The organism is Streptomyces sp. NPDC033216, assembly GCF_055577115.1.
Genome location: NZ_JBVIQK010000009.1, coordinates 1 through 56,710, shown reverse-complemented (window position 1 = coordinate 56,710; position 56,710 = coordinate 1). Strand labels below are relative to the sequence as shown.

The following is a 56,710-nucleotide window of genomic DNA, read 5'->3' as shown; positions in this document are numbered from 1 at the left end:
GAAACTCATTCACCGGCACGTGCTCGCCGCCCGCCGGGCCGCCCGTGCCCTGCGCCACGTCATCGTCGTCGGTGCGGCCCCGACGGTCGACGCCGTCGTCGAGCAACTCGCCCAGCGCACCGACCACGAGTACGTCATCGTCGGCGCCTGTCCGGTGGGTGACGGCGAGGTCCGTTCCGGAGTGCCGGTGTGCGCGCGGCTGCCCTGCGAGGCACCCGAGACGCCGGAGGAGGACGCCGCGGCGGTGCTAAGGGCGGCCGACGAACTCGCCGCCGACATGGTCTTCGTGGCGCCCGGTCCCCATGTCTCCGGTGACCGGGTGCGCAGACTGTCGTGGATGTTGCACGACCAGGGCCGCTCCCTCGTGGTCCTTCCCGGGATCGTCGACGTGGCACGGCGGCGCGTGCGGCCGACGTCGGCGGCCGGTCTCACCCTGCTGCACATCGCGCCGCCGTTGCAGCGCGGCATGCACACCTTGCTGAAGGCCCTCGTTGACCGAGCGAGTGCCCTGGCGCTGATCGCCCTGCTCTCACCGCTGCTGTTCCTGGTGGCCCTTGCCGTCCAACTCGGCTCGCCCGGGCCGATCCTGTACCGCCAGACACGGGTGGGCCGCGACATGGCTACGTTTCCCATGTGGAAGTTCCGCACCATGGTGGTCGACGCCGACCGGATGAAGAGCGGGCTGGAGGCGCAGAACGAGAACGACGGGCACATGTTCAAGATGCGTCGGGACCCCAGGGTCACTCCTGTGGGGCGCGTCCTGCGCCGCTACTCCCTGGACGAACTGCCCCAGTTGTTCAACATCCTCTTCGGTCACATGTCCTTGGTCGGTCCGCGCCCCCCGCTCCCCGAGGAGGTGGCCAAATACAACAGCATCGAGATGCGCCGGCTCAGCATCAAGCCGGGCCTGACGGGACTGTGGCAGGTGAGTGGGCGGTCGGACCTGTCCTGGCGCGAGACGGTCGCACTGGATCTGCGCTACGTCGACAACTGGTCGCTGGCCGGTGACATGAACCTCATGGCCCGCACGGTGCGGGTGGTCCTGGACGGCCAAGGCGCCTACTGAGGGCGGGTGCGGGTCCGCAGCCGGGCCGCATCCTCCATCCGGGCTGGTCTGCCACCAACACGCGGTGATCGCGGATGATCCGTCCCCGGGGACGTGAAGGATCGCGGACGGAGACGTCTTCGGCCCTTGGAAGGGACATCCGCCATGGCACAGACCTCAGCCGCGCGTACCCCGGCCGTACGGAGCGCATCTGCCGCGTACCCGGGGGACACCCACGGCACCACGACGCACCGACCCGTCGGCGTGCGCTCCCTGCGGGGCTTCACCGGCGCCGGATACGACAAGGGCCGCCCCCTGCCGGTCCAGGCCGCCTGGTTCGCCGTTCTGCACCTCCTTTTCGCCGCGTGGTGGTTCCCCGCCCGTTGGCGGCCGGCACTGCTGCGCGCCTTCGGGGCACGGGTCGGACAGCGCGTGCTCATCAGGCGCGGAGTGCGGGTCCACTGGCCCTGGAAGCTGGACATCGGTGACGACGTGTGGATCGGTGAGGACGCCTGGATCCTCAACCTCGAACCCGTCACGATCGGCAACGACTGCTGCGTCTCCCAGGGCGCGCTGTTGTGCACGGGCAGCCACCGTCGTCGTTCCGCCACCTTCGAATTCGACAACGGTCCCATCCGGCTGGAGCCGGGCAGCTGGATCGCGGCGCGTGCCGTCGTACTGCGTGGCGTCACCGTCGGAGGCGGCGCGGTGGTGGGCGCCGGCGCCGTCGCCCACCGGGACCTCGCGCCGGGCGAGGTCCTGACCGCGGGAGGCGTGCCCGGACCGGACGCGCCCGCGCGAGCTGACGTGTCAACGAAGGGAGCCACGGCATGAGACTGGTCCATGTGGTCACTCTCGTCAGCGACGACGGCGCCTTCGGCGGGCCGACGAGCGTGGCTCTGGCCCAACTCGGGGAGTTCGCCGCCCGCGGTCACGAGGTGACGCTGGTGTCGCTGTGGCGGGGCGGACGCCCCGCCGCGCGGCGCATCGGCGCCGTCCGTCTCCTCTCCCGTCCGGCTCGGCGTCTCGTCCCGGGCCGGGGCTGCCTGGGACTCATGCACCCACTGCTGCTGCGGGACCTGTGGCGGGCCATGGGAAGCGCCGACCGCGTACACCTGCACGTGGGACGCGACCTCGTCTCGTTGTCCGCGCTCGCTGTCGCCTGCCTGCGGCGCACCGCCTTCGTGACCCAGACGCACGGCATGGTCGAGCCCCGCACCGGCCCCGTCGCGCGTGTCTTCGACCGTCTCTATGTGCCCCTGCTGCGCCGGTCACGCTGCTGTCTGGTGCTCACCGAGCGGGAGCGCCGTGCCCTGACCGACGTACTGGGTCCTGGCGCGCCACCGCTGGTGACCCTGCCCAACGGTCTCCGTCCGGCAGGCGGCGAGGCGAGCACCCTGCCGCGCGGCGACCAAGAGGTGATCTTCCTGGCTCGGCTCCATCCGCGCAAACGCCCCGAGGCGTTCGTCGAGATGGCCGCCCTGGTCCACAAGGAGATGCCCGAGGCACGCTTCACCCTGTTCGGTGCGGACGAGGGGTCCCTCCCGGTCGTGCACCGGCTGATCGCGGACCGCGGACTGACCGACGTGGTCTCCTACGGCGGTGCGCTGGAGCACGGCGCGGCGCTGGAGGCCTACCGAAGGGCCGCCGTGTACGTCCTTCCGAGTGTGGACGAGCCGTTTCCGATGACCGTGCTGGAAGCACTGGCCGAAGGCACGCCGGTGGTGTGCACGGACAGCAGCGGCGTCGCGGCCGAACTGACGCGCAGGGGAGCGGCACTGGTCACCGACGGCAGCCCGGAGACCCTGGCCGACGCGGTGTGCCTCCTCCTGGCCGACGAGACGCTACGCCGCTCCCTGGCCGAGGCCGGTCACCGTGCGATCGAGGAGGCCTTCTCCATCAGGGCGGTCGTGGACCGCCTCGAGGACGTCTACCGGGGGCGGCCGGGACGCGGATGATCCGGATGCTCCGGCCGTCTCGGGCCCGCCGCGGGCGCGGTGGATCCGAGACGGCCGGAGTCCGGACGTCGGTCAGCGTGCCGAAGTGCGGCTCACCGTACGGAGAATGGCCTCGAAACGGGAGGCACAGTCCTCCAGGGCGAACTCCCGCTCGGCGAGGGCCCGGCTCTCCTTGCCCAGCGTCTCGGCGCGTGCCGGGTCGGACAGAACCTCCTGAGCCCAGGCAGAAGCCTCGTCGAGTGCGGACTCCGCCGGGGGGAAGACCGCGGACCCCGCCTGTCGGAGCAGGTGCGCGGCCAGGTTGTCGGCGGGCATCAGGCCGAGCACCGGACGCCCGGCGCACAGATACGACAGCGTCTTGGACGGGACCGAGAACTCACCGGCGTCCGCCGCCAGGACGACGACGAGAAGGTCGCCCGAACCCAGTACTTCGGGCAGTCGCTCATAGGGCTGGAAGGGCAGCAGGGTCAGGTCGATTCCGCGGGAGGCCGCGGACCTTCTGAGGACGGGCACGGCAGGGCCCTCGTTCACGACGACGAGACGGACCGGCGTGCCCCGGTCCCGCAGCCGCGCCGCCAAGTCCACCAGCAGCTCCGGGTTGTGCTTCAGGCCCAGCGTGCCGGAGTACAGCACCGTCCGCACCCCGTTCAGCTCCTGTTCGGCCGACCAGGCGTTGTCCCGGGCCCGCGGGACGATCTCGTCGAGCGGTGCCCAGTTGGGAATGACGGTGGCCTTGCCGGCGGTGCCCCACCGCTGGTGGACGCCCAGGAAGGAGGGAGCGATCACCACGATGGCCGCGGCCCTGCGTGCCGACCACTTCTCGCCGGCTCCGAAGACCCTGGCGGCGACACCCATCGACTTCGCGACGCCCGCGAAACTCCTCAGTGCGACGGCGGTGACGTCCTGGTGCCACAGGACCCAGGGAATGCGCAGCCGTTTCAGCACGGCCACCGCCGCGACCAGCATCGGGACGGGAAGGTTGGACAGCATCGCCACGTCGGGCTTCTCCCGGCGCACCTGCCGGGCCAGTTCGAGGCCGAGCAGGGTTTCCTGGCGGAGCCGTCGGAAGTAGTCCTCCTTCCTGAGCACGGTGCTGTCCCCGATGGTGACGAAACGCAGGCCCGGAGCGTCCCCGGCGAGGTTGCCCTTGCCGGACACGTAGGCGGTGCAGGTCGAATGGACCACGTCGTGGCCGCGGCGTGCCAGTTCCCGGCTCAGTTGCGCCTGGAACGGGTGACCGCTGTAGTCGTGCACGAGGATCCTCATGGGCTCTCCGCGTCCGGTTTCTCTGCTCCGACTCACTGGTGGGCGCGCTTGACCTGGTCGTAGACCCAGGCGTAGGTCTTCTCCAGGCCGTCGAGCAGGGGGATCGACGGTTCCCAGCCGTAGATCTCACGGATCAGGGTGTTGTCGGAGTTGCGGCCGCGTACGCCCTGGGGGGCGTCGAGCCGGTAGCTGCGCTCGCAGCGGATGCCGGCGATCCGCTCGACGATGTCGACGAGCTGGTTGATGGTCACCAGTTCCGACGAGCCGAGGTTGACGGGTACGCCACTCTCCGCGCGCATGATCATCTGAGTGCCGTGCAGGCAGTCGTCGATGTACATGAAGGAGCGGCTCTGTAGCCCGTCGCCCCAGATCTCGATCCGGTGGTCACCGGAGACGACGGCCTCGGCCACCTTCCGGCACACCGCGGCGGGGGCCTTCTCCCGGCCGCCGGTCCAGGTGCCGTGCGGGCCGTAGACGTTGTGGTAGCGGGCGACGCGGGTGACGAACCCGTAGTCCTCGGCGTAGTGCCGGCACATGCGCTCGGAGAACAGCTTCTCCCATCCGTAGCCGTCCTCCGGCTGTGCCGGGTAGGCGTCCTCCTCCTTGAGGGCGGTGACGTCCGGGTCGGTCTGCTTGTCCGCGGCGTACACGCAGGCGGAGGAGGAGTAGAAGTAGCGCTCCACGCCGGCCTCGTGTGCCGCCCGCAGCATGTGGGTGCTGGTCAGGACCGACATCATGCAGGCGGCCTTGTTGTTCTCGATGAATCCCATGCCGCCCATGTCGGCGGCGAGCATGTACACCTGCCGGGCGCCGCGGACGCCCGCTCGCGCACTGTCCAGGAGCGACAGGTCGGCGACCACGTTCTCGGCGTGCTGGTGGACCTGGTACCACTCGTGCGGAGGCTTGATGTCGATGCAGCGGACGGTCATCCCCTGGGCGAGAAGTTCGCCGACGAGGTGACCGCCGATGAATCCCCCGCCTCCGGCGACGACGACATCGGTCTGCTTGCTCATGCGCAACCCCTTAATGGGTGGGAGGTCTGATGCGTGGTCAGGTCCACCGCCCTCTGTCACGGCCGATCCAGCACCGGGCCCGCGGAGACCTGCGCGATAAGCTATGCAGATTTGTCAGTATTTGAGATAGAAGGCACGCTCACGACCATCAGGATCACTCGATGACCATGTTTGCGGACTAATACATCGATTTGGATGCCTTGTGCGTGGTTAGAGTAATTTTGTGATTCGGGGCGCTATATATGCTTCGGTGACGTTCCAGGCTGAAAAATCACACGACGGAGAGGCCGGGATGCGAGGCGCTCGCGCCCGTAGCGTGGCCGCGGTCTCCCTGTGGGTCGTGGCCCTGACTCTCCTGCTGCCAGGACTGATCCTCCAGTCGGGCGGCATGCGGATGTCGCCCGCGGTCGTTCTACAGGCTGTCGTGGTGGCCCACACCGGTGGTGCGCTCAGCCGAGTGCTCACCGCGCCCACGGTGCGGCTGGTCGGCTTCGGATTCTGGGTCTTCGCCTACATCTGGCTCGGCCTGGCACCCCTGGCGATGCTCGTCTCCGACACATACCCATGGCCCTACCGGACCGGCGAGCTGACCGCCTTCAAGGCGGTCGCCGTCGTCGAGCTGGGCCTCGTCGCCTACAGCGCCGGAACGGCTCTGGCCGCCCGCCGACAGCAGGCCCGCCCGGCCAGCGCCCCGCCAGGATTCCTGGAACGGCTGCTCTCCCGCCGTCTCGCGCCCTGGCGGCTGCTGGCGCTGAGCGGTCTGGCCCTCGCCTTCGCAGCGCTGCTGATCTCACGTCAGCCCGGACGACTCACCGCCTACTTCACCAGCCGTCAGGCGATCACGGAGGCCGGCGCCATCGGCGACGGGGAGGGCGCCTTCCTCCAGGTCCTGCTCAGCTGGTCGCTGTCCGTCCCCGCGTTCTGGGCGCTGCTGGGACTGCTGCACGTTCCGCGTCTGACACGGGGCGACCGCTGGCTCCGCGTCCTGCGCCGACTGCTGCTCCCCGTTCTCCTCGTGCTGAACGCGGTCGTCAACAACCCTGTCAGCAAGCCGCGGTTCTGGGTCGGCACGGTCGTACTGACCGTGCTGTTCACCCTGCCGAGGCTGAGCCGGCCCCGCCCCTTCCGGATGACGGCGGCCGCACTCGTCGCGGCGCTCCTGGTCGTCTTCCCCTACAGCGACTACTTCCGCTACAGCGACCGGGAGGAGGTGGCCGTCACCTCTCTCGCCGACCAGTTCACGACCAACGGCGACTACGACGCCTTCCAACAGGTGCAGACAGGCATCGACTTCGCACAGGACAACGGGTTCTCCCCGCAAGACGCCCTCGGCCCACCGCTGTTCATGGTGCCGCGCTCGATGTGGCCGGAGAAGCCCGAGGACACGGGCATCAGACTGGCCCGGTACGCGGGTTACGAGTTCCTCAACCTCTCCGCACCACTGTGGATCGAAAGCTACCTCTGGGCCGGCCCCTTCGGGGTGGTCGGCGTCTTCTGTCTGCTCGGCTCGGCGAGCCGGCGTGTGGACGACGTACGGCACCAGTTGCGCGGCCGGGCGGGGAGCCTCGCCGCGCTGCTGGTGCCGGCCTTCGCTTTCTACCAGATGGTCTTCCTGCGCGGCAGCCTGCTCGGCATCGCGGGCCCGCTGACCCTGCTGGTGACCGTCCCGCTACTGATCAGCACCCGCACCGGCCGGCTCCCCTCATCGGCGGTGCCGATCGCACCCATCCGTCACGCATCCATCTCCGGAACAGGAGGGCACCGGTGACCGGCCCCATCCCATTCGACGACCGGTACGACGAACCGGACCAGCTCCGTGACCAACTGCGCCGAGTCCTGCGCCACCCTGTCCTCATCGTGCTGGGGATCCTCCTGGGTGCTCTCGGAGGACTGGCGTTCTCCCACCAACGCGCCCACACCTACACCGCCACCAGCGAAGTCCTGGTGCGCTCCACCACCGACCCCTTCGGCGCGGTCGGCGTCTCGGCCGACAACCAGGTCAGCATGAGCACGGAGCAGCGGATCGCCGCCAGCGCCACCGTCGCCGTGCGCGCGGCGCGCCTCCTCGGCCGGCCCGACAGCCAGGCCGGCAGGCTCGGAACCCGGTTGCGGGTCACCAACCCCCTGAAGTCGCAGATCCTGCGCTTCGAGTTCACCGCCGGCGCCCCCCAGCGCGCGGCGCGGGGCGCCAACGCCTTCGCCGACGCCTATCTCGCCGACCGCGAAAGCCGCAACGAGGCCACAGCGGCGCGGACGACCCGCGCCCTGCAACAGCAGATCGCCGTGCTGAACCAGCGGCTGTCCCAGGGCGTCGAGACAGCCAAGTCGGCCGCGCAGAACCAGCTCTACAACCTCCAGAAGCGCGTCCTGGACATCAAGGCGCGCGACACCGACGGCGGTGACGTGGTCCGCAGGGCCACGGCGCCCGCCCTGCCGGTGGGCCCCGGGCCGCGGACCCTGCTCGCCCTCGGGCTGGGATGCGGACTTCTCCTGGGCATCGTGCTGGCCTGGGTGCGCTCCGCCCTGGACACCCGGGTCGGCTCGGTCGGCGAGGTGCAGAGCGCGCTGCGCGCTCCGGTGGTCGGCGTCCTGCCCGCCGACGACGGCGGAGACGGCGCCCTGCTGACGGTCGGCCGTACCCCCAGCCCCCGCACGGAGGCCTACCGGGCCCTGGCATTCCGGTTGCGGCAGGTCGGCACATCCGGCGGCCTCGGCCAGGTGGTCGTGGTGGCCCCCCGGCGCGTCGGCGACGCCGAGGAGGTCGCCGCCAACCTGGGGGCCGCCCTCGCCGACAACGGCAGCGACGTGCTCCTGGTCGACGCCACCGCGCACACCACCAGGCTCGGGACTCGGCTGCCCTTGATCCCGATCGAAGTTCCCAACCCGGGAACGGCGTTCCCTCCGACCGGAAGCGCCTTCGTCGAGGCCGACGTCGCCGGCCGCTTCGCCTTCTCCTCGAACGGCGGCACCGGCCTGTCCGACCGGACGGAGTCCGCCGATGCCGACGCCTCGACCGTCGTCGTCGCCGGTCCCTTCCTCGCACAGGCCGACACGCTGTCCGTCGCGCAGCGTGCCGACGGCGTCCTCGTGGTCGTCCGGCCCGGCCGTACCCGGAGGGAGGAGCTCCGGCAGATGCAGGAGCTGATCGTCTGCTCCGGCGGACGCATCCTCGGGGCCGTGCTCGACGCCGGGCGCCCGCGCCGGTACCTGCGTGTCCTGCGCCGCCCGAAGAACAACCCCGTGTCCGGCACCGACCTCTCCGCCACGGACCTCCCCGTGCGGGACGACACACTGAGCATTTCCCGCCGATGACCGCTCCCGAGGCGCCCGCCCGCCCCCGCGCCGACGCCACCGCCAGCGGCGTTGCCGCCACCGCGCGGGGCGGCTGGTGGGGGATGGCGGGCTCCGTCGCGAACGCCGGCTTCTCGTTTCTCCTCGTCGGTCTGATCACACGGGCCGTCGGGGCGCAGGGGGCGGGCGTCCTCTTCACGGGCGTCGCCCTGTTCACCATTGTCAGCAACGCCTGCAAGCTCGGGGCCGACACCGGGCTCGTGCGCTTCGTACCACGCGACCTCGCCGTCGACGACGGCCGTTCCGTGGACGCGTTGCTGCGCACGGCCCTCCTGCCGGCGGCCATGGCCGGCACCGCGGCCGCCGTGCCTCTGGTGCTGTTCCCCTCGGTGGCCACGACGCTCCTGCCCCAGCTGCCACCAGCGGACGCCGCCGCACTGGTCCGGTTGTTCGCGTTCTTCCTGCCCGCCGCCACCGTGGGCATGGTCCTGCTCGGCGCGGCGCGGGGATACGGCACGGTGGTGCCGTTCGTCGGTGTGGAACAGATCGGCAAACCGGTGCTGCGCGTACTGATCGCCGTGCCCGTCGCCTGGTGTGCGCCCAGTGTGCCGGCGCTGGCGTCCGCCTGGCTGTTGCCGTCGCTGGCCGGGTCGGTGGCCGCCTGGCTCGCCCTGCGCCGCTGCCGCGCCCGGCGTCCCACGGCCCGCCGGGCAGGAAGCCCGGCGGTGCCCTGGCGGGCCTTCTGGGGGTTCGCCGCCCCGCGCGCGGTGTCCTCCGTCTTCGACATCGGGGCGGTGTGGGTCGGTGTCATCCTGCTGTCCGCTCTTGCCACCAGCGGTGAGGCGGGGGTGTACACGGCCATCGGCCGCATCGTCACGGCGGGCACCCTCGTCCAGCTCGCCGTACGGCTTGCCGTCGCACCGGAGCTCAGCCGCCTCCTCGCCGTCGGTGACCTCTCCGGGGCGCAGGCTCTGCACCGCGTCTCGACCTGCTGGACCGTGCTCCTCTCGTGGCCGCTGTTCGGCACCGTGGCCTGTTTCCCCGGGACCGTCCTTTCCGTCTTCGGGCCCGAGTTCACCGACGGCGCCCTCGCGCTCGTCGTGCTGTGCGCCGCCTCCACGGTCAACGTCGCCGTCGGCAACGCTCAGACCGTGCTGCTCATGGCCGGCCGCAGCCGCTGGCACCTGACCGTCACCGCGGTGGCGTTCACGGTACAGCTGACCGTGGGTGTCCTCGCCGTGCCGGCCTGGGGCGTGCTCGGCGCCGCGGCGTCCTGGGGCGCGGCGATCGTGGTGGAGAACCTCACGGCGGCCGTGCTCGTCCGGCTGCGCCTCGGCTTCACCACCGTGGACCGGGGCTACACCGGAGCCCTCGCCGTGGGGCTGGCCGTTTTGTCGGTGCTGGTGGCGTCCCGTCTGTCCCAAGGTGACACCTTGCCGGGACTCGCCGTGGGAATGGTCTTGGGATTGTGTGCTTTTGGTATTACTTTGTGGCGATATTGGACGCTGCTGAGGTTGGGCGAGCTGGTCGGAGCGCTGCGGCATCGCGCCGCATGAACGCAGACGCGTTCGCACCGTCAGGGTCACCCCACCGGCGTCGTCGCCCTCCCACCACTGCCATCCGGGGACTCCCGTGTACCTGAGAAAACGCCGCACGAAGCCGGCCGCCAGGGTCGCAGTCACAGCGCTCATGTGCTGCGCCGTCGCCCAGCTCGACGTCTCCCTCGCCGCGGCCGCCGACGGCGCACCCGCGTTCACCGCCGATCCGCTGGCCACCTGGCAGACGGACGGCATCGTCTGGTCGCTGACCGCCGCGAAGGGTGTCGTCTACGTCGGAGGATCCTTCGACACCGTCCGCCCGCCAGGAGCCGCACCCGGCCAAGGGGAGGTGAAACGCCGCAACTTCGCCGCCTTCGACGCCGCGACCGGCAAACTGCTGCCCTGCGCCCCGTCCTTCACCGGCAACCACCACACCGTACGGGCCATGAAGGCCTCCCCGGACGGTCGCGTGCTGTACGTGGGTGGTTCGTTCAGTCAGGTCGGATCCGTCCGTGTGGCCAACCTGGCCGCCTTCGACACCGCGGGCTGCTCACTGCGCAAGACGTTCAAGCCGGCGGTGTCCGCCACCGTCCGGGCCATCGAGACCACGGACCGGGCGATCTACTTCGGCGGCGACTTCGGCCGTGTCGCGGGCCAGCCCAGGAACCGGGTCGCCGCCGTGGCCCCCGCGGGTTCCCTGCTGCCGTTCCGAGCGGACGTCGACCTGCCCGTGCGGGCGCTGTCGGCCGCTACCGCTCACGGAAGGCTCTTCGTCGGAGGAGACTTCGAGTCGGTCAACGGCCAGGGGGCGCGCTCACTCGTCGCCCTCAATCCCACCAGCGGGAAGACCGTGCTCACCTATCCGGGCTGGTTCCCTCCCCAGTCATCGGTCAAGACGATCGCACGCGACAGCACCCGCTTCTACGTGGGTGCGGAGGGCCACGGCCCCGGCATCTTCGACGGCCGGATCGCGGGCCGCCTCGCCAACAGCACCATGGTGTGGAAGGACACCTGCTTCGGCGCCACCCAGGCCGTCCTGCCGTACAAGGGTGTCCTCTACAGCGCCTCGCACGCGCACAACTGCAACGAGACGCCAGGAGGGTTCCCCGAGCGGGGCGACCGGCAGCACCTGCTGGCCCAGTCGGTCGACAATCGCACCATCCTGCACTGGTTCCCCGACACCAACGACGGACTGGGGGAACAGGTCGGCCCCCGTACCCTCGCGGTGTCGGCCGGTGTCCTGTGGGCGGGCGGTGAGTTCACCCGCGTGAACGACGCACCGCAGCAGGGCCTGACGCGTTTCGGGAACCGCGACACCGGAGCACCGAAGGTCCCGGTGCTGGCGGTGTCCGACACCGGTCCGGGCAAGGTGACGGTCACCTGGCGCGCCTCCTGGGACCGCGACGACGCATCCCTGACGTACCGGATCTACCGCGACGGCAGACTCGTGGCGCAGAAGGAGAAGGCGTCCACCTCCTGGGACCGTCCCCAGATGAGTTACACGGACACCGTGCCCGCCGGCACCAGCCACCGGTACGCCATCGAGGTGACCGACGGGACGAACACCTCGTCCAAGTCGAACTCGGTCAGTGTGGCCGTGCCGAGGGCGGCGGTCCAGGCGCAGTTGGAGGGTGACCCGCAGTGACCCGCATCGGATTCGCGCCCGGCGTCTACGACCTGTTCCACATCGGGCACCTCAACATCCTGCGGGAGGCGCGTCAGCACTGCGACCGGCTCGTGGCCGGCGTGACCTCCGACGATCTGGCCGCGAAACTGAAGGGCCATGCTCCCGTCATTCCGCTCGCCGAACGTCTGGAGATCGTCCGGAGCCTGCGCTACGTCGACGAGGCCGTCGTGGAAGCGGACGTGGACAAGCTGAAGACATGGAAGCGAGTCGGTTTCCACGTCATTTTCAAGGGGGACGACTGGCGCGGAACCCCCAAGTGGCTGGAGTTCGAGAGGCGCTTCGCGCAGGTCGGCGTCGAGGTCGTCTACTTCCCGTACACCCGGCACACCTCCAGCACCCTGCTGCGGGGCGCACTGGAACTGCTGTCGGCCGACGACTCGCCGCGGACCGTCTCAGCGCAACTCGCGGAACCACTTCACCAGGAAGGCGCCCATGAACAGGACGTGCGCCACGAGCAGCGCGCAGTAGACCGCGAGGAAGAAGTCCTGGTTTCCCAGGAATAGGAAGCTGAGGCAGGTCAGGCCGTAGTCGACCGGCAGAAGCAGGACGGAGCGCAGCGCCGGGGATGAGGGCGCCGGGGTCTGCCCCGGCGTCCGCCACTTGAGCTTCTCCGTCAGGATTCCGGCGAAGAAGATCACCACGGCCGCGAGTTCGAAGACCATGGGTGCCAGCAGGAAGGCGGCGCTGGGCAGGGTGAAGAACCGGTAGAACGACACCAGCACGACCAGGTGCAGGGTGACGATCTTGATGCAGTCCACGACATGGTCGAGCCACTCGCCCGACGGGCTGCCCGAGCGCTGGCTCCGTGCCAGCTGACCGTCCGCCGCGTCCAGCGCGAATCCCACGACCAAGGCCGCGCCGACGCCGAGGGCCATTGCGGGCCCCGGCGGGACCAGGGCCACCAGGGCGAGGGCGGGAAGGGTGAACAGAGCGCTGAGGACGGTCAGTTGATTGGGTGTCGCCCCCGCGCGATGGGCCAGAGCGGCCAGGAACCGGCCGGCCGGCCGATTCACGAACAGGGTGTACAGCGAGGCCCCTTTCGCGGGTTTCTGCGCCGTCGACAGCTCCTTGAGCACCGCAGCAAACTCCGTCATTTGTTTCCTTTAGGGATGAAATGTTGGAAAGAAGGCAATTATGGCAGAACGGGCAGGATGGATGTCTTGCGTCAGCCGTCGGCAACTTCTGCGTGGCGGAGCGTCGGGGATCGCGGCGATGGCCCTGACCGCCCACGGCGCGTCCGCCGCCGTCGGACCGGACCGTCCCACCACACCGCCGGTCCCCGCCGGGCCCCGACGAGGTCGCCCCTCGGCCACCCGAATGCCACTCGTCCTGAACGTGGCCGACCTCGGGGCCGTGGGCGACGGACGGACCGACGACACCGCGGCGTTCGAGATCGCCTACTCGCTCGCGGCCGCCCGGGTCTCCCAGGGGGTCGGGCGCACGGTGATCGAGATTCCCGCGGGCGAGTTCCTCATCACCCGTCCGCACGCGCTGCTGAACGGCGTCGCGCCGCCGTCGGCAGCCAACGGCCTGCGCTTCAGTGGGGCGGGCAAGCGCATGACCACCCTCGTCTTCCGCCCGGAGGACGGCCCCGGCTCCTATCTCTGCCGCAACGAGAACATCTGGTCCAACCTCTCCTTCGAGCGCATCCAGTTCCGCTCGGCCACGCCCGGCGCCTCCTTCTTCAGCTCCTACTCCACCGGCAACGCCCAGGACTACCGGTTCTCGGAGTGCGAATGGATGGGTGAGTGGGAGTACGGCCTCGCCCTGGACGGCACGAACACCAACTCGGAGATGCGCTGGGAAGCGTGCCGGGTCGGCGGCAGCTACCGCAGAGCGTTCCTCTACTCGGGTCTCTCACAACGCAGTCAGGGCGATCCCAACGACCAGGACCAGTTCCTCAACTACTGGTTCACCGACATGAAGGTCGAGTACGAGTGGGGCAACTTCCTGGAGTTCCCCTACGGCGGCTCCATCACCTGCCGGGGCGGCTCGTACATCATCACGGGCACACGTCCGCAGAGCACCGACGAGTACGGATCCACCAGCACCTTCTTCCGCTTCCCTGTCGCCCTGCACCACGACTCGGTGCAACGGTTCCACGCCCAGGACATCCGGTTCGAGGTGCGCGATCCGCAGGTGCGGGTCATCGACAGCGTCTGGACGAGCGGCACGATCCACTTCAGCGACTGCGACGACACCGGGCTCTCGTTCAAGGACTTCGCCGCCGAGGCGCGGGCGCACCGCTACACGGTGGGGCCGCGCGGGCCGCTGATCCGTTACGACTCCTGCCAGCTCGTGGGCCGCCACGAGTACCGGACGGACGGTCCACAGGAAGCCCTGCCGGCCCTCGCCCGCTACGACATGTGCCTGCTGCGCAGTCACTCGACCGGTGAGTTGGCCGTGACGGAGGACAATCAACGGCCTGACTTCGTCCGCTTCGTCGACTGCCTCGACAGCTCCGCCGCCGGCACGTAGCCGGTCCGGGCGGCGTCGGGGGGTTCCCGCGGTGGGGACTCCGGCCGGCGACGGTCCGCTACGCGTCCGTTCACCCCAGGGCGCGCAGTTCGGCCACCCGCGCGGCGAGGTAGTCGCGACAGAAGGCCATATGGTCCGCGTCGTCGTAGCCGCGGGGCCCGAACTCCACGACGAGCAGCAGGCCGAGGTAGAGCCCGTAGAGCGCCAGACGGTGACGGAACGCGGACCCCGAGCCGAACCGACCGCCGCCATCCGTGTAGCCCGCGACGAGCGCGCTGTCCGGGCCGGTGTCGCCCCCGAACGCCAGTGAGACCAGCTCGGCGGCCGGATCTCCCCAGAACGCCCGTTCGTGGTCGATGATCCCCGTGATGCGGGCGGCCGATCCGTCGTCGGTCGCGCGGACGAAGATGTTGCCGGGCCACAGGTCGAAGTGGACCAGGCGGGGTTCGGTGACCTCGTCGAGCGCGTACCCGCCCTCCGCCACCAGGATGCGCACGTCGTCGGGAGTGACGCCCAGCGGGGAGTCCCAGCGGGCGGCGTCCTCCAGCATGGCCTCGACCATGCTGGTGAATGCCGTGCGCCAGTCGGCGGCGGAGAGCGCCGATTCGGTGGCCGGGTAGCCGAAACGGCCGTCCTCGGCGACCAGTCGGTGCAGGGCCGCCACGATCCGGCCCAACTCGCGACGCAGCAACGACGCGCTCGCGGGCGCCAGTCGATCCGCGGACTTGTCCCAGGGGGTGCCCTCCAGCACGGAGAGGACGAGGAAGCCGTCCCCGGCGAAGAGGAGTTCGGGCATGGGAACGCCGAGGCCGGGAGCGGCCGCGGCGAGCCGGTAGACCATGGCCTCGGTCGCCATGACGCCTCGCTCGTAGCGCAGCACCGGCACGTCGTCGTGAGGCGCGAGCTTCACGACGGCGGGGCGCCCGTCGTCGAGCAGAACCCGGTACGCGGTGTTGAACCAGCCGTCCGTCAACTCTGCTTCGAGCCGACACCCGATGCCCGCCGACCCCCGGAGCAGCGCGTCGAGATCGGCCGGGGCCAGCCGGCGTTTGGTGTTGCTCAGCAATGGCGCCTCTTCTCTTCATGGGAGCGCTCTCATGATGTCCCGCCCCGGCAGCGCCGACAACTGTCCGAGCACGTCGGCTGACCGGACTTCGCGGCGCCAGGTACGGCGTCGGGGTGGCCGCGCGGGGCGGCCGGTTCAGAACGGCCCCTTCAGGGGGAGCCCTCGAGGTGCCGTCCGGTGGTTACGCTGGGCCCATGTCGGAGGCCGGGGGGCGGGTCGGGCGGGCACGGGAAGCGACCGTACGCGCGGCGAGGGCCGCGGGGACCGTCGAGGAGTTCTTCGACGGGGTGATGACCGCCCTGGCTCCGGTGCTCCCGTCCGACATCTGGGCCGGTGTCACCGTCGATCCGGCGACGTTGATGAACACCGGAGGCAACTACCGCAACGGGGTGCCCGATGCGCTGATGCCGCGCATGCTGGACATCGAGTACCGCGAAGGCGACGTCAACCTGCTGCCGGATCTGGCGCGGCGCCCGTCGCCCGTCGGGCTGCTCAGCCGTGAGGCCGGTGACCTGCTGGCGCGCAGCCCCCGGTACCGGGACATCATCCGTCCTCTGGGCTGCCGCGACGAGTTACGTGTGGTTCTGCGTGACCGGCACGGCGTGTGGGGCGCGCTGGTCCTGGGGCGTGGCCGCGACGCCCCGGCCTTCGACGACACCGATCTCGCGACGGCGGCGACGCTCGCGCGGCCTCTGGGGGACGCGCTGCGTCGGCTCCATGTGACCCGGCAGGCGTGGCAGCAGAACCCCCCCGCCACCGCTCCGGGGCTGATTCTCCTCGACGAGCGGTATCAGGTACTGCACCAGAGCCCCACGGCCGGTCCCTGGCTCGCCGAGCTGCTGGGCGGTGACCGCGTACCCCTCGGCGACGGGCACACCGGTCTGCCGCCCGCCCTGTGCGCCGCGGCCGCCGCGGTCCGCACCGCGGCGGTGGCCGGCGGATCGCTCACGTCCTGGGCCCACACCCGCACCCTCGGCCCGGCGCGGCTGCACGCGTGGTCGCTGCCCGGAGGCCAGGGCCAGTCCCGCGCCGCGGGCCAGGGCGGGGCCGTCATCGCCGTGGTGATCGAGCCGGCCCGCCCGGAGGAACGCACCTCGTTCCTGGTCACCGCCTACGGGTTGACGCCCCGGGAACGCACTGTCACCGAACTCGTCCTGCGTGGGCACTCGACCGCCGAGATCAGCCGCCTCACCGGGATGTCGCCGCACACCGTCCAGGACCACCTCAAGGCCGTGTTCGACAAGACGGGCGTGCGCAGCCGTCGGGACCTGGTGGCGAACCTGTTCGCACGGCACTACGAGCCTGCCCTGGCACGGGGCGCGGACGTCCCGACGGCCGGCCTCGAAACCTGACCTCGGCTCATCGGCGCGGGGGGTAGCCACAGGCGGTGCGGTTCGAGGCGTTCCTCCGGGGGCGCACCGCAGAAGACGGCCAGGCGCTCCACCCGCCCCGCAGCGACGCGTCCCACCGGATGCGCCGGCCCCGCGCCCCCCACTTTTCTGGGATGGCGGCGTCTCCCGCCGCTCCTTAGGTTGGCAGCCGGCTCCGGACACGGCACGGGGGACTCCGGAGCCCCGCGCGAGTGGCACCCTCTCGGCCGTTGCCCGGCCGGGATCCGTCGCGCCCCCTTTGAGACGCGAGGAAGCAATTCATGCACGTTCGCTCAGTGCTCCGGGGCGCGTTGCCCCTGATCGCTCTGGTCGTCGCCTTCCTGTTCCCGACCGCGGCGGGCGCCGCGCCGGCCCTGACCGCGGCGGGCGCTCAGGCCCCGACTGCGGCGGCCGGCGGGACGTCACCGGCCTCCGCTCAGGGAGCCGGTCTGATCGCCCTGAAGCTCGGCGGTCTGGTGGCCGCGGACCTGGAGGAGGACTCCATGACCGGGGACGGCGACGAAGTGCGCGTCCTGGTCAACGGCCACCGGGTGTGGCCGTGGAACGACGGCGCCTTCGACATCTCCCACGCCGGGACCTGCGTCAAGTTCGTCGAAGCCTGGGTAGCCGACACCGGCACGTGCGGGCAGTCGTACGGGGCGAACGGCGGGGGATACGAGCAGTTGTACTTCAAGGTCGGGGAGCCGGTCACCGTCCGGATCGAGGAGGACGACCTGGTCGGAGACGACGACCTCGGCACCGCGACGGTCACTGCCGACGGCACCCGCCAGGTGTTCACCGCCTCCCGCAACGACGGGCAGTGGCCGAACACCGTCGCGTACAGCACCACCGCGGTCCTCGAACCAGTGAGTGGGGTCGGGGTGTGGAACGTCAACAGTGGCAAGTGCCTGGAGATCAGGGAATCCTCCGACCTGAACGGCGCAGTCGCCCAGCAATGGGGCTGCGTCGGCCAGGACGGCGCCCGATGGGTCTTCGAGCGCACCGGCTCCGGCATGCTCATCCGGCGGGAGAGCAACGGAAAGTGCCTGGAGATCGACAATTCCGGGGACGACAACGGAGCCAGGGCCCAGCAGTGGGACTGCAAGGGTCAGGACGGCACGTTCTGGAAGATCGTGTCGGTGAAGCATGACGCGCTGTACATCGTCAACGAGAGCGGGAAGTGCTTGGAGGTTCAGAACTCCTCGAAGGACGACGGCGCCCGAATCCAGCAGTGGGACTGCGTGGGGCAGCCCGGCGCCCTGTGGCAGCGGCTCTGACGGTCAGTTCTGTCCGCTGGATCTCGTGACCCACTGGCCGTCCGGTCGCTGGACGGGGCGTGCGGTGGGGTGAGCTGACGAACGCGTGGGCCGGTGCGGCTGGAGCCGCGCCGGCCCACACCCGTCGGCGGGTCGCCTGTCCCGATCGGGGCGGAAAGGAGCCTCGACAGGTGCCCCTGCACCACCTGCCACCCGCAGCGTCACCGCCGTGTCCCCGTCCTTCTCCTCAGCGGTCAGGCGTGGGAGAGGGCGAAGGAGACGAGGAAGCCGCTGACGGTGATGAGTCCGATGGCCAGGTGGGCGTCGTCGAACGCTTCGGGAATCATCGTGTCGGCGACCATGGCGAGGATCGCCCCGGCCGCCACCGCGGTCACCGCGGCGACCACGGAGGGGGAGAAGGATCCGACCACCGTGTAACCGAGGACGGCCGACACCGTGCTGGCCGCGGCGATCGCCGCCCAGACGCCGAAGACGTATCCCTTGGTGCGGCCGGCCTTCTTCATCCCCGCCGAACTGGACAGCCCCTCGGGAACGTTGCTGATGAACACCGCGGCCACCGTCACCAGACTGACCGCGCCGCCGTGGAGCAGGCTGACGCCGATGACCGCGGACTCCGGTACCCCGTCGAGCAGGGCACCGAGTGCGAGGGCCGTTCCGGACCCGCCCTGCTCGGCCTCCGAGGGCTGCGCCTGCCCGTGTCCGGAGCGCTTGCGGTGGCGGGCACCCCGGCGGGCCAGCCACACGTTGCCCCCGGTGTAGGCCAGGGCGCCGATGAGGGCGCCGATGGCGGCGGGGACAAGTCCCGCTTCTTCGTACGCCTCCCCGACCAGTTCGAAGGAGACCGCGGAGATCAGCACCCCGGCCCCGAAGGCCATCACGGTCGCGATCGCTTTCTGCGGTACCCGTAGCCCGTACCCCACCGCGGCACCGACCAGCAGCGCCGAGCCCGCCACCAACCCCCACAGTCCAGCTTCCACCACTTCAACCATGCCGACCCGTCTACCCGCTCCGGATCTGGATCAACGGGCCGGCGTGGCCGGGTGGACAGGAGCGAGCGAAGCGGCCGCTCCGGAGGGGGACTCGAGGCGGGGAGCAGGCACGCGGGGAGGGCGACGCCCGGACGCGCGCGTGAGCACGTCGGTCTTGTGCGCGAAGCTCGGGACGGACTCCTCGCCGAGTGGCGGACGAGCCCCCAGATGATGGCGTGCACCCGGATGACGAGGATGCGCGGGCTTCGGGCGGGGCGCGGTGTCAGGTACGTGCGGGCAGGCACGCTGGACGGGAGTTCGGGCACGGCTGAACGGACATCGGGGTCGGGGCACCACTACGCCCACGACGGGACCCGCGCCCGCCTGAAGCACTCCAAGCGCCGGGCCGGGCGACGTCAGGCCGACGCCGCCGCCTGAGAAGCACCGGCGGCATCGAGGACCTCGGGGAGGGGCAGGGCCAGAGCGGCGGCGAGTTCGGCCAGCTCCGCCGGTGTGGGATGCACGGGACCACTCGCGCCGTCCTGAGCGAAGACCCGGATGCGGGGGGTCCGGATACCGGTCCGCTCGGCCAGTGCCTGCGCGTTCAGGTGGCGACGGCGCATGCCCTGCTGTAGCAACTGCGAAAGATCAGCCATCTGCTTCTTGTGCCCGGTCCTGACCCTTTCATTCGACTCGGGCCGCGACGGCGCACCGTCGGGCCGCTCCCCGCCCCGGGCGCCGACACGAGACGCATGTCACGCGATGCCCGTCGAGCGGACGCCGGCAGCCGCTCAGGTGGTCGGTATCCCCCGCGCTCACGCGGTGGCGGCGGCGTCAGTCATGCGCGATCACGATCACCTCGTCGCGATCGGTCCAGCGCCGCCGCTCGCTCTTGTCCGGGTTGATCCGCACGCCGTGGTCGGGAACGGCCGTGGCCCGGTCGTGGCGGCGGTAGCCGATGGCGCATTCGCCCCGCCGCCGCGCCGCCGCGACGATCGTCGCGAAGGACGCCTCGCAACCGGGCAGGAGGTACGAGGCCACCGGTCGCAGGTGGACCTGACTGCCGGTGGGGGAGAACAGTTCCTCGAACACGGCGGCCAGGTGCCTGTTCTGGGAGATCTGGGCCATGAGCAAGCCGATGAGTTTTCCGCTGATGATCACATCGGATCCGGGGCTCACGGGCGCGAGCGTCCGGTTGCGGTCGTCGGTCATCTCGGTGACCACCGGCAGCTCCCGGCCGGTCTCCTGTTCCAGCAGGTGCAGAACGAGAAGCGTGACGAGGGTCCGGTTGTCCGCCTCGTGGGGATGCTGCCCCGCAACGGGGTCCGGGCCGAGAACGACGACGCTGTCGTACGAGTCGATCTCCAGGCACCGGAGTGTCTCGGGCCGGGTGACGTCTCCCGGCCGGAACGTGACGGTCAGCCGGGGCGCATGCTCTTCACCTGCCTCCCGTACCTGCTCGGCCGTCACCTCCTGCCCGTCCGCCACCACGCCGATGACCGAGCCGTGCACGGCGTACCGGCCCAGCTGGTCGACGATGAGCGAGGCCCGGCGGTTCCAACCGAGGACCAGAACCCGTTGCGGCCGGGCGCCCGCCGGATGCCAGGGAGCCATCGCCGGCTCGTCTACCAGCCCGGAGCAGTCGCCGAGCCGCGCGGTGTCGTCGTCCCGTGTGATGACGATCAACCGGTCGCCCGGGCCGATCAAGGTCTGCGGCGGCGGGTTCAGCAAGGGCCTGCCGTCACGCAGCAGGCCGACCACGCTGGCGGTGGCGTAGGCCAGCAGCGTGTCGCCGAAGGAGCGGCCGGTCAGAGCCGGGTCGAAGGTGAGGTAGAACTCGTCCCCGGCGAAGTCCAGGAGGTCGCGATACACCAGGGAGAGTCCGGGACGGCGGGCGGACTGGACGATCAACCGGGCGGTGATCGCGTCGCTCTCGAGGACGATGCCACGCCTTCCCGCGGCGAGGGAGGCCGCCAGCCGATACCGCTCGTCTCTGACCGCGGCGACGACGGGGGGACCTTCCTCCCCGCCGAGCGTGGATCGCAGCGCGAGCAGGGTCTTGACCACTTCCGGGTCCGCCGCCGGATCGTCGTGGGGCAACACCAGCACAGCGCTGGCCGCGCCGGGGTGGGTCAGTGCGAGCAGTGTGGGATCGGTGGGGGGACCACTGCGGCAGATCAGCCGGGTACGGCCGGTGGTCCCCACCTTGCTGCCGAGAGCCTCCTCCATGGAGGTCTTGTTCCGGTCCGCCAGTACGGCCACCGCGCCGTACCGCTGGTTGGCGTTGGCGGCCACGAGTTCGCTCACGACCGTGAACACCTGCTCGGACCAGCCCAGCACCACCGAGTGCCCCTGCTCGATCACGGTGGAGCGGCCTCGCCGCAGCGCGGTGAGCCGCTCGGTGAGGCCGGTGGTGATCAGACCGACGAGGGTGGACACGTACACCAGGGCGACCAGGGCGAGCAGTACCGACAACAGCACGCGCAGAAGCGGACCTGTGGCCCCGCCGAGCCGTAGCGTCTCACCGGTGAGACGCCAGACCGCCGCCAGCCTGCCTGAGCGGGACGTGGGCGCGTGCGGGTCCGTCCACACCAGCAGGGCGCTCGCCGGGAGGACGACGACGAGACAGCCCAGGGCCAGCCAGCCCACGAGCGCGGAGGTGCCCCGAGCCAGGGTGGTGTCGAACCAGTAACGTGCCCTGCCCTTGAGAGAAGCCCTTTGTCCCACGCCTGCCCCCTGTTCCGTCGGCGTTCCGGCGGCGGCCACGCCGCTCCGGTTCGCCCCGCCCGCGCCACCGGTCGCGCACGGCGATGGCCACCCCGACCGACCGCGCACGGCCAGATGGCCATGTGGCAGTGTGCCGACGAGACGCCCGTGACACGCGGATCACCGTGTGTCTTTCATCCCTTCGGGGACGCCGTCGCGGCCGCTGGGACACCGCATCGTCTGCGCCGCTCCCGGGGCTTCGTCCCCGCCCCCGCTCTCACCCGTGTCAAGGGCCCGCCGGCGGCCGCCGGTTCGCCCTCACGGCAGGCGTCGGACACACCGTGCACGCCGCGGCTCGCCCCGGCCGTCAAGACCGACGCGAGCCCGGTGACGGGGTCCGGGGCCGCTGAGCCGGCCGGGGCGCGCGACTAGGGTGAACGGCTCGGACCGGCCGGCAAGCGGCCTGACGCGGCGCAGTGGCAGGGGGCAGCGAACTTTGCGGTTACGGTCGTGGCCGGTGACTGCGACGCAGCCGCCCGAGTCGCGCTGCCGCTCAGGTGGTGGGGGTAGCCCGGTGCCTTGCGGGTACCCGCGTTCGGGAGCCGGCCATCAGAGGACGTGAGCCGGAAGCGTCCTACGAGCAGGGGAGAGAGCGTTGGGGTTCCGCGAGTCGGGTCTCACACTGGCGTCCCGGTACTCCGCCCGGATACTGGCCGGCCGATACCGCCTGGACGCGCTCATCGGTTCGGGCGGTGCCGCGGACGTCCATCGAGGATTCGATCTGCGGCTGCGTCGGCCGGTGGCCCTCAAACTGTTCCGGCCGGGCACCGGTTTCGACACGGAGGACGCCTTTCTGAGCGAGGCGACGATCCTGGCCCGTCTCCAGCATCCCGGCCTGGTGACCGCCTACGACGCCGGACGGCACGACGGCGACGCCTTTCTGGTCATGCAACTGGTCGAGGGCCACACCCTCAAGACGCGCATCGCCGAGGGTCCGCTGCCGCCCGGAACCACGGCCGTGATCGGTGCCGCCCTCGCCGAGGCCCTGGCACACGCGCACGAGGCGGGAATCGTCCACCGTGACGTCAAGCCGTCCAATGTCGTCCTGGACGCATCCGGCCGTCCCCACCTCACCGACTTCGGTATATCCCGGTTGCTGGACGCCACCACGTGCACCGCCACCGGCACCCTCATCGGCACGGCGGCCTACCTGTCGCCCGAGCAGGTGCTGGGCCGGCCCGTCGGGCGGCCCGCCGACGTCTACGCACTGGGTCTGGTGCTCCTCGAATGCCTCACCGGCAGGCTCGAATACGAGGGCGGCCCGCTGGAGGCCGCGATAGCGCGCCTTCACCGCCAGCCCGACCTCCCGGACTTCCTCCCCAACGAACTCGCCGCCCTTCTGCGGGACATGACCGCACTGGACGAGCAGGCACGTCCCACGGCACGCGACTGCGCCCGGGCACTGGCCGAGCTGTCCGCCGACACCACCGACCTGACGTCGGACCGGCCCGCGACCCTCGCCACGAGCATCGGTGCAAGCCCGCGGCCTACAGGTGGCAGCACCCGCACGCACAGGAACCCGCTGCCAGGCGGGGAGTGGCCCGTCGCGGAAGCGGCTCCCCGAGCCGCTTCCGCACTCACTCGTCCCCGGAGCCGCGCCCTGCTTGCCGGGGCAACCGCCGCGGTCGCGGCCGCCATGGCCGCCACCCTCGCCCTCACCGACGGCTCCTCGCATCAGGGGGGCGACAGCGAGGCGGCCCGTCCCGCCAGCAGTCCGGCCGCGACGTCTCCTTCCCCCAGCACCTCGCAGGACGGCAGTGACACCCCCGCCACACCGGTGCCCCAGCCCTCCGCCGACCACATCACCTCCTCCCGGCCGCCCCGCGATCCCGCCCCCGCACAGAACGTCAGCCGGACGACCGGAGAACTGAGTCGGCAACCGGTCACCGACGCGGCCCCGACACCGCGCACCGCCGCACCTCGGCAGAACACGACCGATGCCTCAGGGCACGGCCAGAAGAAGAAGACCGCTAGCGAATTGCCCGGCCAAGCACAGCAGAAGGCCTCCCAAGGTCAGGGCAAGGCACAGAGCGGCGGAACAGCGAAGGCGAACAAGAAGAAGTAGCCGCACCGACGTCCAGCAGGGCCGAGCCGGCTGTGTTCGGGGCGAACGGGGCCGGCGGGGCGGCCGGGGTGGACCGGCAGCGGAAGCCGGCCGCGATCATCGCTCCCGGCACGCCGGAGACATGTCGCCCCGGATGCCGCCTGGAGCGAACCGGCCCGCCCGGAGCGCGTGGATCGCCGCTCGGCGAGGGCAGCGGAGGCCTGTCGGCCCGCGGAAGGCGAGACCCGCCGGCTCGGGAGTGCTGGTGAGGCCGCCGTGCGCCGTCGACCTCTCTCACCGGGACCGGTGATCCGCTCAGGCCCGCCGCGTGCTGCGCTTCGGCAGGCTGTCCGCGCTAGGACCGCTCCGCCCGGCCGTGCTCGCCACCCCCGACGCGTTCGCGGGCCTGCTCGGCGCAGCCGAGGTGGTCCTCGGCCGGCCACGGGTGCCTCCCTCGGCCGCCCTCCTCGTCCGAACCCGACCAATCGACCACGCGCCCAGCCCCGGACGACTACCGACGAGATGGCCCGGTACACGCGGTGAGAAGCTTCCGGGGCCGGGGGCGCCCTGCAACCGTGTCCGGGCAAGGCGCCCCACCTTGCCGTCGCACCACGCAGCTGGTGAGCGCTGGTGTCCGCTCGGTTGTTGCGTCCCCCCGCTCGGCGTTGGACACTTATCCGAAAGACAGTGGTGTGACCCTAAATGCGCAGAAGATTCGCGCCGAGGAGTGATCGCCATGGCCGAGCCGCAAGCTCCTCCGCTCACCGTCGTACGACCGGGGGAGGGGACCGAGGCCGACCTCGGAAGCATCGGGGTGGTCTTCAAACTCTGGGGCGCCGACACCGACGGTGCGCTCTCGGTCGTGGAACACCCGTTTCCGGTCGGCGCGCTCGTACCGCCGCATCTGCACACGCGGGAGGACGAGTACTCGATCGTCACGGAGGGCGAGATCGGCTTCCGTTCCGGCGACCGTGAGACCGTCCTCGGCCCCGGCGGGTACATCACGAAGCCGCGCGGTGAGTTGCACACCATGTGGAACGCCGGACCGGTCCCGGCCCGCATGATCGAGGTCATCACTCCCGCCGGTTTCGAGCACTTCTTCCGTGAACTGGCCGAACTGGTGTCCGCAGGTCCGCCCGAGCCCGACGCGATCGCCGGGCTCGCCAAGAACTACGGCTTGGAGTTCGGCCGGCCGGCATGGCTGCCGGGCATTGTCGAGCGCTTCGGGCTCAATCCGCCGCCGGGAATGGGGCCAGGGCAAGGCTGAGCCGCACCGGGGTCTTCCGGCAGACGGGGCTTCCGGTCCGGCTTCCGCCGCGACGCATGGGTCGACCAGGCATCACAGGGCGGCAGCAAGAACGGATCAGCTGTCCGTCCCGACGGGTGCCGCGGGTGCGGGCCCTGAGCCGGTGCCGATCGGGCTCGCGCGCCGATGGTGGAGACGGGCGACGCGACATCCGGGAGTCGGCGCCCGAAGGCCTCGACGCGGCCGGCCGCAAGGGCAGGCATACGCGGCCGGCCGGCCGGCCCTCCGTCACGACGAGGCGAGGACGCAGAACTCGTGGCCCTCCGGGTCGGCCAGGCACGTCCACGGAACATCGCCCTGGCCCAGGTCGAGGTCGGTGGCGCCGAGGGCCCGCAGGCGGGCCACCTCCGCCGCCTTGTCGTCACCGGCATACGGCAGCAGGTCGAGATGGACGCGGTCCGGCACCGTCTTCACACCGGGTGTGCGGAGGAACTCGAGATAGGGGCCGACACCCTTGGCCGAGCGCAGCACCGCATGACCGTCGGTCACCTCGTGCAGGGTCCAGTCCGTCGCCTCACCCCAGAACCGGGCCATGGCCCGCGGATCCGCGCAGTCGACCACCACCGCGGCGATCGGCCCGGTGTCCCGGTAGTTCTCCCGGGGCTCCAGCACGCAGAACTCGTTGCCCTCCGGATCGGCGAGAACCGTCCACGGCACATCGCCCTGGCCCACGTGCGCGGGCGTCGCACCGTGAGCCTGGAGGCGCGCCACCAACTCGGCCTGATGGGCCGCGGAGGTGGTGGCGAGATCGAGGTGCACGCGGTTCTTTGTCGCTGTCTTGGGTTCCGGGACGGGAACGACGTCGACGCAGACGGCGACCGGGTCCGGCCAGACGAAGCCGCCGACGGGTCCCACCTCGTTCACGACGGGGCCAACCTTCGTCACGCCGGGGCCGACGTAGGTCGTCACCGCCCCCTGGTACACACCCCAACCGAGGGCCTCCGCCCAGAACCGGCCGACCGCCGGGCCATCAAGAGCCTTCATGTTCACCTGAACAGGTCGCAGTGGCATGCCGACGACCCTATGCGCTCCGTATCGACAACCACAGGTACCGTCGCGTGCGGAGATCGACTCGTTCACCGGCCGCAAGGTTCAGCTCGCCAACCGGTGCTTGGACCACCTGGGTTCGCCGGGTCGGCGGTCGTGAATGTCGTATGTGTGGTGGCGTCCGTTCCGATCGACGGGGCGCGGTGGCCCTGCCTCTCAGCGTGCGCGGACCGACTGATCAGGAAGGCCAACGGGTGCAGCAGATCGTGCGCCGAGGCGGCACCCACCCGTGGGCCATGGGACGCGCGGTGAGCTGTCGACGCCGGCCGGCGGGCACCGACCGGCATCCGGGCCGCGCCGAGGCGGCATCCCCCACCCCAGAGGTTCGCGTCGTTCCCCCTTCGGGCGAGAACGGTCTGAGGACGGAGCCCGGCGCGTCGACCGGCTCGACGGGCGTGCGGCAGGCACGATCGCCGTCCGCCGAGCCGGGTCGCCGCTTCCGGGGTGGTACGTCGTCAGTCGTGTCCCGGTGCCTTGGCCGTGGTCACCGGCGGCCGCGAACGACGTCCGGGGCGATCTCCTCGCGGAACTCGCCGTCCGCGGCCGCCGCGGACCTGAGGGAGGCCGCCGTCGGGGCGGTGCCGCAGAACGCCGCCTCCAGCGTCCCTCCCAACGTGGTGTTCACGGTCCCGTTGTTGGAGGTGTTGGCCATGGAGGTCATGGTGCGGCTGCCGTCAGGGGTACCGAACGCCCAGGTGTAGTAACCCTGCACGGTGCCGGTGTGCCCGTAGACCGTCACACCGCAGGACAACTTCCTGGCGCGCAGACCCAGGCCGTAGGACTGACTGCCGTCCGCGTTGACGGGGACCATGGTCATCATCTGCCGCAGGGCGCTCTGCGGGAGCAGCCCGCCGGAGAGCAGGGCGCTGAAGAACGTGTTGAGATCCTCCGCATTGGAGATGATCGCGCCGGCGGACTGCGCCCAGGAGACCGTCTGTTCCGTGGAATCCACCAGGGGAAGCGTGGTGTCGTCCGGTCGCAGATAGCCGCGCGAGGAGGACCCGGCGATGCTGACGACGGGGTGCACGTACGAGGTGTTGCCGAGCTTGAGCGGTTCGAAGATGCGCTGCTGGTACTGCTCGGCGATCGGCTTCCCCGTCAGGTGTTCGATGATCTGGCCGATCACCACGAAATTGGTGTTCGAGTAGCTGTAACCGGATCCGGGCGTGATGGTCAGCGGGCGCGCCGTGGACTTGTTGATCAGTTCCTGGAAGCTGAATGTCTTGTTCCGCACCGCCTCGAAGCCAGGGACGGTGGAGTAGAACATGTCGTTGGTGTAGTCGTAGAGCCCGCTGCGGTGGCTGAGCAGGTGCCGCACGGTGATGGCGCTGCTCGGCAAGGGAGTGGGCAGGTACGTGTTGGCGGGCGCGTCCAGGTTGACGAGCCCCTCGGAGACCAGCTGCATCAAGACGACTGTGCTGAAGGTCTTGGTGACGCTTCCGATCCGGAACCGTCGGCTGGTGTCCATCCTGGCTCCGGTGGCCGTGTTCGCCTTGCCGCTCGCGACGCCGTAGTAGGTGGCCTGGTCGTCGATGAGGGTCAGCGCCCCCGGTGCGCCCTGCGCCATGGCCTGCCGCTGTACGGCGCGGACGGCCTCGATGTTCGGGGCCGGTAAAGCAGCGGCGTGTGAGGGTGTCGCGAGGGTGGCGAGCGTGAGACCCGCGAGGACGACGCCGATTGATCTGATCCGCATGCGAAACCTTCTCTGGGATGGGTCGGCGGGTGCCGAGCCGACGCTGGAGGGGTTTTCGGTGCTGCTCGTCGTTCTTGTCACAGTGGCGTTAGCGGTGCGGTGGTACGGCTGAGCCGGCGATCCATGTGCGACACGTCGGACCTTGATCGGCGTGATGGATCATTGACACCTTAACGGCCGTGCATGCCTGGGGAGTTGATCCTTGGGATTTTCTGTAGGTGGTGTCGACCGGCCGGACACGACAGCGCCCTGTGCCGTTGATCAAGTCTGAGCCGGCCGCTCGACGCCTCGTCAGGGAGGTCGATGTCCCTGGGAGGCGCCGTCGCCGTGCATCGCGGACCATCACGCTGACGCGCCGACGGGCGAGCGGAGGAGGGTCGCCGGAGTCGGGTGCCCGGCAGCTCGGTGCACGCCGGATCAGCCCCGTGCTGTGCCGGTCGGCGCGAAAGCAGTCGCCCCGTACCCGCTCGGCCTCGGCGTACGGGCCGGTCAAACGCAGCCGCCGTCCGCCGGGCAGCGGATGCCGGTGCGGAAGGCGAAGGCACGCGGCGAGCACCAGGAAACGAGCCGCAGACGTGCCCCGCAGCCACCTTCGGGTGAGGCGCGGGGGCATCGGCCTGGTCATGGCGCACTGCGGCGGAAGGGCCGGCCGCCCGACGGCACGTCCCAGGGCAGGTGGCCCGGTCTGCTCCGACGGGCCCGGCCCCTGGTCAATCCGGGATCACGTGCAGCGTCAAGGTGGAACCGTACTCACCGGTGAGGGCGAACAGTCGGGTGCCGTCCGGAGCCCAGACCAGGCCGTGCTGCCGCAGAGCCTGTCCGGTGTCCGGTTCCAGATCGATGACCCCCGATGGTGCGTCGGCGCCCGGCCGGAAGAGGTAGACGTCCTCACCGTAGGAGTTGTCGACGCCCGCGGCGATCTCACCGGTGACGGACACCGCGGCCGCGTTGGGGTAGTTGCGCGTGGGATACGTGTGCTCGACGGAGAGATCGCTCAGCCGGAACGCCAGGTGGTGGTACGGATAGCCCCCGACGATGAAGAGGGTGGTGGCGTCGGGCGACAGGGACAGGTCGGCGACGCTGCCCACGCCGCCAGGATTGTCCTGCGTCGTCCGTACGACGGGCACGCCCGAGGTGACGTCGTACACGGTCACCGTGGCCGAGGTGATGTAGGGGTCGCCGGCGATGACCAGGCCAGGGGCCGACGGCGAAGACAGCAACAGCGGCGGACCGGCCCAGGTCCCCCGGGGCACCAGTGCGAGCCGCACCGTCGGCCTGGAGCCGGTCAGGCTGAGGGAGCCGATGCTGCTGTCCCAGTCGGATCCGTAGCTGAACCACAGGGTGCTGCCCACCAGGGCCAGGCGCAGGGGTGCCGTCCCGGCGCCGGTGGCGTAACGGGCCTTCTCCCGGTAGGTGGTGGTGTCGACGGCTGCTATCGCGTCGCCGCCGCTCAGTGCGACGTAGAGGGTCCGCGAGTCGGGGGACAGGACGAGGTCGCCCGCGCCGGGCTTGTTCTTCAGGGTTTTGAGGAGCGTGCCGTCGAAGTCCGTCACCAGCACGGAACTTGTGACCACATCGGCGATGTACAGCCTGCGGTGTACGGCATCCACGGCCATGTCCGCGTGGTAGGAGATCGGCAGTGGGGTGGAGGACGTGCCGGCCAGGGGGCTGGCCGAAGCGGTGGAGGCCGCACCGAACAAGGGGAACAGGAGCATGATCAGCACGCCGAGCGCGGCTCTGAGGCGGGGTGTCGTCATGGGGGCGTGGTCCTCACGGTGGGCGCCTCTCATCGGGGCGCGTGTGCATGGTCGGGACACGTGCGACCGCTGCCCCGGACCGCCGAGCCCATGCGAGCCTGGGCAGCTTCGGCCGAATCCGACGGTTGTCCGGTCCGGAAGGTCCGGAAAGCGACGTGGCGAGGGGTCAGGGCACTGCCGGTATGCCCTTCCAGGCCTCGACTGACGTACTTCGCGACATGCTGTCCGCGGCCGCGCTTCTGCCCTCCGGCGGAGGGCCGGGTCGACCACGTCGAAGTCGCTTCGCGGCACGGCTGCTTCTGGCCGTCGAGGAGTCGACCAGCTGCTCGGCCGGGGCGAACTCCCCCTTGGGGAGGGCTCTTCGAGCCAGTCCGCCGCCGCGCGGATCCGGCTGCTCCGGAGCGGCGCTCCCGCGCGCCTCCTCGGTCATCTTCGGACCACGCGGCCATGGCGTCGAGGGGCGCCGAGCGGCCACGGACCGTGGCAGGAGGCCGGCCACCAGGTCGAGGTACTCGATGGTGTGGTCGATCACGCGGACAGCCGAGGCCGATACCGCAGGGGTACGGGGTGGACGGCGGTCGCGAGCAGTGGATCCCCAGGACAATTCCTCGCGGCGGTTCAGCGAAGCAGTGCCGGACGCGCGGGGTGACGCCCCTGCCGCGTTCGCAGCCCCCGCGGTTCTCCCATCGCCACGACCGCGACAGACCGCGGGGGTCCCGGGGTGAGGGCCAGCGCGTTCCGACGACACAATGCCGCCGGTGCCACGGAACACGTCGAGCAGGGTGATCCCTTGCGCGAGAGGTCAGCGTAGGGCGAGTTCCTGCTGCCACACGGGGCTCTCGAAGTAGTCATCGACCGGGGGACCGTTGTGTGCGCGGCCCGGGCCGATGTCCTGGAAGCGGTACCGGTGGCCCGCCGCCCTCGACTCGGTCTCCGCAGCCACGCGGGCTCCGGCAGGCAGCGCTGTCTGCCGGTGATCGGCCGACGAGGGACCGGACCCGCGGAGCTTGCTCGGTCGTGACTTCAGCGCTTCGAGCGCAGGACGGGGTCGGGTTCGGGGTGCGCGCCGGTCAGTTCGGGTTCCAGGCCGTCGGCCAGTTCGGTGGTGCGCCGGCCGATGTCGGCGCGCCACGCCTCGAAAGCCCAGGCGGTGAGGGCGACGACGGCGAGTCCGAGGAGCCAGCCGCCCACCACGTCGCTGAACCAGTGCACGCCCAGCGCGACGCGGGTGAAGCCGACGCCGAGCACCGAGATGACGGCCGAGCACCAGCACGCCACCCGCCAGGCGCGCGGCACCATGGGCAGCAGGACGAGCAGCAGGATCGCGAACGACGTGGTGGCGGCCATGGCGTGCCCCGAGGGGAACGAGAAGCCCGGGGCGTGCGCTACCGGCTCCTCCAGACTGGGCCTGGCCCGCTCGACGACCACCTTGACGAGCAGCCCGATCAGTCCGCCGGCCACCGCCGTCACGGCGGACCAGGCGGCGAGCCGCCACGCCCTGCGATGGAGCAGCCAGAGGGTGAGGAGCGCGACCACGACGCGCAGGGTCACCGGATCCCAGACCCAGTTCGACAGGACACGCAGCGTGTCCGTCCAGGCCGGATGGTCCAGTGCGGTCTCGTTCAGTCGCCGCGTCGCGCCCGTGTCCAGTCGGCGCAGCGGCTGCCACCGCCCTTTGACGAGGACCAGCAGCAGGCCGAACGGCACCGCCGCGATCGCGGCCACGACAGCCGCGCCGAGCAGGCGGACGCCGAACCTGCGGTCGGCCTCCCGGCGGCGACGCTCACGGAGACGGCGCGTGGTGAACCGTACGGGCATTCAGACTCCCGGGTCGGTGTGGAGCGGACCGGGACGGATGGCCCGCACGGCTTCCAGCTGTGCGGCGACCGACGGTCCGAGAAGCAGGGCGATGGAGGTCAGGTAGGGCAACGGCGACAGCGACAGGAAGGCACTGAGAGGACCGCCGTGGAAGGTGTCGCAGGAGCCGCTGACCCCTGGGTGGAGATTCGGCAACCAGGTGAGGGTCGTCCACAGCAGCAGGTACGCCGCGGCGCCGAAGGCCGGCCAGGTGCGGCCGGGTGCCTCGCGGCGGGGCGGGCGGCGGAAGAGCCCCATGGCCCGCGCCTCGGGGGACTTGGTCGCCGTACCCATCACTTCTCCGCGGACGGCAGCAACATCGTCAGCGCTGCCGGACGGACCTCGGCGGTGAGGCGCCGGCCCGGAGCGACCGGATCCCCGTCGAGTTCGCGAGACTGCTCGGACTCGAAGGTGAGCTCGGCGTGCCGGAAGCTGAAGAACTGCACCGGTACGCCGGTGACGGTGTCGTGGGCGGCGGGCGTGTGCACGGAAGGGGGCCGCGGTGTCCTCGTGCCGCCACGCAGCAGCACTCCGAGGGCACGGATCCAGCCGCCGGGTCCACGCGGGTCGAGGACCAGCAGATCGAGCCGTCCGTCGTCGGGCCGGGCGGCGGGCACGAGCGTGAGGCCACCCTGGACGGTGCCGACGTTGGCGAGGAGGACCATGCGGGCGGTACGGCGCAGGGCCGGGGCACCGTCCAGCCGGATCGTCACGCGCATCGGGGGTAAGCGAAGCGTGGTGATGCCGGCCAGTACGTAGGCGGGCCAGCCCAGGAAGGACTTGGCCCGGTCGCCGGTGTTCTCCATGATCGCGGCGTCGAGTCCGGCCCCGGACATGGCGGCGAAGTGCGTGGCCTCAAGGCCGTCGCCCTCGACGCGGCCGAGGTCGATGGTTCGCACGGCGCCGCGCAGGGCGGCGTCCAGCGCGGCGACGGGTGACAGCGGAAGACGGAGGTTGCGGGCGAGCAGGTTGCCGGTGCCGCTGGGCACCAGAGCGAGGGGGACACCGCTGCCGGCCATGCCGTCGGCCGCCGCTCGCAGGGTGCCGTCGCCACCGCACACCACCACCAGGGTCGCGCCGTCACGGACCGCGCGGGCGGCCTGACCGCCCCCGGGGTCCTCGACCGTGGTCTCGATGAACTCCGGTGCGCTGTGCCCGTGTTGTCGCAGCATGTCGCGCAGCGCGGCGCAGACGTTCTCGTCGGTCACGGTCGGGTTGAAGACCACGACGGTGCGGCCGGCCGCCCGTTCACCACGGACCGTGTCGGCGGCCGGGGCGGGGCGCGCCGAGGGTACGGCGGTTGTCGTGCCCTCGGTGAACAGGGCGCGACCGACGATCAGTAGCGACAGGCTTCCGTTGACGAGGCCGCCCACGAGGTCGGTGGGGTGATGCATGCCCCGGTAGAGACGGGCGAGGGCCACCATCAACGGCACGAGCAGCAGCAGCCCGCAGACGACCTTGCGCCAGGGGCCACGGATGCGGGACAGCGCGAGCACGGCCAGTCCGGCGTACAGCGCGGTGGCCGCTCCGGTGTGCCCCGAGGTGTAGCTGGAGGTGGGCGGGGACGCGTCGAGACGGTCCACCTCCGGCCGGTGACGGTCCACCGACTCGGTGACGATGAGGAAGACCAGCGACTGGAGCGAGACGGCGACGGCGAGGAATACGGCCTGGCGCCACATCGGCAGACGGGGTACCAGGATCAGCCCCAGGCACGCCGCCAGCGTGATGGCGATCACCGTGAGCGTGTTGCCGGCCTCCGACGCGAACCACGAGAGGGTGGTGAGGGCGCCGGTGCGGCTCCCCTCCAGGGCCTCGCTCAGGTCGTCCTCGGCGGTCATCGGCCACACGTCGCGCGCGGGGCCGGTGATCAGCAGCCCGACACCGACCATCGACACGGCCTGGCAGAGCGTCAGAGCACCGATGCGCGCGGCGGTCCGGCCGGTGCCGCGAGGCAGGCGACGGATGTGGGCAGGCCTGACGGCCCCGGGTGATTCACCGGACAGGACGGCGCGTCTCTCCGGCACGGCGGTCGGCATCAGGACTCCCACAGGTCGGCGCCACGCGGCGCTCTTCATCGGCCGGGGGAGGAGGCACCCTCCCGATCCACGGCCGTATGCCCGCGAAATCGCCGCGCAGACGTGCGGATCGATCGCAGGCTCTCCACACCTCGACGCCAACCTGTCGAACAGCCACACGTCCTTCACGCCGCGCGAGACCCGTCCGCCCTGTGCTCGCGAACACCGACGCGGCGAACGTTCTCGACGCCGAGCACGGACCTGCCGCTCCGGTGGCCGGGGAAGTGCCTCACCCTCCCGCGGTCTCGCGAGCGGCGCGCGCCCGACGTCACGGCTCCACCCGGTGCTCGACGCGCGAGTGCGTGACATGCCTGCGCGCCCCGCCGGCCCCGATGCTGTCGGAGGACGTTCCGCACGGGGCGGTCACGTCTCACCGGCGGCCTCGCAGGAGCCATCCTTCCGCCGACGGGCGCATCCTCACAGGGAGACGAGCGGCGCAGACCCCCCTGCTAGGGTGCGCCGATGCCATCGATCAAGGAGTTCCAAGTCACCTTCGACTGTGCCGATCCTGAGCGCGTCGCTCGTTTCTGGTGCGAGGTGTTGGGGTACGTCGTACCACCGCCACCGGAGGGATCTGCCACTTGGGACGATCACGATCGCTCGCTACCGCCTGAGGAGCGCGGTTCATCGTTCGCGTGCATCGATCCCTCAGGTGTGGGCCCGCGACTGTTCTTCCAGCGCGTTCCCGAAGGCAAGGTCGTCAAGAACCGGCTGCATCTTGACGTACGGGCGGGCACCGGACTCGTCGGTGAGGAGCGCCTGGCCACGCTGGAGGCCGAATGCGCGCGTCTGGTCGCGCTGGGCGCGGTGCGCGTGCGACTGCTGCCTGCCGACGACGACAACGAGTCGTGCCTCGTGATGCAGGACATCGAGGGCAACGAGTTCTGTCTCGACTGAGCATCCTCCGAGACGGCGAGGTGGGGAGCCGTCGGTACTGAGCCTCTCCGAAGGCGGTCCCGTACGAGGCGGAGCTCCCTCTGCCCTGCCGCGAGCGGCGCGTTTCGTCCGCCCCCGCCGCCGTGACTGTCCCGCCACCCCACCGTGCCCCGCCTGCCGCTCCGACCCCTCCCCACCAGGCCGGCGCGTGAAAGGCCTCGCGGACGTCTGCCGGACCGGGTGGCCCGGCAGACGTGGTTCGTCCACGTCAGTTACGGCGCTCCGCCGGGTCGGGCGCGACCGTCGCCGTACTGCCGCCGGGCGTCGCCGGTGCGGCGCCGATCCCTTCGGCGCCTGCCTCGGCCCTCGTTCCCTCGGCCCGGTCCCCGTGCCCGGGCCACCACGCCGCGTGGCCGATCAGCGCGGTGAGACTCGGCGTGAAGAACATCGCCATCACGAAGGCCGCGATGGCGATGCCGAAGGAGACCGCGAACCCCATCTCCGTGAGCAGCGAGTTGCCCGCCAGCATCATGGTGGCGAAGGTCGCCGCCAGGATGAAGCCGGCCGCGGCCACGGTCGGCCCCGCGTGACGGAGTGCCATCCCGGCTGCTTCCCGTGGTGATCGGCCCGCGCGGGCCTCCTCGCGCAGTCGGGCGATCATGAGGATGTTGTAGTCGGTGCCGATGGCGACCACGAAGAGGTACATGATCACCGGGAGCATGAACATCAGGCCCGGGTGTCCCTGCCCGTCCTGGAAGATCCATACCGTCGCACCGAGGGTGGCGCTGAAGCCGAGCCCGACCGAGGCCATCAGGTACCAGGGGGCGACGACGCTGCGCAGCAGCAGCCCGAGAATGACCATGATCAGGGCTGCGGCGACGGGGAAGACCGTCCGGTAGTCGTGGTTGACGGCGGTGTCGATGTCTTTGTAGATCGAGGACATGCCCCCGACGAGGGCCTCGGTGTGCTCCGGAGCGTTGGCGTGCGCCACGTCGCGCACCCTTTCCACGGCATCGATCGCTTCGTCCGTCGACGCCTCGTACTTGAGGGTGACGGTGAAGTCGGCGGTGGTGCCCGCCTTGTTCACCTGGGTGAGACGGGCGCTTGCCACCCCGTCCACGGAGCCGAGTTCCTCGGCGTACGGGGCGAGGGCGGACTGCTCGAGTCGTCGGCCGTCGGTGCTGGAGAGGTAGACGTCGGTGGGGGCGGCAGCGCCGGCCGAGTACGCCTTCTGCATCTCGTCCTGTACGACCATGGACTCCTTCGTCTTGGGCATGGAGCCCGATGCCAGGTCGAAAGTGGCGTGGTAGCCGAGGGTTCCGAGCGACAGCACGACCAGGACGAGGCCGGACAGTGCGGCGGTCAGCGCCGGGCGGCGGCGCACGCCACGGCCGAGAGCCGCGAATCGGGCGTTGTCCGGCTCTTCGCGCCAGGACCTGGAAGGCCAGAAGACCTTCGGTCCGATGAGTGATACGACGGCCGGGATCAGCGTCAGACCCGCGACCAGGGTGACGGCGACCGCGATGGCGAGGGCGGGTCCCATCTGCTTGAGGAAGCCCAGGGTGGACAGCACCAGTGCGAGGAAGGCGATGATGACCGCTCCGGCCGCCGACGCGATGGCCTCGCCGACCCGGTCGACCGCGTTGATCATGGCCTGTTTGGGTTCATCGCCGAGGCGCAGACGTTCGCGGTAACGGAAGATCAGGAAGAGGAAGTAGTCCGTTCCCACACCGAAGAGCACGACGATCAGGATCGACGAGACGGAACTGTTGGCCTGGAGGTCGAACAGTTCGGTGGCGAACGCGATCAGCCCGTTGGCGATGGCGGAGACCAGGCCGATCAGGAGCAGGGGCAGGACGGCGAGAATCGGTGCCCGGAAGATGATCAGCAGGGTCACCAGGATGATGACGAAGGTGCCGATGCCGATCAGCGCTTCACCGCGCTTCGAGGAGTCCTGCTGGTCGAGGGCCTGCGCGGCAGAACCCCCGAGCTTGATGTCGAGATCCGTACCCTTCGCCAGCTCTTTGACGTTCTCGCGCAACACCTTCGCCGCGTCCGCCTGCTTGGGCTGACCGGCGTTCTTGCTGTCCATCTGGATCAGGGTCAGCGCGTACCTGCCGTCCTTGGACGGCTGGCCGGGGACGACGTTCTGTACCTGGTCGATGCGCCTCTTGCCCAGCTCGGAAGTGATCCGTGCGACATCCTTGTGGTCTGCGGCGGTCAGCCGGCCGCCGTCCGTGCGCTTGTACAGCGCGATCGCGGACGGGGTGAAGGCGCTGGGGAACGCCTTCTGCTGGAGATCCGCCGCTTTGATGGACTCGTAGGTTCGGGGGAGGAAGCTGCTCTCGTCACTGCTCGAGGGCAGGCTCGGAGCGGTGGCGACGATCGCCACCGCTGCGATCAGCCATGCCACGATCGTCCAGACGGGATGTCGGACGACGGTGTTGCCAATACGTCGGAACATGCGGGGGGTCCTCCTACACAAGGAAGATCACCGCAGCCCGGGGAGCGGACCCTGGCATCGGCGACCCTGGCCGGCCCTCGGTGTCGAGCCGGCCGCACAGTTGTCTTGGGCTCCTATCGTATTGACTGGAGCAGTTCGAACCAGTGTCGGAATGGCGCCGCGTGTCCCACCGGGCGTCATCCTGCGCCCTACCTGCGTGCCGTTGCAGGCGCACTGCTGGACGGCGGTGCCGTCGGCGGCCACTGCGGAGCCGACGGACCCGCCACGTCGGCTACACGGTCGCTCAGTCACTGCGCCGCGTTCAGACACCTCGCCGTCTGCCCGCACCTGGGGCGGCACATGGGTTTCTGGATGTCGGGGGACCCGATCATTCGGGATGGGCCACTGCCTCCCTCTGGAGTTGCACCGCCGCCAGCAGGCTCAGTTTCGGCTCTGCCTGACGCAGTGCCTTCACTGCCGCGACCGAGGCGATGTCGCCCGTGAAGCCGACCGTCGCAAGCCTGGAGCGGACCCAGCGGGCGCGCAGTTGGGCCTCGGAGGCGGCGGCGGTGGACTCGACGAGTGCGACAGCGCGTTCCAGGCCCGGGCGCTCCTCGGGAGAGGCATCGGCCAGCGCCTGACGCAGAGCGTCTCCGACCAGGTCGGCGTCCCGGATGAGCAGCAGGAAGTTGTTTTTCTTGTTCAGTTCCGCGATACCTTTCATGAGGATCACCGTGGCTTTCACATCTGTGCTTCGCAAGGAACTTGAGCGCTTTCAGAGACTTCAGTCCAGGCAGCGCACTGCCGCTGCCACAGTTCGCCGCGTCGGGGCGAGGCTGCGGCGACATGCGTCACGCGACGCGTGCGCTCCCGGGCAATCCCGGACCCGCGGACCCGCGGACCCGCAGACCCGCACTCGTCTCGGTCGGAGGCCCGTCGCCGGAAGGCGGGTACCGGATGTGTCGTCGGCTCCGCGGAAAACAGCCTGTGACGTGACGAGAGTGAGCCTCACGTCGTCACGCACCGGGAGAACTCACCTGTGTCACGAGCGCGTGCGGCTGTCACCCAACGTTCGCCTCCGGCCTGGCCGCGGAGGCGACCGCAGTGGCTGCGGCCAACGGGTCTCGGATCGGGCGGCCGAGAAGGCCGGTGAGGTCGGAAGCGGTTCCGCCCAGGAAGCCGTGCCGGATCCCCGTGGCGATCGAAGCGAGCATGGGCGGTTGGAACGGCAACAGCCCCGGCATGTCCTCAATGAGCCTGCGCCGGTACTCAGCCAGGCTGATGACGCGATGCGAGACGCCCAGCGCGTCCGCCACCTGCCCCGCCGTGATCGGCGTACCGACGAGGTCATGGACGTGTCCGACGTGCCGGGCCGGATCCGACGCCACCACCGCCGCGACCTCGGCCAGGTCCGCGCGCGTCACCGCCGCCAAGGCCCCGTCACCGAAGGCGGACTCCACCCCGGCACCGCCCCACATCAGCAGAGCGCCGAAGAGTTCGGCATACAGGCCGTTGCGGAGAATGGTCCAGGGCACCCCGCTCGCCCGTACCAAACGCTCGGTGGCGCGATGCGCCGGCGCGAAGCCGAGATGATCGCCGGCCGTGGTCACGCTCGTGTAGACGACGTGGCGGACGCCGTCGCGGACGGCGGCGTCCAGCACAGCCGCGTGCCGTGCGACGACCTGGTCGTCCTCGGCGTACCCCGCCGAGACAAGCACGAGGGTCGACACCCCGGCCAGGTCAAGACTCACATGGTCGTCGAAGTCCATGTGCCGCATTCCGTCACGCGGCGTACGGCTGCCACCCATCGCGACGGCGCCCCGGGCACGCAGCGCCGCCAGAGTGGACGCGCCGAGCTTCCCGTTCGCTCCGGTTACCAAAATCATGATCAGTCGAAGTCTTCCGTAGTGGTTCTCATCAGTAACTAGGGTTGATCCTCGACCGCCTGTTCACCGCCCACAAGAAGGCAGTTCCATGTCACCCACGCACACCGGGGTAACCACCTCCCCCGCCGATCTCGATCCCTGTGGACGTCAGGACCACCCTGACTGCGGTATCCGCGACGTCCTGGACCGCATCGGGGACAAGTGGTCCGTGCTCGTGATCGTCGAACTCGCCGGCGGGCCGCGGCGCTTCCGTGAGCTCCAGCGCGCCGTCGACGGGATCTCCCAGCGCATGCTCACCCTGACCGTACGCAGACTCGAACGCGACGGCCTCGTCCAGCGCACGGTCTACCCGACCGTGCCGGCCCACGTCGACTACCGCCTCACCGGAACCGGAACCGGTCTGACCCACCTCGTCAAAGCACTCGCCGACTGGTCCCTCGCCCACCGCGCGGCCATCGCCGAAGCGAGGCATATGTACGATCGGACCCACCCCGACCACGACATCCACTGACTGATCGCTTCGGAACGAGGGCACCGCGTCACCCGAGGGCGCGCCCCCTGCCCTGCGCTCGCCGCGGCTGTGAAAATCGCTGCCCGGTTGCCGGGGCACGGTGATAGACACCCGGAGTGCAAAAGACTCTGGAGTTCTCCGATCTCCTGCGGCTGATCGACGAACGGTCGATCGCCTTCCGCGCGGCGGTCGCCTTCCGCGCGGCGGTCGCCTCCGCGCCCAGCCTCCACGTGCGGGTGCCGACCTGCCCCGAGTGGACGCTGTTCCACCTGGTGCGGCATCTGGGCGAGGGGCGCCGCAAGTGGGCCGCCATCGTCGCCGCCGGGCCGGCCGACGCTCCCCCGGCCACGTCCGCATGGGGCGCCCCGGCTGCGCCTCGGGAGCGTGGGGCCCTGCTGGACTGGTGGGCCGCGTCGGCGCAGCAACTACTGGACGCACTCGGGGAGTCCGGCCCGGATCGCGGTTGCTGGACCTGGTGGGACACCTCGCCGTCGCCGCGGACCGCCGGCGCCGCCGCCCGACGCCAGCTCCAGGAGATCGCCGTGCACACCTACGACGCCCAGATCACCGCGGGCGCCCGGCAACCGCTGCCGGAGGAGGTGGCACTCGACGGTGTCGACGAGTTCCTGTCCACTTGCTGTGCAACGACGAGCGCCTGGCCGCACCAGCCCGCCGCCGTCGACTACTACGCCACCGAGGGCGGCTCCTGGCGCCTCATGCTCTCCGCCAACGGTGCACGGACCGCCCGCCTCCCCGAACCCGGCACGACGCCCGCCACCGCGGCCGGCGAGGACCTTGAGGCAGCCGACGCCTCCCTTCAGGGCACAGCCGGTGAGCTGGTGCTGGCCCTGTACGGCCGTATTCCGGTGGACTCCTTGAAGGTCGACGGTGACCGGCGTCTCTTCGACCAGCTTCTGGCCTGGGATCCGGATCAGTAGGACGTGACGCCACGCCACCTCGTGCGCCCCGAGTACATGCCTTCCGCGAACGGCTACGGCCATGGGTGAGGAGGGGACGCGCGGGTGGCGAAGGCAGACGAGGCTGAGGGCCAGTCCGAGTAGGCCCCGAGGGAGGTCAGGTCGTCGTTCCAACGGGTGCGGAGCCGCTTGATCTGGTGCAGCCAGGCGAGGCGCGCTCAACCACCCGGCGGACCGTGCAGCCGCGAACCGGCCCCGGACGTGGGCCGGACCGACCCCGGTACGGCCCCGGTACAGGGCCGTACCGGGGCCCGACCAGGGCCGGTCCGTTCGTTCTGGCTGGGCACGCGGCCGACGCCGGCCGGGGTGGGTACCGGTTCGGAGCGGCGACCGCTGTGAGCTGCTGCTTCTACGGTTGGACGGTCAGGCGGAAGCTCTGGTTGGCGGAGTCGTTGCACGGCTGCTGTACCAGCTGGACACCGATCGTAGAACTGCCGTTCGTGGAGAGACACTTACCGCTGTGCCGCGCGACGAAGTGATAACTGCCGGATGCCTCCCGAACCGGTCGCCACTGTTGGTTTCCGCCACCGCCGTAGGACCACAGCTGTAGGGGTGCGCCGTCGGCGGTCGAGACATCTGTGACGTCGACGACCTGCTGCGGGTTGCCGCGGACCGCGATCCGGCTGTAGCCACTGTCGGTGGAGCGGATCTGGAACTGCTGGGCCGCGGTCGTGTTGCAGGTGTACTGCTGGATCGCCGTGCCATTGGACGTGGCTGCCGCTCTGGCGTCCACGCACATGCCGTTGGCGTTGGCGGTCAGCGAGTACCAGGCGGTCTCGGAGATCGGGTCGGTCGGTGCGGGGTCACCCCCCGCGCCGCCGAGCCACTTGAGCCCGTCGAGCAGGAAGCGGTTCTGGGTGGGGCTGGCGAAGGTCGAGGACAGGCGGGTGTTGGTGGAGTAGTTCATGGCGTTGTGCCCGAAGTTGGCGTACAGCATCTTGTACTGCGTGTTGGTCCACAGGATGGGGTAGTCGCCGCTGTACCACGACTGGTTCGGGTCGGTCCCCAAGGGGAAACTCGTCGGGTCGACCGATGCCAGGATCTTGATATCGGACCTGGCCCGCAGGTTGTTGGACCAGCTGTACCACTCGCTCACCGAGGAGGTGAACGTCGCGGGCAGCGCGGCTGTGGAGGGGTGGGTGCGGTCTTCGGTGCGCAGGACCGCCGTCGTGGGTCCCCAGGTGTTCGATCTGAAGTCTCCGCTGCCGAGGAACTGGTTGTAGTACCAGGGCCAGGACCCCGCGTCGGTGGTGAACGCCGAGACGTGGAAGCCCATCCATCCCCCGCCGGCCCGCATGTACCGTTCGAAGCCGGCCCGTTGCGCGGCGGTCTGCGGGGCGTCGTCCAGGAACAGGACGACCTGGTAGTCGTTCACGCCGCCGTTCGCCAGCAGATTCCAGTCAGTGGTGGCCGTGTAGGTGAAGTTGTTCTGTGCGGCGGTCCGTGGGAACCACTCGTTGGCTTCTTTGACGAAGTCGATGTGGGCGGCGTCGTAGGTGCCGTTGTAGAAGGCGATCACCTTGAAGGTGGTGGCCTGGGGTCCGGCGACGGCGGTGGACCCGGTGTGGGCCGGCACCGCCAGACCCAGCACCGTCGCCAGCAGTGTCAGCAGCCGCGCTGCGAGCCGCCTCACGGGTAGCTCACCAGGTTGGCGACGTTGGTGGAGGAGTTGGACGGGCCGCCCCGGTCGTTGATGACGTGCCGGATGGTCCCGGTGCCGCCGAGGGAAACGGTCACCATGTTCTGGAAGCGTACGTTCGGCTGTTGGGGCACTTCGAAGGCGTGCTCGGCGGTGACGCTCGGGTTCACGTTGAAGTAGCAGTAACTGCCGAGCCCGTACGCCTGGTGGCTGGTGACCGAGTCCGCGACCTTGTAGGCGGCGTAGCCCTGGGTGGAGCCGTTCATCCAGGCGGCCTGGTTGGGCGGGTCGTAGGGCATCTCGTTCTGGTAGAAGTACGTCCGCCCGCCGTTGCCGTTCCAGACGGTCTGGTGCTTCTGGTAGTGCTCGACGAACAGGCCGTACATGGTGACGTTGTCGCCGTTGACGACGAGTCCGGTGTCGGCGGTGTTGGTGTTCCAGCCGATGCCGCTGCCGTGGTCGCCGCGCCAGATCCACATGTGGTCGCCGATGACGTGGTCACTGTTGACGACGAGGCTGGTGGTCGCCTTGCCGACGGCGGCGCCGCCGACCCGGAAGTAGACGTCGTGCAGGGAGGTGGGGTTCGCCGCGTGCCCGGCGGAGGCAGTGCTGGGGCCGACCTCCATCAGCGTCTGCGAGTTGGTGGTGCCGGCGTCGAACAGAACACCCGCGACCTTCACTCCGTCGACGTCGGCGACCGTCATGGCCGTGATGCCGTTGTCCGGTATGAACGTGGCGAGGCCGAGACCGAGGACGACGGTGTCCGGGCGGGTCACCCGCAGGGTCTGATTCAGGTGGTAGACGCCGGGGGTGACCAGGAGGTTCTTGCCCTCGGCCAGGGCGGCGTTGATCTGTGCGGCGGTCGCGCCCGGCTTGACGACGTAGAACTGGTCGATGCCGAGCGAGGTGCCGGCGGCGCTGCCGTTCGCCCAGGTGGTGGCTGAGGAGTTGGTCCGCAGGGACGGGACGAACACCTTGTAGGCGCCCGCGCCGTCCACGTACAGGAAGGGCTTCTCCCGGACGGTGGGGGTCTGGTTCACCGTCGTGTAGGGCGGATTGGGGAAGGTGTTGCCCGGTACTCCCTGGCTGCCTACGAAGACCATGTTCCAGTTGGAGCCGGTCCAGCTGCCGAGCTGGGAGTTGCGGGTCAGCCACTGCTGCTGGGTGCCGGAGCGCACCTGGCCGTCGATCTTGCTGTCGGCCATGAATCCGCCGCTGGACCAGCCGCCGTCGCTCAACTCCAGGTTGCCGCGGACGTGCATCCGGCGGTAGCCGGAGGCCTGGGAGACGGCCCAGCGGTCGGTGCCGCCGGTGGGGTTCACCGACAGGTTCTCGGCGCCGCGCCAGAAGTTCTGGGTGGCGTTCTGCGGCGGGAACCAGTCGGCCTCCACGTGCACGGCGCCGTTGATCGTGACCGAGTCGGGCGACTGGCCGAGGCCCAGTACCTGGGTGTAGAAGCCGACGTTGACGTCGTTGTTGTAGGTGCCGGGCTTGAACATCACCGCATAGCGCTGGGAGCCGAACTGGTTCGTCTCCTGCTGCTGGAAGATGGAGTTCAGCCGGCTCTGGATCGTGGACGACGGCATCGACGGGTCGAAGACGACCACGTTGGGGCCGAGGTCGACGTCGCCGGGCGCGGTGTCGGCGGGCGTGACCTGGAAACGCTGGGCGGACGTGCCGTTGCAGGTGTACTGCACCAGCTGGACGCTGTCGGCCGCGGAAGCGGAGGGGACGTCGAGGCACTTTCCGCTGTGGCGGTTGACGAAGTGGTAGGCGCCGCCGCCTTCGTCGACGGCCTGCCACTGCTGGTTGCCGCCGCCGCCGTACGTCCACAGGTGGACGGCCGCGTTGTCGGCGGTGGACACGTCGCTCACGTCCACGACCTGCTGGGCGTCGTTGCGGTTGCCGATGCGCACGAAGCCGTCGCCGGTCGGGGTGAAGCTCCACTGCTGGGCTGTGCTGTTGTTGCAGGTGTACTGCTGTACGGCGGTGCCGTTGACGGTGCCGGCCGCGCGGGCGTCCAGGCACTTGCCGCTGCCGGTGTTCACCACGGTCGCCCAGCCGGAAGGCAGGGCGGCGGCCGAGGCCGCGGAGCCTGCTGATGGACGACCGGCCTTCGGCGCGCCGGCGGCCTGGGCCGGCTGTGTCGCGGTGAGGACGGAGGCCGCGATGACAACGGCGGGGAGAACCGCGGCCCACGGGCGACCGGCACGGCCCGCCGGGGATCCGCCGAAGCGGCCACCGACGCGTGGTGGCGAGAGTCGAAGCATGGTGTCTTCTCCTGTGCCGCCGTGAGGCGGCTCGAGTGGGGGAGTGAGGGGTGCGGGTCAGCCGTTGTACTGCGCGAGGACGCGGGTGAAGTCCCAGGGCTGCTGCGGGACTCCCGAGCAGGTGTCGGCGCCACCGCCGGTGCAGGGCCGGTCGCGGTTGACCGACCAGAAGGTCAGTCGTGCCAGGTGCCGCTGCTGGGCATAGGCGAGGATGGTACGGAAGTCGGCCACGGTCACCGTCTCGTCGTCGTCGGTGATGCCGTTCATCGACGAGATGCCGGTGTGCCGGTAGGCCTGGTCGTCCGTGTACCCGTAGGCGTTCTTGACGGCCGTCTTGAGGCCTTCTGCGGCACGAACGGTGAGCTGGCCCATGTTCTGTCCCGCCCCACCGAAGTTGAACGGCATGATCGTCCAGCTGTCCACGGTGAGGCCGGAGGCGGCGGCCTTGCCGATGAGGCTGCTGTCGGGACCGTTCTGACCGGTGCCGAAGGTGACGTACACCTTGATGCCGGGGTTGTTGGCCTTGACGGTCTTCAGCGCGTCGACCGTGCGCTGCTGTACCGTCGGGCTGTCGTACGCCGCGGCCTCGATGTCGATGTCGATGGCCTTGAGCCCGTAGGCGTTGATGACCTTCTGGTATGCGGCGGCCAGTTCGCCCGCGCTGCCGCAGGAGCTTTCCAGCTTGTTGCCGCTCCAGCCGCCGAATGACGGGATGACGTCACCGCCGGCTCCCCGGACGGTGTTGACGGTCTGCTGGTCGACGCCCCCGGTCAGGGGGCGGCTGCCGTCCCACTGCGGGTTGCAGTACCCGTTGCTGAGGACGAAGGCGAGCGTGAACCACTTGACGCCGGTCGCGTTCATCACGGTGGTAGGGCTGGGCGGGCTGCCCCAGCCGTTGTAGAGGTACGGCGCGACGGCCATCGCTCCCGGTGCGGGACCCGGATCTCCGCCGTCGCCGGTCGGCGTCGTCCACTTCTGGTTGGCGGCTCCGGTGCAGGTCCAGATCTGTAGCGGGGTGCCGTTGGCGGAGCTGTTGCCGGTCGCGTCCAAACACTTGTCGGCCTGCGGGTTGACGATGTCCCCCGCTGCGGTGACGTTCCACTGCTGGGCGGCGGTGCCATTGCAGTCCCACAGTTGGGTGCGCGTGCCGTTGGCGGTGCCGCCGGAGGCGACGTCCAGGCACTTGCCGAGTGCGCGAAGGGTGCCGTCGGAGCCGACGTTCCACTGCTGGGCGGCGGTGCCATTGCAGTCGTAGAGCTGGACGGCCGTTCCGTTGGCCGTGGCGGCGCCCGCGACATCCACGCACTTGTTGCCGATACCGGTGATCTGTCCGGTGGCAGACGCGGCAGCGTCCGCGGGGAAGGAGCTGAGTCCCGCGAGCAGGGCGGCCACGGCCGTGGCGCCCAGCGCGCGACGCGCCGGGGTGCGGAGGGAGCTTGGGATCACGAGTCACTGTCCTGTTCTGTCGTCGGAACCGGCACACAACCTGTCAGGACTCCTCCGCCCGGCCGGGGCGCACACCGGATGGCATGTCTATGACATGAGATGACCTGGAATGCCCTGGCATGGCGGGTGGAGGAGGCGGTCGTCGGGGGCGGCTGCTCGAACGATGGAGGTGGGGGTGAGACAGGAGCCTTACTTCAGTCCGTGATTTAAGGAGTGACAGAAAGGACTGTCAAGGGGTTTGGTGTAGTCCAATTCGCAAGATCCTCGGCGTGGCCGGGGCCTGAGCCGCGCGGCTCAGGCGTCACCTGCGTCGCCGGCTCTGGATACGGACGCGGCGCGCCGGTCCGTGTGTCGGACCGCGCGGGACTCTTCCCTCGCGGGCGACCGCCATGGCATGCTCATGCATGACAGACGTGAACGATGTTCACATACATGATTGCGGGGGTGGCGGTGGGCAACTCGACGGCGATCACCAGACGGGATCTCACCGGCGACGCCGCGGCCACCCCGGTCGGTCTGATGAGCGGCGACGATGCGCTGAGGCCGCTTCTCGCACGCACGGCGACCGGCCTCCGTCCAGGGCGCTCGCCCGGACTCCTCACTTCACCCTCCAATGCCGTTCGTCAGTCGCGTGGCCGGCTGTGGTCCGGCCGGGAGGGTCCCTTCAGCCGCCGCCCCGCCGTGGCCGATGTGCGCGCCAGGGGGCCGTGGGCGGCCGGACCTGATCCGCCTCAGCGATCAACCGTGCCCTGGCCACGGCGGCGAGTGCCGGCGCCGCCACGGTCGCCGTCCCGTCCGGCGCCTTCGGTGCCGACCACCTGATCGGCATCGGGCATGCGGGCGACATGTCGCGGGGAACCGGCAGCGAACGGACGACCCAGTACGTGTGAGGCCGGGGGAGGGGAACGACTGCTTCAGGAAACTGCCGCGGACCACCCCGGCGGGCAGCGTCGAGGGCGACTTCGTCGACGTGCGCTGATCCGCCTCGTGCAGGGTGCTGGCCGACGACGGCTCGGTCATCGGTGCATGGACGTGCGCCGGCCGCCGAGCCTCAACCCCCGCGACAGCACTCGACAGCGCTGGTCGTGTCGCACTTCGATGTCTGATGCCCGCGAGCCAGGCTTGACCGTGCTCATCATGCTGGTGCCATGGAGATGTCATCCGCCACAGACTCAGTGAAAGTCCTCACCGGCATGTATGCGGCCGAGGGGGCGTACCTGTCGGCCGGAGGCCCTGGTGAGGCTTCGTTCGACTTGCTCGCACCCTTCTTCGCGTCGAACGTCGAGCTGCATCAAGCGGATGCTCTGCCATACGGAGGCACGTGGCCTGGGCACGATGGACTGACACGGTTCTTCCTCACCATGGGACGGGTCTGGGAGACGTTCGACATGGTGGAGCAGGAGTTCCTTGCCACCGGCGAGACCGCGGTCGTGCTCACTCAGATCCGTGCTCGCGCTCGTGCGACCGGCCGTGAACTCAGCTTCCCCATCCTTCAGACGATCACGGTCAAGGACGGGCAGATCACCGAAGTCCGGCCGTTCTCCTGGGATACCCAGGCTGTCGCCGACGCCTGCGCCGGGTCTGGGACGACAGTCTGAGACCGGCTGCCCATCAGCCGGGCACAGCCGCGGAGGAGTGGTGTTCGGTCCCCCTGACCCGCACGACCGTCCACGCGGGCCGGTGACGCTCCATGGCTCTGGCCGTGAGCCGGTCATCCCTCTTCGGTGTCGCGGTGTCCGTACGAGTTGCCCAGCTCCACCACGACAGCCGGCGGACCGCACCATGACAGCCGCCGAACTGCGCCACGACCGGTGTCGAACCGCGCCACGACTGGCGTCGAACTCCTCCCCCGTCGGCGACCTCGAGAAGTCGGCACGCAACCGGCTCCGCGGGCGCCGTCGGCGCCACCCTCCTGGACCGGGCCGGCTCGGCCGCGCGCCCAAGCCCGCGTATAGGGCCCGTTCGGTCCGGCCGACACGATCCCACCGTCCTGGACGGAGGACGCGGGCGCCTCCAGCGGTGCCCGCTGTGACAAGCTGTGCTTTCCATCGCCCAGTCCCAGGAGGTCACCATGGCTGAAGAGTCTGTATCGCCCGAAGGCGCGGAGCCGGTTGACGGCGAGAGCGGTGCCCTTTCGCCCGACGCCGACGGCCAGTACGACTTGAAGCGCAAGTTCCGCGAGGCCCTGGCGCGCAAGCGTGGTATGCAGTCGGACGCCGCCGACGTCGTGGCGAACACGGACACGTCGAAGGTCCACGGCGCGCACGGCCCGGCCGCGAGCCAGCGGTCGTTCCGTCGAAAGAGCGGGGGCTGAGTCCACACTCCGACCGCGGTGAGCGTCGCGTGGGCCACGATGCCGCCGCCCTGGCATCCGGTGTGCTCGGCGTAGTCACCGGCGCAGGGATCCCCTGTGGTGCGGCCCGCTCGAGATCTGCCGTGCACCTTCTCGCCCGGGATGCGCCCGGATAGATCTCGAGCGTGTTGGTACGGCGCCGAGATCCGCCAGGACGCCCGTCACCCCCGCCCGCCAGGCGGAAACGCCCGTCGGCAACGGGGGCGTCCTCCACGAACTCGGTGTCAGGACGAAGGGCGGGCCCGGAACACCCGGGCGCGGACCTCGGTGCGACGTGGATGTCGCCTCCCAGGGCGACTCGCTGCCACACGGTGCGGTCTCACGAGGGTGCGGCTGCCGTCGGGTCGGGTCGCAGGAGGATGCCGGCGGTGATCCGTTTGCCGCCCGGCTCGGGCCGCATGACGAGGTCGTGCGCGATGGCCTTCACGATCTCCAGGCCGTGCTGGCCCACCCGCTGGGGGTCGGCTGCCCGTGCCGTCGGCAGCACCGGATCGCTGTCCCACACCGTGACCTCCACCGCTTCGTCGGCGATGCGCAGCCGCAGCAGGATCGGGCCGGGCGCGTACTTACGGGCGTTGGTGACCAGCTCACTGACCACCAGCTGCGTCAGATCCACCGTCCCTGCCGGCACGGTGAGCCCATGATCCGCCTGCATCCGGGTGAGGAAGGCGGCGGCCCGGTGGCGGGCCTGCGCGATACAGGCGCCGTCACCTTTCAAGGCGACCACCGTCTCCATCGCTATCGGATCCGCGTCCCGGCCGTCGAGGCACGCGCCCTGCATTCCGGAATCGTCTTGGCCTGTCACCCTTACCCCGTTCACAACCGCCGTTTACCCCAGCGGGAACCGCCCAGGCCGAACATGTACCTGTGGCGGAGCCATCCGGGCTCATCGCCCGTAGCATGCGGGGCAGCCTTCTGGAAGGAAGTGCTGGTCGGAGCATCACCGAGCGCTGTAGAGGGAAGTGTGACAGAGATCAACGAATCAGCGGAGGGGGGCCGTCTGTCGATCGTCCGCGCCTCTACCGATGGCATCCGCGTCCTCACCGTCCGTGGCGAGATCGACCACACCACCGCCCCCGAGCTCCTCGAGGCCCTGGCGCCGGACGACGGGACGGCACCGCGCAGCGTGGTGGACTTCCGAGACGTCACCTTCATGGACTCCAGCGGCATCAACGCCCTCGTCGCCGCCCACCGCGCAACCCACAGCGCCCAGGGCTGGCTGCGCCTGGCCGGCCCCACCGAGTCCGTCCTGCGGGTCATCCAGATCGTCGGCCTGGACGGCGTCATCCCTTGCTATCCCACCCTCCGCCAGGCCCTCCATCCTTGACCCCTCTGCGCCTCCGCCCTTCCGCCCAGATCATCGCGGGCGTAGGGGCGTGGCCGGAGCGTCGGCATCCCCCTCCGATACACGGTGCGCCGGGCGGCCCTGCCCGGATGTGCCGTTCCGGCCGGGGCCTGGTCCCTCACTCGGTCCCGCAGGCGGGGGAGCAGCTGAGAGGTCAGGTGAGATTCACGTGCAGGCGGACGGTGGTGCCGCGCTCGGTGCTCCGGGCTTCCGTCAGGTCGCACAGCTGCCGTACGGTCCACAGGCCGTGGCCGCGCACCTGCTTGGGATCCGGCGGCAGGTAACCGAGGGTCCATCCGGTCCCGGCACCACTGCCGACGCTGCCGAGGTCCGTGATGTCGCAGATGACCCTGTGCCCGGTGCGCCACACGGCGATCTCGCCCGTGCCGCCACCGTGTTGGACAGCGTTGGTGGCCACTTCGTTGGCGGCGAAGACGAGACGTTCCGTCCCTGATGGAGACATGCCCAGCCTGGTTGCCGCGCTTGCGATGAAGGAACGCACAGCGTTCAGGTCGGCGTCGAAGCGCATGGCAACCTTTCCGTCGGCAGGCGGCGGTGACAGTCGCCTGTCCCAAATGCCGTCCAGGGGCTCGGCATAGTGTCCGCTGCTCTCGGAGGCCGGGCCGGTCACCAGGTGCGGATGGGTGCGCCGGGCATCGGCGACGACCTGCTCGGCCAGGGTCCGGGTGTCGTAGGGGCAGACGATCCACGCCGGGCAGTCGGCGAACGCGAGGTTGATGACCGACTCGTAGCGGGTCCACTCGTCGGTTTCCAGCGCGTCACGTCCGTGCCATACCGGTTCCCCGATCACGCGGACCCTCGGATGGCGCCCGGTGGCGGTGCGCTCGTCGACGTAGCGGTAGTAGGCGCCCAGGGTCCGCCCGGGTGCCTGGTACCAGTCGTCGCCCGCGATGAACTCGACCGCCGTGGCGGCGCTGCCCAGTTGTTGGCGCAGCAGGTCGATGTTGGCGGGTGTGGTGACGGCCAGCACGGCGTCGTCCTGTTCCAGGCCGTCCAGGCAGAACGGTACGGTCGCGGTCAGGAACTCCTCGTCGGAGCCGTAGATCAGGCCCTGGTGGATCAGACGTGGGGACCGGTCCGGCCGGCAGGTCGGTGTGTCGATCGCGCTGGTCATTCCGCGGCTCCCCGGGGCGTGACGACCAGGGCGTCCTGCTGATCGAAGCCGGTCACGCTGATCACCTGGCACAGCATCGGGGTCAGTTCCACCACGTGCAGACGGCGGCCAGGCGTGAACTTCTCGGCAGTGTGCGCCAGCACGCGCAGGCCTGCCAGGTCGATGAACTCCAGCCCGCTCATGTCCACGCGCACGTCCCCTGGCCACTGGAGGGCGATCTTCAGGGCTTCGGCCAGCGCGCCGGTGGTGCGGTGGTCGACGGAGCCGATGACGCGCAGCGTGCGCCTCCCTTCCGTGAAGGAAGGCACGATGCGCAACAGAGCGCTGCTGTGCATCGGTTCGGGCTGCACGGTGCCGAGATGGCACCGCTCGAAGGTGCGCAGCTGGTCAGGGCTGAAAGAGCGGGCGTCGTACTGGCAGACGGCCGAAGCGGGCCGACCTGCGAACACCTGGTTGACCTTGGCCTCGTACTCGGCGAGCTGGTCAGCTCCGGGGACGTCGCGCAGAACCCAGCTCATCTCCCCGCTGACCCGGAAACCGGTGTAGCCGGCCCTGAGGCTGTCGGCCACTTCCTGTTGCAAGGTGGCGACCATGGTTTCGGCGTCGAAGCGGCCTGAGGCCAGGTAGCTGTCGTCGGCGGTGACCACCTCCAACTGCCCGCGCGACGCGGCGGCGTCCGCATCGGTGCCGACCGACCGCAGCCAGTCGAGCACCGTGGCAGGGTCGTGCCGCTCCGCGAAGTACTGCACCCGCTCCCCGCGCGCCAAGCCCTCGGACAGGTACGCCGTGACCACCCGGCGCTGCTCGCCGTCGTCGGCGAACGCCAGGCACGCGTGATCGCCGTGCCCCAGGTCCTGGACAGGTCTTTCCCTGACGTCCTGCGTGATCACCACTGCCTCACAGTCCTCACCATCACCCCGTATCCGGCCAGGCACGTGTACACCTTTCTCGCATCGAGCCGGCCCACAGACAGAACGAGACTACCGGTCAGGTTCCTTTCGCGTGCCGCCCGGCAGTTCGCCGGCAAGCTCGCCTCCGGCGTGCCGCGCCGCGAGGCGGCGACGTGGACGGGTCCTGTCCTGGGCAGTGCAGCGTTGTCCCTGGTTTCGCAGCAACTGTCAGCGACGCTGCGGCTGTTCGCAGGCGATCGGTACCGGCTGCGGCAGGGCGTCCGCGCCGCCCCGCCGCTCTGGATCTCCTGTAACGCGCGGTCCACGCCTGACGCTTGACGGCTCTGCGGCCGGTGAGATCGGCGACCTCACCGACATGACGGACGAAACGTCCCGGCCGCGTTTCTGCAAGGTGCCGCCTACGGGCTCGGCAGCGTGCCGTTGTCCTGCGTGTCCTGTGGTGGGAGACCCGCCGCGTACGCTCTCGTGGCCGCGACGCCGCAGGCGCCCCATCCTCGGGGAGTCGGATCGGTCGGCTCACACCACGTCGGGTGAGTCAGCCGGCGGAGTCGGGCCGGGCGACGAGCAGGGCGCGGTCGTCAGGGTAGTCCGCACCGGGCTGATGGTTGAGGAACAGTTCGCACAGGTCGTGCACGTTCAGGCCCGCGCCCACGCGGGCCGTCGCGGTGAGACGGTCCAGGCCGGTGTCCAGGGGTTCCCTGCGGCGTTCGATGAGGCCGTCGGTGTACAGCAGGACCGACTCGCCCTCGGCCAGGGTGGTCTCGCCCTGGCGGTAGTGAGCGCCGGGGACCGGTCCCACCGGCGGGGAGATCGGGCCGTCGAGGTAGCGGCTGGAGCCGTCGGGCCGTACCACGAGAGGCGGGGGATGACCGGCCTTGACGTAGGTCAGGGCGCGGGTGGGCCGGTGGTAGAGCAGATAGGCGGCGGTGGCCATCTGGCCGCGGTGGTACAGGTGCAGGTACTCGTTCAGCTCGGTGAGCACCGCTTGCGGGCGGGTGCCGCAGCGGAGGACGATGCCGCGCAGGGCGGCGATTATCTGGGCCATGACGGCCGCCTGGGGCAGACCGTGGCCGGCGACGTCGCCGATCGACAGGCCGATGTGGTCCTCGTCGAGGTTGTAGAGGTCGTACCAGTCGCCGCCGACCATGACCATGTCGCTGCCGGGCGCGTAGGAGGTCGCCACCTGAAGCCCCGCCACCTCCGGCAGTCGGGGCAGGAGGCTGAGCTGGAGGCGCTCGGCGACGCGGTGTTCGTGTTCGTACAGCCCGGCACGGCGCACCGCCTGCGCGATCTGCTGGCCCACCGCCGTGAGGTGTTCCGGCTCCGGCACCCCGTCAGCCCCGGGACGCACGGTCAGGGCGCCCAGCACGACCCCGTCGGCTTTCAGCGCGATGCGTACCGCTCCTGCGGGCGCGGTGCGCGCGGTGTCACGGGGATGGTCGAGGTCGTGCCAGGCGGTTTCCTTCAGGACGTGCGGATCCTCGTCTGGTTCCAGGCTGGGCACCAGCCGTTGGGAATGCAGTTCCAGGGACACGTCGTCGACGTTCAGCACCCGCGCGGCGGTGGTCGCCACGGCTTCGGCCACCTGGGCAAGGGTTGCGGACGAGGCCAGCGCCGCGGTCAGCTGATAGAGGCGTTGCAGACGGGCGCGGGCAGCCTGCTCGGCGATCAGCAGCTCCTCGCGTTGGGCTTCCGCGGTGCGCCGGATGGCGATTTCCCGGTTCAGCGCGCTGACCTGTTGGCTGAGGACAGCGAACCGGTCGGCGTGGTCGAGGCGGCGCAGGGTCAGCTGCACCACCGGCCCAGGGCCCTGCCACCAGGTGGCGCGCACACCGTGGCAGCGAAAGCGCACCCGACTGCCGTCGCCGTCCTTGAGGACGAGCGCGCCCGGCAGCGGGCTGCCGGTGCGCAACCAGTTGCCCAGATGCCCCCGCAGGTCTCTGCCATCGTCCTGGACGAGGGCGTACAGGTTCGATCCCGCGCACAGCTGCGGGATCGAGGCGCTGGCGGCCGGATTGGCCGCCAATATCGTGCCGTCCCCCCCGCACAGGATGACGGGATCAGGCAGAGATCTGACGACGGCCTCGAACAGGCCGAGGCTCACGCAGGTACCGTACCGGCGCCAGGGTCGCTGATGGGCAGCTCCGCGTCGCCGAAGTACTCACGCCCGCCCGCCGGGCCGGCACCGGGCACCAGGTGCACGACCACGCGGCAGCCGGCGTCACCGCGGGCGATGGTCTCCAGCAGTTCGACGCTGGCGTAGCCGAGATTGCGAGCGGCGATCGTCCCGAAGACGTTCGAGGTCATCATGCACATCGACTCACGGCCCAGCACCTTCTCCGCGAACGGACAGGCCCGGTTGCCCAGCACGATCTTCGTGTCATCCTGCTCGATGACGTAGAAGTCGCCCTTGATCCGTCGCTTGAGATCCACCAGGGCATCCGCGACCTGCTCGGGGGAGAGGTGGTCGACGCCGAGCGCCTTGAGGTACATCTCGTCGATCTGCAAGCCCACTGCCTGGCCCACCAGACTGATGTAGCCGGATGCCTCCCCCAGGCCGATCACCGACTCCAAGGACGTCGCCAGTTCCCGCACCAACGTCCGCAGAAACACGTCACGGTCCAGGCCGATTTCCACATCCACCGGATGGCTCATAGCGCCGTCCCTCCCAATTCCCAGGTCCCGTGAACCGCGCGTGCGCCCGGTGGACCACCGGACCAGGTTCTGCGAGCCGCAGCGTCGCACTGCTTGCAGCGTCTCACAGCCGCGTGCGGACGCGGCCCGCCGGTCGGTGGTTCGTCGCTGACGCGGAGCGGACCGCGGACGTCGCCTCCACCTGCTGCCGGGATCGATCCGCTCGCCGGACGTCGCCCACCCGGGCGGGACCAGCTCGGCGGCCGGAGCCTGCTACTGGTGCACTACCTCGCCGACCTGGTACGCATCCACACCGGCCCCGACGGAACGGCCGTCCGCTGCTACCTCGAACTTCCCCCGACCCCGCCTCGGCGGCTCCGGCCGCCTGGCACCGGGGGCGGTCACGGTGGAGCAGTCGGTGACGGCACCGCGTTCCTCCCACGGCGAGCCGCCCGAAGAGGTGAACCCAGCTGGGGGGGGAGACCGCGACGCGCTCGCGGTGACAACACCGGACACGGCACCCCGCGCCCTCACACGGTCGGACCCTGCTGGCCGTGCCGGGTCCCGTCGGCCTGCGCGACCGACGGGCCGGCGCACACATGTTGCTGCCGACGGCGAAGAGCCGTCACGGACCCCTTCTGGCCGTGCCGGTCCCGTCGGCCTCCACGACCGACGGGACGGCCCCGCACCGTGCTGCCGATGGCGAGAATCCGCTACCGGGCGGCTGTCGCGAGTGTCGGCAGACGGCGGCCACACCGGCCATCGCGCCGACTGGAGCACCCGGCGCCGCCGACTTGTTCTCGGCATCGTGTGTGATCACCGCATCCAGGCGCTGTAGTCCATGACGTCACCGGCCTTGAGCCCCCACTCGGGCTCATCGGTCGTGCAGGTGCTCTCCAGGCCGAGGACGGCGCCGGTGGCCGGGTCCATGATCAGCATCCGGCGGGCGCCGGGGAGGTCGTACAGGTAAGCCTGGCCCCGTCGGCCGAGGCGGTCGGTGACCTGACCGACGGGCCGTAGCCCCTCGGCGGCCGCCAGGAGCCGGGCGAGCGCCGCGTTCTCGCGCGCGCCAAGGGTCCAGTGGTCAAGCAGCACCCGCACGCCGTCCAGAAGTTGGAGCGTGGTCAGCGGAGTCTTGAGGTACTGCGCCTCCTGTAGATATGCGCGCAGTCGTGTGGCGTCGTGGGGCGGTGGTGACTCGGGCGGAGCGTCGCTCCAACTCGGGGGGAAGGAACGCTCGCTGATGACGTGACCGTCCTCGACGAGGCGCGGCTCGCCGTCCTCGTCGGAGAGGACGGGTCGACCGGGGTGGCGCGGGTCGGTCGCCACGACCAGCTCCGTGTGGGTGCCGTCGGCCTTCCAGCGCACCATGCGCTCCACGGGGAGCGTGAGCGGGGGTTCGTCCTGCGACAGACCCATGCTCCACGACTGTACGTGCGTGCCCTTGCGCAGGCCGGGCGATCCGTCCGTCGCGGCCTGCCCCGCGCGCAGCGCGAGCCGGTCCAGGGGCAGGGGGGTGGAGTCGGCCTGGACGACCAACGGGTGGGGCGCTGCCACGGCGGGGATCGTGCTAGGGCCTGCGAGGAGGAGGGAGAACGCGGTCGCGGCCACCACGGCGGTCGTCGCGAGGGCCCAGACGCGGCGCGTACGGCCAGGGCGTCGAACGTGCGCGACACGATCGACATCCGAACGTCCGAGCCGTAGGACGTCGAGGCCCCGGGTCTCGATCCCCGGTCCTCGGCCGCTCTGCTGGAGGAGGCGGTTCAAGCGGCTTCGCCCCGGCCCCGACATCCGCAGGAGCAGCCTCAGGCGCTTGCGCCCCGGGCGCTCGCCGTACAGCAACGCGCTGAGACGGCGCTCGGCGTCGTGGTCCAGCGGGCCGTCGCTGAAGTGGGGGGTGTCGGACGGCACCGGGTTGGCACGGCGCAGCAGTTCGAGTTCGTCAGCCATGGCCCTGCTCCTTCGGGGTGTCGCGACGGGGCGTTCGGGTGCCGAGGGGCACCGTGATCCGCATGCGGTCGATCTCGGCTCTGAGCCGGTGGCGGGCGCGGTGCAACCTCATCGCCGCCGCCCGGCTGCCGCAGCCGAGAGCCACGGCGACCTCGTCCACGCCGAGTTCCTCCCAGACGGTGAGCCGCAGCACCTCCTGATCGGCCGGGGAGAGCCGGGCCAGTGCCTCATGCACCCAGGCGCCCGGGGGCTCGGAATCAGGGCTGTCCACGATCTGCTTGCCGTGCGCGGTCTCGTCGTGGCCGAGTTTGTCGACCAGTCGCCGATGGCGCCCGTAGCCGCGTACGGCGTTGGACAGACAGTTGCGCGCCACCCCGTAAAGCCAGGGAAGGGGGGCCGCGGGCAGGTCGGACCGGCGCCGCCAGGCGACGGTGAAGACCTCCGCCACCACTTCCTCGACTTCGCTCGTCCGGCCGTCCAGTCGCCGTGCAACGTAGCGGCTGACCGCCCAGTAGTGCTCGCGATAGGCAGCGGCGAAGGTCTCGTCGTTGCTCATGCCCCGTTGGTGTCCGGCAGGGCATCGATCGTCACACCTGTGTTCGGTGATCCTCGTCGCATCGCTCAAGTGTGACGTCGGGCTGGGCCGCGGACACAGGCGGGGCATGGAGAACAACACTGTCCCCGTGGTGCTCGCGCCCTCGCGTGCGAGACGCCGTCCGGGAGCTGCCGCCGTCCGCTGGCTGACCACGACGGACCACAAGACGATCGGCACGCTGTACCTCGTGACGTCGTTCGCGTTCTTCTGCATCGGTGGCGTGATGGCGCTCTTCAT

At 70.3% G+C, this 56,710-nt stretch carries 45 protein-coding genes and 3 pseudogenes (1 of these 48 cut by a window edge); 21 read left to right on the top strand and 27 right to left on the bottom strand.

Going from position 1 to position 56,710, the window contains the following annotated elements; genetic code table 11:
* The 3 genes from ACZ5Y0_RS18495 to ACZ5Y0_RS18485 all read left to right on the top strand — a co-directional run.
* Positions 1–1,066: the 3' portion of a sugar transferase gene (locus ACZ5Y0_RS18495; RefSeq protein ID WP_469129733.1), read on the top strand. Its footprint begins 407 nt before the window's first position; 1,066 of the gene's 1,473 nt are visible here — the last part of the coding sequence; its start codon lies beyond the left edge, outside the window; the stop codon is at positions 1,064–1,066.
* Between the two features lie 144 nt (positions 1,067–1,210).
* The gene (locus ACZ5Y0_RS18490; RefSeq protein ID WP_469129732.1) at positions 1,211–1,879 is read left to right on the top strand and encodes a DapH/DapD/GlmU-related protein; all 669 of its coding nucleotides are present in this window, start codon (positions 1,211–1,213) and stop codon (positions 1,877–1,879) included.
* A complete protein-coding gene (locus ACZ5Y0_RS18485; protein ID WP_469129731.1) occupies positions 1,876–3,003 on the top strand; it encodes a glycosyltransferase in 1,128 nt (375 codons plus the stop codon). Before ACZ5Y0_RS18490 ends, ACZ5Y0_RS18485 begins: the two co-directional genes overlap by 4 nt.
* A 72-nt stretch (positions 3,004–3,075) precedes the next feature.
* Here the strand turns inward: ACZ5Y0_RS18485 and ACZ5Y0_RS18480 are convergent, their stop codons facing one another.
* Complete coding sequence (locus tag ACZ5Y0_RS18480) at positions 3,076–4,269, bottom strand: glycosyltransferase family 4 protein (RefSeq protein ID WP_469129730.1); 1,194 nt, start codon at positions 4,267–4,269, stop codon at positions 3,076–3,078.
* 32 nt (positions 4,270–4,301) lie between these two features.
* Entirely contained in the window at positions 4,302–5,282 is a 981-nt protein-coding gene (locus ACZ5Y0_RS18475; protein WP_469129729.1) for an NAD-dependent epimerase/dehydratase family protein, read from the bottom strand.
* A 292-nt stretch (positions 5,283–5,574) separates the two neighbouring features.
* Between ACZ5Y0_RS18475 and ACZ5Y0_RS18470 the strand changes: the two genes are divergently transcribed.
* The 5 genes and pseudogenes from ACZ5Y0_RS18470 to ACZ5Y0_RS18450 all read left to right on the top strand — a co-directional run.
* Positions 5,575–7,050, top strand: coding sequence for a hypothetical protein (locus tag ACZ5Y0_RS18470; RefSeq protein WP_469129728.1), 1,476 nt, complete (start codon positions 5,575–5,577; stop codon positions 7,048–7,050).
* Positions 7,047–8,594 carry a P-loop NTPase family protein gene (locus ACZ5Y0_RS18465; protein ID WP_469129727.1) on the top strand — a complete coding sequence of 516 codons (1,548 nt, stop codon included), beginning with the start codon at positions 7,047–7,049 and terminating at the stop codon, positions 8,592–8,594. Before ACZ5Y0_RS18470 ends, ACZ5Y0_RS18465 begins: the two co-directional genes overlap by 4 nt.
* Entirely contained in the window at positions 8,591–10,129 is a 1,539-nt protein-coding gene (locus ACZ5Y0_RS18460; RefSeq protein WP_469129726.1) for a lipopolysaccharide biosynthesis protein, read from the top strand. Before ACZ5Y0_RS18465 ends, ACZ5Y0_RS18460 begins: the two co-directional genes overlap by 4 nt.
* Positions 10,130–10,262: 133 nt before the next feature.
* Positions 10,263–11,756, top strand: coding sequence for a fibronectin type III domain-containing protein (locus ACZ5Y0_RS18455; protein WP_469129725.1), 1,494 nt, complete (start codon positions 10,263–10,265; stop codon positions 11,754–11,756).
* Positions 11,753–12,163 (top strand): annotated as a pseudogene (locus ACZ5Y0_RS18450) (FAD synthase family protein); the annotation flags it as partial. The gene ACZ5Y0_RS18455 and the pseudogene ACZ5Y0_RS18450, both read left to right, overlap by 4 nt.
* A 27-nt stretch (positions 12,164–12,190) precedes the next feature.
* Here ACZ5Y0_RS18450 and ACZ5Y0_RS18445 read toward each other — a convergent pair.
* Positions 12,191–12,892, bottom strand: a complete 702-nt coding sequence (locus ACZ5Y0_RS18445) for a CDP-alcohol phosphatidyltransferase family protein (RefSeq protein WP_469129724.1) — start codon at positions 12,890–12,892, stop codon at positions 12,191–12,193.
* 223 nt (positions 12,893–13,115) lie between these two features.
* Here ACZ5Y0_RS18445 and ACZ5Y0_RS18440 point away from each other — a divergent pair, with 223 nt between their 5' ends.
* Positions 13,116–14,276, top strand: a complete 1,161-nt coding sequence (locus ACZ5Y0_RS18440; RefSeq protein WP_469129723.1) for a glycosyl hydrolase family 28-related protein — start codon at positions 13,116–13,118, stop codon at positions 14,274–14,276.
* Between the two features lie 70 nt (positions 14,277–14,346).
* Here the strand turns inward: ACZ5Y0_RS18440 and ACZ5Y0_RS18435 are convergent, their stop codons facing one another.
* Positions 14,347–15,342: a phosphotransferase family protein gene (locus tag ACZ5Y0_RS18435; RefSeq protein WP_469129722.1), complete on the bottom strand. Its 996-nt coding sequence runs from the start codon at positions 15,340–15,342 to the stop codon at positions 14,347–14,349.
* A gap of 194 nt (positions 15,343–15,536) precedes the next feature.
* Here ACZ5Y0_RS18435 and ACZ5Y0_RS18430 point away from each other — a divergent pair, with 194 nt between their 5' ends.
* Positions 15,537–16,694, top strand: a complete 1,158-nt coding sequence (locus ACZ5Y0_RS18430) for a helix-turn-helix transcriptional regulator (protein ID WP_469129721.1) — start codon at positions 15,537–15,539, stop codon at positions 16,692–16,694.
* A gap of 299 nt (positions 16,695–16,993) precedes the next feature.
* Entirely contained in the window at positions 16,994–17,989 is a 996-nt protein-coding gene (locus ACZ5Y0_RS18425; protein WP_469129720.1) for an RICIN domain-containing protein, read from the top strand.
* Between the two features lie 233 nt (positions 17,990–18,222).
* On the opposite strand, the gene ACZ5Y0_RS18420 is transcribed toward ACZ5Y0_RS18425, so the two are convergent.
* The 3 genes from ACZ5Y0_RS18420 to ACZ5Y0_RS18410 all read right to left on the bottom strand — a co-directional run bounded on the left by ACZ5Y0_RS18420 (position 18,223) and on the right by ACZ5Y0_RS18410 (position 21,684).
* On the bottom strand, positions 18,223–18,978 hold the full coding sequence (locus ACZ5Y0_RS18420; RefSeq protein ID WP_469129719.1) for a ZIP family metal transporter: 756 nt from the start codon (positions 18,976–18,978) through the stop codon (positions 18,223–18,225).
* Between the two features lie 395 nt (positions 18,979–19,373).
* On the bottom strand, positions 19,374–19,613 hold the full coding sequence (locus tag ACZ5Y0_RS18415) for an XRE family transcriptional regulator (protein WP_469129718.1): 240 nt from the start codon (positions 19,611–19,613) through the stop codon (positions 19,374–19,376).
* 178 nt (positions 19,614–19,791) lie between these two features.
* On the bottom strand, positions 19,792–21,684 hold the full coding sequence (locus ACZ5Y0_RS18410) for a CASTOR/POLLUX-related putative ion channel (protein WP_469129717.1): 1,893 nt from the start codon (positions 21,682–21,684) through the stop codon (positions 19,792–19,794).
* Between the two features lie 634 nt (positions 21,685–22,318).
* Here ACZ5Y0_RS18410 and ACZ5Y0_RS18405 point away from each other — a divergent pair.
* Entirely contained in the window at positions 22,319–23,788 is a 1,470-nt protein-coding gene (locus ACZ5Y0_RS18405) for a serine/threonine-protein kinase (RefSeq protein WP_469129716.1), read from the top strand.
* 715 nt (positions 23,789–24,503) lie between these two features.
* Positions 24,504–25,034 (top strand): cupin domain-containing protein, encoded by a 531-nt coding sequence (locus ACZ5Y0_RS18400; RefSeq protein WP_469129715.1) that lies wholly within the window; start codon positions 24,504–24,506, stop codon positions 25,032–25,034.
* Between the two features lie 267 nt (positions 25,035–25,301).
* Here the strand turns inward: ACZ5Y0_RS18400 and ACZ5Y0_RS18395 are convergent, their stop codons facing one another.
* The 7 genes from ACZ5Y0_RS18395 to ACZ5Y0_RS18365 all read right to left on the bottom strand — a co-directional run bounded on the left by ACZ5Y0_RS18395 (position 25,302) and on the right by ACZ5Y0_RS18365 (position 33,463).
* Positions 25,302–26,084 (bottom strand): VOC family protein, encoded by a 783-nt coding sequence (locus ACZ5Y0_RS18395; protein WP_469129714.1) that lies wholly within the window; start codon positions 26,082–26,084, stop codon positions 25,302–25,304.
* A 520-nt stretch (positions 26,085–26,604) separates the two neighbouring features.
* Positions 26,605–27,813: a serine hydrolase domain-containing protein gene (locus ACZ5Y0_RS18390; protein WP_469129713.1), complete on the bottom strand. Its 1,209-nt coding sequence runs from the start codon at positions 27,811–27,813 to the stop codon at positions 26,605–26,607.
* Between the two features lie 710 nt (positions 27,814–28,523).
* Positions 28,524–29,570 carry a YncE family protein gene (locus ACZ5Y0_RS18385; protein WP_469129712.1) on the bottom strand — a complete coding sequence of 349 codons (1,047 nt, stop codon included), beginning with the start codon at positions 29,568–29,570 and terminating at the stop codon, positions 28,524–28,526.
* Positions 29,571–30,372: 802 nt separating this feature from the next.
* On the bottom strand, positions 30,373–30,513 hold the full coding sequence (locus ACZ5Y0_RS18380) for a hypothetical protein (RefSeq protein ID WP_469129711.1): 141 nt from the start codon (positions 30,511–30,513) through the stop codon (positions 30,373–30,375).
* Positions 30,514–30,593: 80 nt separating this feature from the next.
* Entirely contained in the window at positions 30,594–31,388 is a 795-nt protein-coding gene (locus tag ACZ5Y0_RS18375; RefSeq protein WP_469129710.1) for a phosphatase PAP2 family protein, read from the bottom strand.
* Positions 31,389–31,721, bottom strand: coding sequence for a hypothetical protein (locus ACZ5Y0_RS18370; protein ID WP_469129709.1), 333 nt, complete (start codon positions 31,719–31,721; stop codon positions 31,389–31,391).
* Positions 31,721–33,463, bottom strand: a complete 1,743-nt coding sequence (locus ACZ5Y0_RS18365) for a bifunctional phosphatase PAP2/diacylglycerol kinase family protein (RefSeq protein WP_469129708.1) — start codon at positions 33,461–33,463, stop codon at positions 31,721–31,723. The genes ACZ5Y0_RS18370 and ACZ5Y0_RS18365 overlap by 1 nt, the downstream gene beginning before the upstream one ends.
* 501 nt (positions 33,464–33,964) lie before the next feature.
* On the opposite strand from ACZ5Y0_RS18365, the gene ACZ5Y0_RS18360 reads away from it, so the two are divergent.
* Complete coding sequence (locus ACZ5Y0_RS18360) at positions 33,965–34,399, top strand: VOC family protein (RefSeq protein ID WP_469129707.1); 435 nt, start codon at positions 33,965–33,967, stop codon at positions 34,397–34,399.
* 247 nt (positions 34,400–34,646) lie between these two features.
* Here ACZ5Y0_RS18360 and ACZ5Y0_RS18355 read toward each other — a convergent pair whose 3' ends face one another.
* The 3 genes from ACZ5Y0_RS18355 to ACZ5Y0_RS18345 form a co-directional block, all read right to left on the bottom strand.
* Positions 34,647–36,842, bottom strand: a complete 2,196-nt coding sequence (locus ACZ5Y0_RS18355; protein WP_469129706.1) for an MMPL family transporter — start codon at positions 36,840–36,842, stop codon at positions 34,647–34,649.
* A gap of 367 nt (positions 36,843–37,209) precedes the next feature.
* Positions 37,210–37,545, bottom strand: a complete 336-nt coding sequence (locus tag ACZ5Y0_RS18350; RefSeq protein ID WP_469129705.1) for a hypothetical protein — start codon at positions 37,543–37,545, stop codon at positions 37,210–37,212.
* A 337-nt stretch (positions 37,546–37,882) separates the two neighbouring features.
* A complete protein-coding gene (locus tag ACZ5Y0_RS18345; protein WP_469129704.1) occupies positions 37,883–38,707 on the bottom strand; it encodes an NAD(P)H-binding protein in 825 nt (274 codons plus the stop codon).
* An 88-nt stretch (positions 38,708–38,795) separates the two neighbouring features.
* Between ACZ5Y0_RS18345 and ACZ5Y0_RS18340 the strand changes: the two genes are divergently transcribed.
* A complete protein-coding gene (locus ACZ5Y0_RS18340) occupies positions 38,796–39,218 on the top strand; it encodes a winged helix-turn-helix transcriptional regulator (RefSeq protein ID WP_469129703.1) in 423 nt (140 codons plus the stop codon).
* A gap of 116 nt (positions 39,219–39,334) precedes the next feature.
* Entirely contained in the window at positions 39,335–40,156 is an 822-nt protein-coding gene (locus ACZ5Y0_RS18335; protein WP_469129702.1) for a maleylpyruvate isomerase family mycothiol-dependent enzyme, read from the top strand.
* Positions 40,157–40,544: 388 nt separating this feature from the next.
* Here the strand turns inward: ACZ5Y0_RS18335 and ACZ5Y0_RS18330 are convergent, their stop codons facing one another.
* From ACZ5Y0_RS18330 to ACZ5Y0_RS18320, 3 genes are read right to left on the bottom strand one after another with little or no spacing between them, the layout of a single operon-like run.
* A complete protein-coding gene (locus tag ACZ5Y0_RS18330) occupies positions 40,545–41,828 on the bottom strand; it encodes a ThuA domain-containing protein (RefSeq protein WP_469129701.1) in 1,284 nt (427 codons plus the stop codon).
* Entirely contained in the window at positions 41,825–44,104 is a 2,280-nt protein-coding gene (locus ACZ5Y0_RS18325; protein ID WP_469129700.1) for an RICIN domain-containing protein, read from the bottom strand. The genes ACZ5Y0_RS18330 and ACZ5Y0_RS18325 overlap by 4 nt, the downstream gene beginning before the upstream one ends.
* A gap of 57 nt (positions 44,105–44,161) precedes the next feature.
* Positions 44,162–45,550, bottom strand: coding sequence for a ricin-type beta-trefoil lectin domain protein (locus ACZ5Y0_RS18320; protein WP_469129699.1), 1,389 nt, complete (start codon positions 45,548–45,550; stop codon positions 44,162–44,164).
* 1,148 nt (positions 45,551–46,698) lie between these two features.
* Between ACZ5Y0_RS18320 and ACZ5Y0_RS18315 the strand changes: the two genes are divergently transcribed.
* Both ACZ5Y0_RS18315 and ACZ5Y0_RS18310 read left to right on the top strand, forming a co-directional pair.
* Positions 46,699–47,148 (top strand): nuclear transport factor 2 family protein, encoded by a 450-nt coding sequence (locus tag ACZ5Y0_RS18315; RefSeq protein WP_469129698.1) that lies wholly within the window; start codon positions 46,699–46,701, stop codon positions 47,146–47,148.
* A 473-nt stretch (positions 47,149–47,621) separates the two neighbouring features.
* Complete coding sequence (locus ACZ5Y0_RS18310) at positions 47,622–47,864, top strand: DUF5302 domain-containing protein (RefSeq protein WP_469129697.1); 243 nt, start codon at positions 47,622–47,624, stop codon at positions 47,862–47,864.
* 358 nt (positions 47,865–48,222) lie between these two features.
* On the opposite strand, the gene ACZ5Y0_RS18305 is transcribed toward ACZ5Y0_RS18310, so the two are convergent.
* Complete coding sequence (locus ACZ5Y0_RS18305) at positions 48,223–48,684, bottom strand: ATP-binding protein (RefSeq protein ID WP_469129696.1); 462 nt, start codon at positions 48,682–48,684, stop codon at positions 48,223–48,225.
* 183 nt (positions 48,685–48,867) lie between these two features.
* On the opposite strand from ACZ5Y0_RS18305, the gene ACZ5Y0_RS18300 reads away from it, so the two are divergent.
* Positions 48,868–49,230, top strand: a complete 363-nt coding sequence (locus ACZ5Y0_RS18300; RefSeq protein WP_469129695.1) for an STAS domain-containing protein — start codon at positions 48,868–48,870, stop codon at positions 49,228–49,230.
* 172 nt (positions 49,231–49,402) lie between these two features.
* On the opposite strand, the gene ACZ5Y0_RS18295 is transcribed toward ACZ5Y0_RS18300, so the two are convergent.
* The 4 genes from ACZ5Y0_RS18295 to ACZ5Y0_RS18280 all read right to left on the bottom strand — a co-directional run bounded on the left by ACZ5Y0_RS18295 (position 49,403) and on the right by ACZ5Y0_RS18280 (position 53,949).
* A complete protein-coding gene (locus ACZ5Y0_RS18295; RefSeq protein ID WP_469129694.1) occupies positions 49,403–50,383 on the bottom strand; it encodes an anti-sigma factor RsbA family regulatory protein in 981 nt (326 codons plus the stop codon).
* Positions 50,380–51,276 carry an MEDS domain-containing protein gene (locus ACZ5Y0_RS18290; RefSeq protein WP_469129693.1) on the bottom strand — a complete coding sequence of 299 codons (897 nt, stop codon included), beginning with the start codon at positions 51,274–51,276 and terminating at the stop codon, positions 50,380–50,382. Before ACZ5Y0_RS18290 ends, ACZ5Y0_RS18295 begins: the two co-directional genes overlap by 4 nt.
* Positions 51,277–51,829: 553 nt before the next feature.
* Positions 51,830–53,398 carry a SpoIIE family protein phosphatase gene (locus ACZ5Y0_RS18285; RefSeq protein ID WP_469129692.1) on the bottom strand — a complete coding sequence of 523 codons (1,569 nt, stop codon included), beginning with the start codon at positions 53,396–53,398 and terminating at the stop codon, positions 51,830–51,832.
* Positions 53,395–53,949, bottom strand: a complete 555-nt coding sequence (locus tag ACZ5Y0_RS18280) for a methanogen output domain 1-containing protein (protein WP_469129691.1) — start codon at positions 53,947–53,949, stop codon at positions 53,395–53,397. The genes ACZ5Y0_RS18285 and ACZ5Y0_RS18280 overlap by 4 nt, the downstream gene beginning before the upstream one ends.
* Positions 53,950–54,144: 195 nt before the next feature.
* Here ACZ5Y0_RS18280 and ACZ5Y0_RS18275 point away from each other — a divergent pair.
* Positions 54,145–54,276 (top strand): annotated as a pseudogene (locus tag ACZ5Y0_RS18275) (sensor histidine kinase); the annotation flags it as partial.
* A 468-nt stretch (positions 54,277–54,744) separates the two neighbouring features.
* Here ACZ5Y0_RS18275 and ACZ5Y0_RS18270 read toward each other — a convergent pair.
* Both ACZ5Y0_RS18270 and ACZ5Y0_RS18265 read right to left on the bottom strand, forming a co-directional pair.
* Positions 54,745–55,878, bottom strand: coding sequence for a CU044_5270 family protein (locus tag ACZ5Y0_RS18270; protein ID WP_469129690.1), 1,134 nt, complete (start codon positions 55,876–55,878; stop codon positions 54,745–54,747).
* Positions 55,871–56,434 (bottom strand): RNA polymerase sigma factor, encoded by a 564-nt coding sequence (locus tag ACZ5Y0_RS18265; protein ID WP_469129689.1) that lies wholly within the window; start codon positions 56,432–56,434, stop codon positions 55,871–55,873. Before ACZ5Y0_RS18265 ends, ACZ5Y0_RS18270 begins: the two co-directional genes overlap by 8 nt.
* A 106-nt stretch (positions 56,435–56,540) precedes the next feature.
* On the opposite strand from ACZ5Y0_RS18265, the pseudogene ACZ5Y0_RS18260 reads away from it, so the two are divergent.
* Positions 56,541–56,710: pseudogene (locus ACZ5Y0_RS18260) on the top strand (aa3-type cytochrome oxidase subunit I); the annotation flags it as partial.

What these genes read in the sequence shown, in the direction of transcription:
- ACZ5Y0_RS18385 (WP_469129712.1), bottom strand. Translation starts at nt 29,570, where the DNA reads ATGACGACACCCCGCCTCAGAGCCGCGCTCGGCGTGCTGATCATGCTC.
- ACZ5Y0_RS18350 (WP_469129705.1), bottom strand. Translation starts at nt 37,545, where the DNA reads ATGAAAGGTATCGCGGAACTGAACAAGAAAAACAACTTCCTGCTGCTC.
- ACZ5Y0_RS18415 (WP_469129718.1), bottom strand. Translation starts at nt 19,613, where the DNA reads ATGGCTGATCTTTCGCAGTTGCTACAGCAGGGCATGCGCCGTCGCCAC.
- ACZ5Y0_RS18270 (WP_469129690.1), bottom strand. Translation starts at nt 55,878, where the DNA reads ATGGCTGACGAACTCGAACTGCTGCGCCGTGCCAACCCGGTGCCGTCC.
- ACZ5Y0_RS18455 (WP_469129725.1), top strand. Translation starts at nt 10,263, where the DNA reads ATGTGCTGCGCCGTCGCCCAGCTCGACGTCTCCCTCGCCGCGGCCGCC.
- ACZ5Y0_RS18490 (WP_469129732.1), top strand. Translation starts at nt 1,211, where the DNA reads ATGGCACAGACCTCAGCCGCGCGTACCCCGGCCGTACGGAGCGCATCT.
- ACZ5Y0_RS18475 (WP_469129729.1), bottom strand. Translation starts at nt 5,282, where the DNA reads ATGAGCAAGCAGACCGATGTCGTCGTCGCCGGAGGCGGGGGATTCATC.
- ACZ5Y0_RS18445 (WP_469129724.1), bottom strand. Translation starts at nt 12,892, where the DNA reads ATGACGGAGTTTGCTGCGGTGCTCAAGGAGCTGTCGACGGCGCAGAAA.
- ACZ5Y0_RS18360 (WP_469129707.1), top strand. Translation starts at nt 33,965, where the DNA reads ATGCCATCGATCAAGGAGTTCCAAGTCACCTTCGACTGTGCCGATCCT.
- ACZ5Y0_RS18390 (WP_469129713.1), bottom strand. Translation starts at nt 27,813, where the DNA reads ATGCGGATCAGATCAATCGGCGTCGTCCTCGCGGGTCTCACGCTCGCC.
- ACZ5Y0_RS18315 (WP_469129698.1), top strand. Translation starts at nt 46,699, where the DNA reads ATGGAGATGTCATCCGCCACAGACTCAGTGAAAGTCCTCACCGGCATG.
- ACZ5Y0_RS18425 (WP_469129720.1), top strand. Translation starts at nt 16,994, where the DNA reads ATGCACGTTCGCTCAGTGCTCCGGGGCGCGTTGCCCCTGATCGCTCTG.
- ACZ5Y0_RS18480 (WP_469129730.1), bottom strand. Translation starts at nt 4,269, where the DNA reads ATGAGGATCCTCGTGCACGACTACAGCGGTCACCCGTTCCAGGCGCAA.
- ACZ5Y0_RS18485 (WP_469129731.1), top strand. Translation starts at nt 1,876, where the DNA reads ATGAGACTGGTCCATGTGGTCACTCTCGTCAGCGACGACGGCGCCTTC.
- ACZ5Y0_RS18400 (WP_469129715.1), top strand. Translation starts at nt 24,504, where the DNA reads ATGGCCGAGCCGCAAGCTCCTCCGCTCACCGTCGTACGACCGGGGGAG.
- ACZ5Y0_RS18305 (WP_469129696.1), bottom strand. Translation starts at nt 48,684, where the DNA reads ATGCAGGGCGCGTGCCTCGACGGCCGGGACGCGGATCCGATAGCGATG.
- ACZ5Y0_RS18420 (WP_469129719.1), bottom strand. Translation starts at nt 18,978, where the DNA reads ATGGTTGAAGTGGTGGAAGCTGGACTGTGGGGGTTGGTGGCGGGCTCG.
- ACZ5Y0_RS18365 (WP_469129708.1), bottom strand. Translation starts at nt 33,463, where the DNA reads ATGCCGACCGCCGTGCCGGAGAGACGCGCCGTCCTGTCCGGTGAATCA.
- ACZ5Y0_RS18310 (WP_469129697.1), top strand. Translation starts at nt 47,622, where the DNA reads ATGGCTGAAGAGTCTGTATCGCCCGAAGGCGCGGAGCCGGTTGACGGC.
- ACZ5Y0_RS18340 (WP_469129703.1), top strand. Translation starts at nt 38,796, where the DNA reads ATGTCACCCACGCACACCGGGGTAACCACCTCCCCCGCCGATCTCGAT.
- ACZ5Y0_RS18470 (WP_469129728.1), top strand. Translation starts at nt 5,575, where the DNA reads ATGCGAGGCGCTCGCGCCCGTAGCGTGGCCGCGGTCTCCCTGTGGGTC.
- ACZ5Y0_RS18370 (WP_469129709.1), bottom strand. Translation starts at nt 31,721, where the DNA reads ATGGGTACGGCGACCAAGTCCCCCGAGGCGCGGGCCATGGGGCTCTTC.
- ACZ5Y0_RS18460 (WP_469129726.1), top strand. Translation starts at nt 8,591, where the DNA reads ATGACCGCTCCCGAGGCGCCCGCCCGCCCCCGCGCCGACGCCACCGCC.
- ACZ5Y0_RS18265 (WP_469129689.1), bottom strand. Translation starts at nt 56,434, where the DNA reads ATGAGCAACGACGAGACCTTCGCCGCTGCCTATCGCGAGCACTACTGG.
- ACZ5Y0_RS18430 (WP_469129721.1), top strand. Translation starts at nt 15,537, where the DNA reads ATGTCGGAGGCCGGGGGGCGGGTCGGGCGGGCACGGGAAGCGACCGTA.
- ACZ5Y0_RS18355 (WP_469129706.1), bottom strand. Translation starts at nt 36,842, where the DNA reads ATGTTCCGACGTATTGGCAACACCGTCGTCCGACATCCCGTCTGGACG.
- ACZ5Y0_RS18395 (WP_469129714.1), bottom strand. Translation starts at nt 26,084, where the DNA reads ATGCCACTGCGACCTGTTCAGGTGAACATGAAGGCTCTTGATGGCCCG.
- ACZ5Y0_RS18375 (WP_469129710.1), bottom strand. Translation starts at nt 31,388, where the DNA reads ATGCCCGTACGGTTCACCACGCGCCGTCTCCGTGAGCGTCGCCGCCGG.
- ACZ5Y0_RS18280 (WP_469129691.1), bottom strand. Translation starts at nt 53,949, where the DNA reads ATGAGCCATCCGGTGGATGTGGAAATCGGCCTGGACCGTGACGTGTTT.
- ACZ5Y0_RS18295 (WP_469129694.1), bottom strand. Translation starts at nt 50,383, where the DNA reads ATGACCAGCGCGATCGACACACCGACCTGCCGGCCGGACCGGTCCCCA.
- ACZ5Y0_RS18440 (WP_469129723.1), top strand. Translation starts at nt 13,116, where the DNA reads ATGCCACTCGTCCTGAACGTGGCCGACCTCGGGGCCGTGGGCGACGGA.
- ACZ5Y0_RS18325 (WP_469129700.1), bottom strand. Translation starts at nt 44,104, where the DNA reads ATGCTTCGACTCTCGCCACCACGCGTCGGTGGCCGCTTCGGCGGATCC.
- ACZ5Y0_RS18345 (WP_469129704.1), bottom strand. Translation starts at nt 38,707, where the DNA reads ATGATTTTGGTAACCGGAGCGAACGGGAAGCTCGGCGCGTCCACTCTG.